Here is a 55,109-nt window from a genome sequence, read left to right as displayed (position 1 = left end):
GGCGCGCCGCGCCAGCTCGGCCTTCTCCGGCGTCGAGGTCGTGCCGATCACTCGGCCGCCCAGATGCGTGATCAGCCGGGTCAACACCAGCCCCATCCCGCCGGCAGCAGCATGCACGAGCACCGTGTCACCCGGCTGGACCGGATAGGCGTCCTTGACCAGATAATGCGCCGTCATGCCCTGCAACAGCACGGCGGCGGCAGCCTCGAAGTCGACCCCCTCGGGCAACGGCACCAGCCGGGAGGCGTCCACGACGGCCCGCTCGGCATACGAGCCGGGAATCTCCACCCAGCCGACCCGGTCCCCCACCGCGACCTGGCTGACACCGGGCCCCACCTCAAGGACCGTGCCCGCCCCCTCCGTACCCGGAGTAAAAGGCAACGGCAGGGCATAGCGGCCCTGCCGGTGATACACGTCCAGGAAATTGACACCCGACGCGGCAACCTCCACCACCACCTGGCCCCGACCCGGCACCAGTCGATCAACGTCGACCAGCCGCAGCACCTCGGGACCGCCCACCTCAGAAACCTGAATCGCTCGCATAACCCCTCCACACACAGTTGACTTCCCTCACCAACTCCGGCCGCGGCGATCCGATTCCCGCACGCGGTGAGGTGTCGCAGCAGCCCCGCACCCACCAAGAGGGCGACAAGGACGCCACCCGACACAAAGGGGCTCGCCCACGTGACCGCACACGGCCGACAGCCGGCCTCATGGGGGCGTCTGTTGCGCCAGCCCCGCGCCGCCCGCCTGCAGGACGCCGTCCAGGAAGCCCTCCAGCAAATGGGCCGCCGCACAGGCCTTGACCACGCAGAGCTGAGCGGCGGCGATGCGGGACAGCAGCGTCCTGCCGGCCGCAATGCCGGAGATGCCGACGGCAGTGACCAGCACGGTCAGCAGCAGCCCCAGGGGGCCACGTGGCGTTCGCGGCCGATGATCCGTTTCCCTACGTCAGTGCCCTGCTCGGTCGGGGGCACGGTGGCAAAAGTCTTGATGGTCTGGGAGTCCAGCACGCAACAACGAAGGGTTCGCTGTAGCGGCCCTCCTGCTCGCGTACGAAACGCCTCCCCGAGCCGCGGACGTGGGACTGTCCAATCAACGGTGTAACTGGGGTTGTTGAGGTTAGTGGCGTGCTGTGCTGAGTCGGCCGTCGAAGGTGATGTCGAAGGCGTTCAGTGCTGTCTTCCAGCGGCTCGTCCAGCGGGCCTGTCCCTTGCCGGTGGGGTCCAGCGACATGATCGCCATGTAGACGCATTTCAGCGCGGCCTGCTCGTTGGGGAAGTGGCCGCGGGCCTTGACGGCCCGGCGGATCCGCGCGTTGACGGACTCGATGGCGTTGGTCGTGCAGACGATCCTGCGGATTTCGGCGTCGAACCGCAGGAACGGAGTGAACTCCTCCCAGGCGTTCTCCCAGAGCCTGACGATCGCCGGATACTTCTTGCCCCAGCTGTCGGCGAAGCCGGCGAACCGCTCCAGCGCGGGTCCTCGGTCGCGGCCGTGTAGATGGGCTTGAGGGCCTTGGCGATCTTGTCCCAGTCCTGGCGGGCGGCATAGCGGAACGAGTTCCGCAGGAGGTGGACCACGCAGGTCTGGACGATTGTGGCCGGCCAGACGGTCTCGACTGCTTCGGGCAGGCCCCGCAGGCCGTCGCAGACGAGCATGAGGACGTCACCCACGCCGCGGTTCTTGATCTCGGTCAGGATGTGGAGCCAGTGCTTGGCGCCCTCGCCGCCGTCACCGGCCCACAGGCCCAGGATGTCCCGGCGGCCCTCTGTGGTGACGGCCAGAGCGACATAGATGGGCCGGTTGGCGACCGCGCCGTCGCGGATCTTCACGTGGATGGCGTCGATGAAGATGACGGGATAGACCGGGTCGAGCGGGCGGTTCTGCCATTCGGCCATGCCCTCGAGGACCTTGTCGGTGATGGTCGAGATGGTCTGGCGGGAGACGTCGGTGCCATAGACCTCGGCCAGGTGGGCCTGGACCTCGCCGGTCGTCAGGCCCTTCGCGGCGAGCGAGATGACCATCTCGTCGACGCCGGTCAGACGCCGCTGCCGCTTTTTGACGATCTTCGGTTCGAACGATCCGTCCCGGTCGCGCGGGACGGCAATCTCCACCGGGCCGACCTCGGTCAGCACCGTTTTGGAGCGGGTCCCGTTGCGGGAGTTGCCGCCGTTCTTGCCTGCCGGATCGTGCCGGTCATAACCGAGGTGATCGGTGACCTCGCCCTCCAGAGCCGACTCCAGAAGCCGCTTCGTCAGCTGCTGCAGCAGACCGCCCTCGCCCGCCAGCTGGAGTCCTTTGGCCTGGGCACGGCCGATCAATTCCTCGATCAGCTGGTCATCCACCGCCTTCACCGACCGCGGGACAGCCACCTCTGAACTCTCGTCTCCAGGCGTGTTGTTACTGGTCATCAGTGCATCCTCCATGATCAGGAGTTACACCGTTACTTTTACAGTCCCGCGGACGTTGAATGCGGTCGCGGAGTATGAGCGAGGAGCAGTTGAACTCAGCGGGATGGGGTGGTGGGCTGGCCGGCGAGGGCGGTGAGCCGGAGCTTGGTCTCGTCCTCGCTGCCGGGTGGGGCAGTCATGATGACGATCTTGAGGTCAAAGTCGCCGTCGGTCAGGATGTCGCAGTCCACGGTGACTGGTCCCACCGCAGGATGGTCGATCGTCTTCTGGCCCTCGCGGTGTGCGGCCACACCTCCGGTCGCCCACTGCTCGGCGAACCTCGTATTGGCGCTCAGTTCACGGATCAGCGCGGCAAGACGCTTGTCCTTGGGGTAGCGGCCGGTGGCGCGGCGCAGGTCGGAGACGACGGCGGCGTCGGTGGCCTCCCGGTCCGCTTCCGTCACCGGCCAGCGGGCGAGGCGAGCGGGCCCGTCATCGACGGGAAATCTGTCGCGGGCGAAGTTGCGCAGCCGCGCCGGCGCGGCGGTGGGGTCGCCCACGAGGCCGGCCCATGCGCGGTTGCACCACACCAGTTGCCAGTCCGCCGCGAAGACGGCGACCGCGATGTCCCCGAGCCGGGCGAGTACCCGTTGCACGCCGGGCGTGAGGTGGTCGGAGACCGTGCTGTCCGCCGGTGGGGCGAGCTGCGCCAGCCGGTACAGGTGGTCGCGTTCAGCTGCCGACAAGTGCAGGGCGCGTGCCAGGGACGCCACCACCGACGCCGAGGGAGTGGTGGCCCGTCCCTGCTCCAGGCGCACGATGTAGTCGACCGACATGCCGGCGAGGTCGGCCAGTTCTTCGCGCCGCAGCCCGGTGGCGCGGCGGCCCGAGGCCGCGGGCAGTCCGACGGCCGACGGGGGCAGTCGGTCGCGCCATGTGCGGATCATCGTGCCCAGGCCGATGTGGGGTGTCGTCGTCATGATGGCCATTCTCCCCGCATTCCCGGTTATCGGTGCGATGCGAGGGTGGTACAGCTCTTCCTACCGTCGAAGTGTCTCTGGTTCGTATGTCTTGGACGCGCCACCATAGGGAACATCACGTTCACCGAATCCGGGATTTTCCGAAATTGCCCGGCCGGACTTTCCATTCGTCGTACAGGGAGAATCAAATGACCACCATCGAGGCTGCGCTGTCCCGTCTGCTGGACGAGGCATCCATCCGGGACACTGTCGCTCGTTTCGCCGACGCTGCCACCCGAGGTGACATCGATCGTTTCCGCGCGACGTGGGCCGCAGACGCGGAGTGGACGATCGGTGAAAGGGTGCATGCCGTGGGCGTGGACGACATCGTTTCCACGTTCCGGAAGCTGCGGGACGAGCGGGACTTCTTTGTCCAGTTCGCGGTGCAGGGCCCGATCGACATCTCCGGCGACGAGGCGACGACCAGCATCATCTGTCACGAGGCGGCGCGCGGCCCAGGCGAGGTGTACTACCGGAACCACAGCGTCACCGTCGATCATCTGAGGCGCTCGGAGGACGGCTGGGTCTTCACCAACCGCTCCTTCCAGTACCTCTGGCTCGATACGTCCGCGTTCACCGGCAACGCCTTCAAGCTGCCCGCCGGTTTCTGATTTCGGTCGGTATCGGTCGTTCCAAGGGTGGAACTCGCGGTGCCCGGCAAGTGTGCCGGGCACCGCGAGGAAAGCAGACTCCAGTCCTTGTTTCCACTGTTCACGAACACGTGTAAGAAAGCGAGCCGTGATGAGCATTGAAGAGGCCGAGCCTGTGCAGTGGCAGCTTGCCGAGGTCGCGAGCCCTGGGATTGCCCAGCGAGTTTCCGTGGTCAAAGCCGAGGACATCCCGTATTTCCCGGGTGCTAATCGCCTGCAGACCCTCAACATCTACCTGCCCAGGACGCCACGAACGCTGGAACTCGTCGGTACCGCAGCCGAGCGTCTTCCGGCCGCGGGTCCCGACGTCGCTGCCCCGCGTTACCACGTCCACATCCACGGGGGCGCCTGGCGTGATCCCCAGCTCGCGTCCTCGTCGATCGAGCCGACCGTCGCCCACGCCTTCTCCGGATCCTCACCACCCATCAGCGCCGTCGCCTCGCTCAATTACAGAATCTCGCAGTTCCCCACACACCCGTTGCTGCCCTACGACGCCGTCCAGGACAACCACTCGGACCCCGCCCGCGAGGCCACCCATCCCAACCACGTGAGCGACGTCCTCCATGGGCTCGCCCTGCTGCGGTCGTTCGGCCTGACTGACCGTTCATACATCCTCTCGGGCCACAGCTGCGGCGCGTGCATCGCGTTCCAGGCGATCCTGCAAGCCCCGCTCCACCACGGACTGGACCTCCCCGACGCGCCCTGCCCGGCTGCGCTCCTCGGCCTCAACGGCCTGTACGACCTTCCAGAACTGACCGACGGGCTCGGCGCCTCGCACGCGCATCTCCAGCAGGAGTACCGCACGCTGCTGACCCACGCCTTTACCGCCGACAAGAAGACGTGGGCCCTCGCGAGCCCGGCGCGCTTCGACCCGGCGGACATCGCCCAGCGGATCCGGGAGGGCAAAGCACCGCGGCTGGTTGTGCTGGACCAGAGCCCTCAAGACCTGCTTGTGCCCATGAACCAGAAGGAGCGGCTCGAAGCGAATCTTCGCCGGGTGGAAGGAATTCACATCGTCGAGGGCCACCGCAACAGCGGAGGACACGCGGCACCATGGGAGCGCGGCGACATGATCTGGGAAAGCCTCCAGGACATCCTCCGGCTCGTGCATTCGGACGCGTCGCGCTAGTGTCCTGCGCCAGAGATCCGTCGGCAGAAGCGGGCGAGGGAGTCGAGGATCTCTTGGGCTGTCTTGGTCCAGATGAAGGGCTTGGGGTTCTGGTTCCAGTCCTTGACCCAGGCTCGGATGTCGGCTTCCAGGGCCTGGATGTCCTTGTGTGCGCCGCGGCGGATCATCTGGTGGGCCAGGTAGCCGAACCACCGCTCGACCTGGTTGATCCAGGAGGATCCGGTCGGGGTGAAGTGCAGTTCGAACCGCGGGTGTTTGGCCAGCCAGGCCTTGATCGCAGGGGTCTTGTGGGTGCCGTAGTTGTCGACGATCAGATGGACGTGCAGGTGGGCGGGCACCTCCTTGTCGATCCGGATCAGGAACTTCTTGAACTCCGCGGCCCGGTGCCGGCGGTGCAGGGCGGTGATGACCTCGCCCGTGGCGACGTCGAACGCGGCGAACAAGGTGCTCAGGCCGTTGCGCACGTAGTCGTGGGTGCGCCGCTCGGGCATGCCCGGCATCATCGGCACCAATGAACCGCACCGACACCCTCACAGCCCTCCCCTACATCGCAGGACAACCTCACCGGCGACAGATGGACCCACTCGGCCGGCGCCTGAACCGCATCCCCACCTTCCACCAGCAGCCGCACACAGCGATCCGCCACGACCGACAATTCGCGTGTCTGTCGGGCAGCTGCTCCCAGCGCCACGATCTTGGCGTCCCGTACCAGCGGGGCCAGCGGCCGCAGATCCTCCAATGGCTCGTCAGGCTTCCTGTGCACGAGCACATGGGCGTTCCTCTTGATCCATTCGGTCACCGTCTCCATCGGCCTGCCCTCCAGCCCATTACCTTCGTTGTAGAGCCCGGTTCGGGTTCGTGGCCTCCGGGGCCGGTATGACTGGTTGCCCCTGTCCTTGATGATCCGGGGGGTGCTGTCGCCGGTCCTGGCGGCACCGGATGGTCGCTGATGGAAGCGTGTCCGCCGACAGGCAGGGCTGCGTAATGTGGCTGCCGATCTCCGGTGCCCGGGCGGGCCACCGGTTGCGACTCCGGGGAGGGAAACCCGGTGACCAGCAACGACTTCACGTCGATCGATGTGTTCTGTGCCCTGGACGTGGGCAAGTCCAGCCACCACGGCACGGCCTTGCAGGCCGACGGCCGCATTACCTTCGACAAGCCGCTGCCAGGCGGCGAGCCCCAGTTGCGGGAGCTGTTCGCCCGCCTGCAGCGCAGGGGGAAGGTGCTGGTGGTGGTCGACCAGCCGGCCTCCATCGGCACCCTGGCGGTGACCGTCGCCCGCGCCTGTGGATGCGAGGTCGCCTATCTGCCCGGCCTCTCGATGCGCCGGCTGGCCGACCTGCACCCCGGCACCGGCAAGACCGACGCCCGCGATGCCCATGTCATCGCCGATGCCGCCCGCACCCTGCCCCACCTGCTGCATTCCATCGACGTCGACGAGAGCGTGCGGGCCGAACTGACCATGGTCCTGGGCCACGACGACGACCTCGCCCAGGACGCCACCCGCACCTCCAACCGGCTGCGCGGCCTGCTCACCTCGATCCATCCGGCCCTCGAACGCGTCCTGGGGCCGCGCCTGCGCCACCCGGCCGTGCTGGCCCTGCTCCAGACGTTCGGCTCCCCGGCCGCACTGGCCCAGGCCGGCACCCAGGAGCTCATCGAGGTCATGACCGACGCTGCCCCGCGCATGCGCACCCCGCGGGAGCTGGCCGATCAGATCCATGCCGCGCTGGCCGAGCAGACCGTCCAGGTCCCGGGCACGGCATCGGCCGGCGAGATCATCTCCGGCCTGGCCGAAGCCCTCGCGGTCCTGCTCAAGCGCCGCGACATCCTGGAAAGCCGCGTCGCCGCCCTGCTGGAGGCCCACCCTCTCGCAAAGGTCCTGACCTCCATGCCCGGGGTCGCGGTCAGGACCGGCGCCCGCATCCTGGCCGAAATCGGCGACGCCGGCGCCTTCCCCACCGCCGCCCACCTGGCCTCCTACGCGGGACTGACCCCCACCACCCGTCGATCCGGGACCTCCATCCGGGGCGAAGGACCGCCCCGCGGCGGCAACAAGATGCTCAAACGGGCCCTGTTCCTGGCCTCGTTCGCCTCGCTGAGCACTCCCGAATCCCGCGCCTACTACGACAGGAAACGAGCAGAGAACAAGCGCCATAACGCCGCCCTCATCTGCCTCACACGCCGCCGCGTCGACGTCCTGCACGCCATGCTCAAACACCGCACCCACTACCAACCCAGGCACGAACAGACAGCCTGACCAAACCCACAGACCTTGACCGAACAGATAGAAGCACCCCCCCAGCTCCGCCGCGTGCGGACCACTCCGGCAGATCGTCCGACCTCAAGCTCGATTGAGGTCAAGAGCCTGTGACGTCGAGCAGGCGTCCATCACGGCAGCCGGCCGTGCAGTTCCTCATCACCCGTAGGTGGAACTGGGGCGCAGCCAAGCCCATAGCGCGAGCACTGTGCCGTGACGGTTCGTGGAAGACGCCGACGCGCTTGTCGAACCTCGTGGCCATCTTCTGGGGGAACGTGCGGGATGTTGGCGCCGGAAGCGGCCCTTCTCGCTATCGTGGACGCGCGTGCTGGAGGGAGGCCCCACTGATGACGACGCTGGTCGTGGGGTTTCGGCTGGGCAATGACACGACCGGCCGGCAAATGACTGCGCTGGTGACCGAGACAGGTGTTCTGCATCGCGCACAAGGTATCTACGGCAAGCCCTCCCGGCTGTCCCGGCCGGAACCTTCCCACGCCCTGACCACACCGATTGCGGCCCTCCGGGGTGAACACCCCCTGGCCCGCCCCATCGCCAGTCTCAGAGAACACCATGCGCGATACAAGGCCAAGGGCTACGCCCGCACCCTGGTCCCGCCCTCCTCTGTGAGTCTCGACATCGAGGAACACCCTCCGCTTCCTCCAGTGCCCCACCCCGAGCTCCTGGAAGCTTTCGTCGGGGCGGCCCCGCACACATCCCAGCCCCTCGACGCCGCCATCAACGCATTCCGCACGACACTGGGGCTGCCCACCCGGCCCACGAACGTCTCCTGGGCCCCCCGTCAGCAGCCCCTGCCCCCACGCGTCGATGCCATGCTCCGCACCCTCTCCCACGGATCGGCCATCAACTCCCCCCAACGTCTGCCGGTCGGCTGGACCGTCACGGGCGAGGGAGTGAGGCTGCACGTCGGCAGGATCGGCGAGACCATCGACCGGCAAGCAGTGATCGAACTCCAAGCCGCACTCAGCGCCTGGCTACGCTTCACAGAAAAACCGCAAGACACCACACACTGAGCGGAATCCCCTTGGCCCGTGTGAAGGAGCAGATGCCATGCGCGTGTCGTCGAGCGCATGTGCTTCAAGCGTTCCGTCGCAGCCGCCTGCTGGGCACGTATCTCGACTGCGTGCTCCCGCTCCGCGGCCGCCTGTCTGTCGAGTTCGGCCACTCGCAACTCGAACAGCTGTTGACGCTGCAGCAGATCCTCCTCACGACGCTGCTGTGCAAGGTCCCGCTCCTCCTGCCGCAGCAGCGCCGCACTCCGCTCCGCCGCCTGCCGTCGATGCAGCAGCAATGGCCCAAGTACGGCGCCCCCTGCACCAACGACGGCTCCACCCACTGCCCCGATCAGCGCGTACAGCGCTACTGCGCTACTGCGCTACTGCGTCCGCCATAGCGCACATTCTGCACGGAGGCGGTGTCCACTGCGGCACGTTGCAAAGAAGGCGGCCGAGCCTCCCATGGCCTTGCTCGTAGAGCCCGAACTGGGCTTGTGTCCTTCGGGGCCGGCACGACTCGTTGCCCCTGTTGTTGATGATCCGGGGCGGGTGCTGTCGCCGGTTCTGGCAGCGCCGGACGGCCGTGATGGAAGCATGCCCACCGGCGGGCAGGGCTGCGTGGTGTACCTGTCGATCTCCGGTGCCCGGTGGGCCATCGGTGGCAACGGGGAGGGAGAGCCCGGTGACGGGCGAGCAGCTTACTTCGGTCGATGTCTTCTGCGACCTGGAGCTGGGCAAGTCGGAGCTCACGGTACGGCTTTGATGGCCGATGGCCGAACGGCCTTCGACAAGCCCCTGCCCAACGGCATGCCCCAGTGGCGCGACCTGTTCGCTGGCCTGCAGCGCTCGAGGAAGGTCCTGGTCGTGGTCGACCAACTAGCCTGGATCCAGACCCTGGGGGGTGACCGTCGTCCGCGCGAGCGGCTGCGACGTCGCCTACCTGCCGGGCCTGCCCATGCACCGGTTGGCCAATCTGCACCCAGGCACCAGCACCACCGAAGCCCGTAACGGCTACGTGATCACCGATGCGGCCCGCGCCCGGCCTCACCTGCTGCGCCGTCTCGAGCCAGAGGAGGGCGTACGGGCCGAACTGACCCCGATGCTGGGCCACGACGGCGATCTCGCCCAGGACACCACCCGCACCCCTAACCGGCTGCGCGGCCTGCTCCCCTCGGCTTCGTTCGCAAGGCAGGCCGCTGGGCTGAGGCCGAAGTCACCGACCACCGCACCGGGGTACTGCCCAGACGACACCTCCTGGCCGACGCTCGCGCCCCGGAAGAACTGGGGCTCTCGGTCAGCCGGCGGCGGCCGGATGCGGACGTTGTCACGGCTGCGCAACAGCACCGCACGCCCCACGGTTCACCCCAAATTCCCGGCTAGCGTTCCCGTCGCCAGCACTCGAGACCCGGCGGCCGTCGAACGACCGCGGGACATCGGAAGGGAACCTCATGAGGCTCAAGCAACTCCGCCGGACCGCTACGGCGGGTGGGCTCACCGTCGCAGCGGTGGGCGCATCGATCTTCTTCACACCCTCCATGGCGTCCGCGGACAGCACCTGGGAGTGCTACGGCAAGCAGGTCAAGCGCTGTGCGACCGTATGGTGGGACGACGAGGCCGACACCTACCGGGCACGGGCGAAGATCACCGACACCGCCGGCGGCGGCAACTACACCGTCAAGGTCAACGACGTGAAGCTCCTGCGCTTCAACGGCACCAGGACGCTGACGGTGAAGTCCGCCAAGGACGACGACGGCTGGCACGGGACCCAAGACCTGGCGGGCACCGCGTCGGTCAACCCGTGCAGGTGGCCGACGAACAGTTTCCAGGTACAGGCCAAGTTCACCTGGAAGAAGCAGGGCGGGACCGCGAGCACCAAGACCTGGCGCCCCGACATGGGTTGGGGCCACGCCTGCAACTGACCATGTCCGCTCCGGTTTACTGGCCGAAGCGAACCACCATGCTCCCGCTCCGGCCAGGGGCACCTGCCCGCCGCCCCTGGCCGGGCCCCGGACGCACGCATGTGTGCCGCATCGGCAACCTCGATGGCAGTCGCAACGACGTCAGCGACGAAGAACCATTCCCCCTGCCCCCGGCCGATCGTGAACAGGACCCGCCGGCCCGGCTCTGTCCGCGCTGCGGAGGCGACCTCCTTGCGCACGGGCACAGACCCCTCACGACGGTGGATGGATGGAGCTCTGCCCCGCCAGCCACACACACCGTCCCGCCGCCCGCGCCCTCATCCGCTTTGACCGCGACACCGACCGTGACCCGACGGCGCTCCCCCAGTTGTTCGACGCGAAGTCCCGCAACCCCCGAGCGACTACATCAACGAGGGGCTGCGGCAGCGGCTGGTGATCCTGCTGGTGCGGGATCACCCGTGCTCCCGCCGGTAGGCGAACGCGATGCTGGACCAGGCGGTCGCCTACCTCGTGATTGCCGTCATCCTCGCGCCTCTAGGAGCGATGCTGAATCGACCGTGTGCAACACGCTACTCTCTGCGCATGGTCGAGGCTTTCGTCTCCGGTGATGGCCACCGTGCGTGCGGCATCTGTCCGTCCCGCCGCTTCCCGGTCGGTGAATTCGACGTGGCCGAACGCCCTACGCGTGACTGTCCGTTCGACCCTCAGGACGGCCACCGGTACACCCTGCAGGGTGTGCCCGTCTGCGTGCATCCGCAGAAGGTGGGCCTACCGCCCGCGCCGTACCAGACGGACGGTGCCGCCCTACTCGCAGACCTTACGCTGCCCGATGCCGTCGCCGAACTTAACGCGTACCTGCGTGAACTGGTGCACGGCGCAGCGCCTGGTGCGCTGGAGCTGCTGATCGACCTGGCAGACCGCGAGATCCGGCGGGCCTTCCCGCAAGTCGACGCGACCTTGGCCCTGCGCCGTGCCTTCAACTAGCGCTCCTAGTCTTCTGAGTCAGGAATGCTGTTCAGATAACTGGCGGGACGTTCGAGGATCTCGTCCGCAGTCTTCGTCCAGATGTAGGGCTTCGGGTCGGTGTTCCATGTGGCGATCCAGTTGCGGATGTCCTTCTTCAGGGCCTGGACGGACCTATGGACTCCTCGCCGTATCTGTTTGTTGGTCAGTTCGGCGAACCATCGCTCGACGAGGTTCAGCCAGGACGAGCCGGTCGGTGTGAAGTGCAGGTGGAAGCGCGGATGGGCCAGCAGCCACTTCTTGATGGCGGGGGTCTTGTGGGTGGCGTAGTTGTCACAGACGAGGTGGACCTCCAGGCCGGCAGGCACCTCTTTGTCGAGCTTGGTCAAGAACTTCTTGAACTCCTCGGCCCGATGCCGACGGTGCAAGGAGCCGATCACTTTGCCGGAGGCGACCTCAAGAGCCGCGAACAGGGTGGTGGTGCCGGCCCGGACGCAGTCATGCGTCGCCCGCTCGGGAACCCCGGGCATCATCGGCAATACGGGCTGGGACCGGTCCAGGGCCCGGATTTGCGACTTCTCGTCGCCGCAGAACACCAAGGCCCGCTCGGGCGGGTCCAGGTAGAGGCCGACGACATCGTGGACCTTGTCGACGAAGTAGGGGTCGGTCGACAACTTGAAGGTCTCCGATCGATGCGGCTGCAGGCCAAAGGCCCGCCAGATCCGTGCCACGGACGACTGCGAGAGGCCCATCTCTTTGGCCATGGACCGCGTCGACCAATGCGTCGCGTTCTTCGTTGGGCGCTTCTCCCCCAGCTCCAGGATCAGGCGCGGCTGTCGGCCCTGGGGCCGGCTCGCACGCCGCTCCTCATACGTTAGGGCAGCCGTAGGCCGTAGTGCTCCAGCACGGATGCGGTGAGGACGAGGATCGGGTCGGCGTCACGGCCGTTGCGGTGCAGGCGGGCTTGCCCGAGCTTCACCTCGGTCAGCGTCCAGTCGACCACTCGCCATCTTGGGGCGAATCCGGCCCGGACAGTGGCCGCGTCATTCACCAGCGCCAGCAGAAGACAGAAGTGTACAGTTCTGTCATGAGTGAGACGCTGCCCATCACCGAGGCCCGTGCCAAGTTCGGCACCCTGGTCCGCCGGGCCTCCCATGGCCGGGAACGCATCACGATCACCGACCACGGCACCCCCGCGGCCGTACTGATCAACCCCCAGGAGCTCGCCGACCTCGAAGACGCCTTGGCGCTCGCGCAGTACCGCGCGCGCCAGGCTGCGGGAGAGGTCACCGGAGTTCCCCATGCTGAGGTCCGCGCTCGATTGGGGCTGGAGCACACGGCTTGAGCCACACCGTCATCTGGGACGAGCCCGCCCTGAACGCAGCCGCCCGGTTCCTCAGGGACGACCCCGAGGGGCTGCGCCAGGTCGTGGACGCCATCGACCTGCTGGCCGACGATCCACGCCCCGAAGGCAGCACAGCGTACGGCTCGCCCGATCTGCGCCGGATGCATGTGGGCCGCTACCGGATCATGTACGAGATCACCGAGGACAGGGTCAGCAAGGAGAAGACCGTGACCATCGTGGTCATCCACCTCGGGCGAGCGGGGTAAGCGAGGCAACGACCCCTCCGGCGCTCCTGCGCCGGACGATGCCCACCGGGACGTCCTGACCCAGCTCATCCTGCCCACCTGGACCCGCAACGCAATACCGCACGAGAAGCCGGTGGTGGCGGCCGTTGCCAGGCATTCCAGCACAGGCAAAACCCGGCCGCCCACCGTGCTGCAGCCGGTACTGGACCAACACGGCGGCGCGGTCATCGTCGGCCGGGACTTCTACAAGAGTGCGCACCAGCCCTACGGCAAACTGCCGACCGGGGGGCGCCCGGGCGGCCGACACCAAGGTCCGTGCAGATGAGCAAGGTTGAGGACCACCTCCTCACACACCGCTACGACAGATGAGTGGAGACAGTCCTGGCCGACGCGGACGAGTGCCGCCTGGCGGCGAGGGCGTACCGGGTGGCCGCCGACTGCCGCATCGAGGTCGTCGCGCTCACGGTGCCCGAAGCCCTCGGCCGACTCCGCGCGGCGCCGCCCCGGACCAGACCACCAAGCCCACCCGCACCACTCCGAAGCCATGATCAACCTCATAACCCGCGGCCTCACCACTGAACGGCCCCGCGCCGGCGCGGCAACGGGCTCGATCAGCCGGGTGTAAGTGCCGCTGGTGGTCAGGTCCTGGTCGGCGGAGCGAAAGACAACCGCTTTGAGCGTGACGTTCAGGGCCCTCTCGAAGCGGCTGCCTGTAAGAAGAGCATTGCTCTGCCATTTTCCAGCCGTGATCATGTGCCGAATGCGATTCTTTCCCGCCACTGCGGACTCCACCGCCCTGGGCCGTGCCGCCGCGTACGCGGCCGACGGCCCCATCACCGCGCTCACCGCTGAGAAGATCCGCGACGAGCTCGGTGCCAACAGTTCCGCCCGGAATGGGTCTGGCTTGCTGAGGATGAGAACGGGCACGTCCTTTTTGCCCGTGCGCTGTGGTGGGGCCGTGCCGACAGCGAGCGCCCCATAGCGCTCGATTACCTTCAGGTCCGCTCCACCGTCACCGATCCGGTCGCCGTTGCCACCGGGCTCCTTGAGGCCGGGCACGCCGCTTTCGGCGCGTGCCTGTTGTACAAGTTCATCCTCCCCGCTGACTGGAGCACCCGGCCGCAATTGGGCGAGGCGATGGCCTGGCGTCGTGAAGCGGGCCTGCGTACTGGGCAGAGCCGGGATATCAGCGCCTGAGATACGTGTGGACTACGGCGGCGGGACTGCCCGAGGCCGGCGGTCGGCTGACGTTCCGCGAGGGCAGCGGCAAGACGTTCTTGGAGGCCTTTGCTCAAGTGTCGGCCGACAGCCTCGACCAGGCCACTCGCTGCGCACAAGGAGCGCCAGGCAGCTGGCCGAAGAGGACATGAGGTTCCCTCGACGGCCCTGGCGAGCGCCCCTGGTGGAGGCGTGGTTCGGCCTGATGGCCGGATGGCGAGGACGGGACGGCCGAAGGGGCCGATCCGGCCATGCCGAGCGCGGCGCGCAGGTCGTTGCTGCACCGGGCGTGGGTGGCGCAGGCCTGCGCATCGCCGGAGGCCTCCAGGGCGGTCTCCCCCAGTTCGAACAGCGTGAACAACCGGTCATCCAGGTCGTAGTCGCACTTCCGGCAATGCGGATGGTGGGCCTCGACGCACCTCGGCGTCAGGGGCTTTTCGTTCGCACTCTTCCCGCCTCCAGCTGGCGTCCGACGGCCTCATGAGCCAGCGTGAGGGCGTCATCAGAACCCAACCATGGACTTGTCGAACACCCCGCCCAGCGCACCGTAAGTACTGCAGCGAACCGAGTGCCTCGCCCTGCGGCGCAACCAAAACCCCACGACGAACGACAACGCGAGAAACGCGCCGAGGATCAGCGCCGCGACCGGGTCATAGACGAAGAACGCGAGGCAGGCAACGCCAGCCCAGACAAGGATCGGCAGGAGCGAACCGCGTACTACCGTCCAGAACTTGATCCGTTCCGGCCCCGTCGGCAGCACCCTGCCATGCCACACCTCGATGTGGTTCCTGGTCCCACAGTGCTCCGGTCGCATGAAGTCATCACACCACCGACCGCTCGAAATCTGTGCGGTAATCCGTCAGAAACTGCCTGGCGCTGCTGAAATGGGGTGCCGTGGTTGCGGGGCGTTGTGAGAATCGAGGGCATGGGTATGTGGGTCGATACGTTCATCGCGCCTCCGTCACCGTCGCTGCTCTCGCGGGTGGAGTTCGCGCGTCTGGTCGTGGACCTTGGCCGGGAGCGGCTGGTGCGTACGCCGTGGATGCTGCTGGCCGGCACCTTGTGCGTGAATGCCGGTCTGGGCTGGGGCAGCGTCGTGGGGCGCGCCCGGTTCGAACCGCCCGCGATCGGCACCGAACTCCGCTCCGAGGACGGCGTTCCCGACCCCGGCAGTGAACCGCCCCCATGGGGTGCTTCGGTCGAGCGGGCACTCCTCCTGGCCCGCGGCGAAAGCCTCGACGGCCTGGCGCCCGCCCTGCGCCAGGCCCCCTACGGACGGCAGGACCTCGCCGTCGTCTTCCACTGCCTGGACTTCACTCACCCCGCGATCCTGGACCACTACTGGTACGAGGACGAGCGGACCATGCTGGCCTGCTACGCGCTGGCCACGCCGCAAGACCGGCCACTGGAGGCAAACACGTGCGGCCGCCCCGCAGGTCCCGTGCACCCCGTGCAGACCTGCGTGGTCAACACGTGGAAACACGGCGACGGCTCTGCCTGCCCGGCCATCGAAATGGTGACGGCCCGGCACCTGGGCCCCGCTCTGGTCACCGGCGTAACCTGGGGGTAGGTCTCGCCTGGTGCCTGATCTTCCTTCTGCACCGGCGCCGAAAGGTTCGGGTAGCCCGAAGATGAGATCCCAGCCGGCTCTTTGACCGGCGCTATTTGCTCGGAGGCCCCCACAGGGATTCGCGTTCCTCGGGAGTACGTACGCGAGATCCGGTGGCACCCCGTGCTCGGATTCCGTGAGCACCATCCGACCAACGCGCCTTCTTCGCCTCCTGGTAGCAGGGCTTGAGCAGGCTGTTGTTGGCGCGCCCCGTCCACGAGTCGTGGCTACGCGGCGGCCCGGTGAGGTGCCCCTGGCGGATCAGCTTCTCCAAAAGCTCCATGTGCGGGTGGTCGCCTGTTGCCGTCGCTGCTGTCGTCAGGCATTTCAGCCCAGGTAAGGGCTTTCACGGTGTTGCAGGAAGTGTTGGAGCCTGAGTCGTTGGGTGTGGTGCATCGGCAGCTGCTCGATCTCTTCCGGCGGTACATACCGGATTTCGGTGGATTCATCGGAGATCTCCAGCTGGCCGCCGGTGATGCGGGCGGTGAAGCAGACGTTGAACTGTCGGCGGACCTCGCCGTCGGTGTAGGCGATGATGTGTTTCGGGTCGGTGTAGGTGCCGACCAGGCCGGTGATCTCGACGTCGAGGCCAGTCTCTTCCTTGACTTCGCGGACAGCCGTGCCTGGCAGGGAGTCGGTGAGGTCCATGCCGCCTCCGGGCAGGGCCCACAAGTCGTTGTCGCGGCGGCGCTGGAGGAGGATGCGCCCGTGGTCGTCGGTGACGACGGCTGAGGCGGCGACGACCATGCTGTTCGGCTCGGGGCCGTTCGGGTCGTTGTAGTACTCGGTTCGCGCCACGGTCAGCCTTCCTCTCGTACAGGGGTTGCCGTCGCCCACACCGCGTCGAAGCTCTCGGCGTAGGTGTCGAACATGCCGCTCTCCTGGTGCCGGCGAAGATGCCACACGGGGGCGGCGTAGGCGTTGACGCCCCAGACGTGGGCGTTGACGAGTTGCTGGTCGTCGGCCCGGTAGAGGGAGTTGTAGAGCGTGGTGCCGTGGGTGCGGACTTCGATGCCGGGGGCGTCGGCGAGCGGCTTGTAGTGCATGAGTGCGAGGCAGCAGCGGGACCGGACGCAAAGCCGGTCCTTTACGCGATGCAGTGCGCCGTGGACGAAGAGACCTCGCCGACAAGCGAGGACTTCGCCGAACCGCAGCACTGGGTCCTGCGGCACTGCGGCCAGAACCCGGACCACCACACCTACCGGGAGATCATCACCCGCCCCTGGCGGACTCGGCGCCGGACGTGACCCGCTTCGCTCGCCCAGGCGCTGAACCGCGCTGGCCCACCCGTCTCCCGTCCCTGCCGGGCGCATGCGACTCGTCTCCACAACCAAGCTACCGCCCCACTCGGGCCACCCCCTCAGCCCCCTAACAGCCAGCCGAGCGACTCTCTGGCGCCCGCGTTGCCCTCGACTGCTGCCGTCAGACGCCCCAGCGGTCCCACCGGAGCACTATCGAAGGGACCGCTGGGCATTCATTGCTGGCTCGCTCCATAAGGAGCCGTAAGTCCCCAAGAAGCAGCGAGGTCAACGTCGTCGACGAATCCGCCCACATCGAATCACTTCCATTCCACAACCCATCCCCCTTCCGTGAAGAAAGCGATCAGTGACGGATAATCCTCAACCCACTCGTCTCCACCAGAAGTTTTGAAGTGTTCATCAGCGGCCGTAAGAACGAGATAACCCGGAGGATCATCCGGAAGTTCCTTGATGAAGACGAACCTGCCTGCCTCATCACCGTGCGTGATCTTCCCGAGCACGCCAATCTTGATCACCACGGACTCGCCCCTCTTTCACGCGCCGACGTCTCCAACGGGCTGGACAGTTTCTGCAGGGACTGTCCAATCAACGGTGTAACTGGGGTTGTTGAGGTTAGTGGCGTGCTGTGCTGAGTCGGCCGTCGAAGGTGATGTCGAAGGCGTTCAGTGCTGTCTTCCAGCGGCTCGTCCAGCGGGCCTGTCCCTTGCCGGTGGGGTCCAGCGACATGATCGCCATGTAGACGCATTTCAGCGCGGCCTGCTCGTTGGGGAAGTGGCCGCGGGCCTTGACGGCCCGGCGGATCCGCGCGTTGACGGACTCGATGGCGTTGGTCGTGCAGACGATCCTGCGGATTTCGGCGTCGAACCGCAGGAACGGAGTGAACTCCTCCCAGGCGTTCTCCCAGAGCCTGACGATCGCCGGATACTTCTTGCCCCAGCTGTCGGCGAAGCCGGCGAACCGCTCCAGCGCGGCGTCCTCGGTCGCGGCCGTGTAGATGGGCTTGAGGGCCTTGGCGATCTTGTCCCAGTCCTGGCGGGCGGCATAGCGGAACGAGTTCCGCAGGAGGTGGACCACGCAGGTCTGGACGATTGTGGCCGGCCAGACGGTCTCGACTGCTTCGGGCAGGCCCCGCAGGCCGTCGCAGACGAGCATGAGGACGTCACCCACGCCGCGGTTCTTGATCTCGGTCAGGATGTGGAGCCAGTGCTTGGCGCCCTCGCCGCCGTCACCGGCCCACAGGCCCAGGATGTCCCGGCGGCCCTCTGTGGTGACGGCCAGAGCGACATAGATGGGCCGGTTGGCGACCGCGCCGTCGCGGATCTTCACGTGGATGGCGTCGATGAAGATGACGGGATAGACCGGGTCGAGCGGGCGGTTCTGCCATTCGGCCATGCCCTCGAGGACCTTGTCGGTGATGGTCGAGATGGTCTGGCGGGAGACGTCGGTGCCATAGACCTCGGCCAGGTGGGCCTGGACCTCGCCGGTCGTCAGGCCCTTCGCGGCGAGCGAGATGACCATCTCGTCGACGCCGGTCAGACGCCGCTGCCGCTTTTTGACGATCTTCGGTTCGAACGATCCGTCCCGGTCGCGCGGGACGGCAATCTCCACCGGGCCGACCTCGGTCAGCACCGTTTTGGAGCGGGTCCCGTTGCGGGAGTTGCCGCCGTTCTTGCCTGCCGGATCGTGCCGGTCATAACCGAGGTGATCGGTGACCTCGCCCTCCAGAGCCGACTCCAGAAGCCGCTTCGTCAGCTGCTGCAGCAGACCGCCCTCGCCCGCCAGCTGGAGTCCTTTGGCCTGGGCACGGCCGATCAATTCCTCGATCAGCTGGTCATCCACCGCCTTCACCGACCGCGGGACAGCCACCTCTGAACTCTCGTCTCCAGGCGTGTTGTTACTGGTCATCAGTGCATCCTCCATGATCAGGAGTTACACCGTTACTTTTACAGTCCCTTTCTGCACCCCGTTCCTGAAGAAGTTCCGCATCATCGACACGGACAAGTACCTGCTGGACCCGCAGCTTCGCCTCTTGTCGGCGTACAAGTGAACGTGCGCCACCTCGTACGGAGGAATGTGCTCCAAGTGTGGTGCGGTGATGGGGCGCGAGCCGTGAGTCTGCTGCTGTCGGTTCGGGGTGGCAGGGAGGCGGCTGGCGGTGGTCTTGGATCCACATCGGTGGCTGGAGTTGAGGCGGTTTCGTCCGCTGTATGAGTCCGGTGCGATGAGCCTGCGAGAGATCGCTAAGGAGACCGGGCTGAACCGTCGGACGGTCAGTAAGTACTTGAGGGCTCGGGCTCCGGTTGCGCCGCCAAAGCGGGAAGGGACTGGTCAGCGGCCTCGGCGGTTGGTGGACGAGGTTGCACCGCTGATCGATGCGATGCTCAGGTCCGAGGTTCTACTCAAGGCGTCGGTGATCCATGAACGTCTGGTCCAGGACTACGCGGTCACCATCAACTACCAGCGGGTGAAGCTGTATCTGCAGGAAGCCCGGCCGCGGATCGCGGAGGAGCTGGGCATCAGTCCCGGTGAGTTGGCGGGTCTGCACCGGCGGTTCGAGGTCGTTCCAGGTGCTCAGGCCCAGGTGGACTGGGGCGATGAGGGCAGGGTCCTGGCTCATGTCGGCATCCCGAAGGTCTTTTCGTTCCATATGACGTTGTCGTACTCGCGTGATCCGTTCTGCTGCTTCACCACCAGCCAGGATCTGGCGACGTTCTTCGACTGCCACCGCCGCGCGTTCGCGCACTTCGGCGGAGTGCCGATGAGCATCGTTTACGACCGCACCAAGACGGTGGTGCGCCGGCATGTCGCTCCAGGTGAGGCAGTCCCGCTGCACCCGGAAGCGGTCGCTTTCGCCGGGCACTACGACTTCGACATCGACGTTCTTGCCGCTTACCGGCCCCAGGGCAAGGGCCGGGTCGAGCGCCAGGTCGGCATCGTCCGGGACCACGTGCTGGCCGGGCGGGCCTTCTCCTGCGTCGAGGAGATGAACGCCGCCTTTGCGGCCTGGGTCCCGCTGCGTCGGTCGAAGGTCCATGGCACCCACGGCGAGATCATCGGGCATCGCGCCGGACGTGATCACACGGCTCTGCGGCCGCTGCCGACAACTCCGTATGTGGTTTCCCAGCGGCATCTGCGGCATGTCGGCAAGGACTGCCTCGTTGCCTTCGACGCGAACCTCTACTCGGTTCCTGCCCGCAAGGTCCGCCCTCGCCAACTGGTCGAGATCCGGGCCACGAAGTCCCAGATCACGCTGCATGCAACGGTCGCCGACCTGAACGGCCAGACGCTGCTTGCGGCCCATCGAAGGGCGGTTGGACGAGGCGCCCGCATCGTGGATGAGACCCACTGGGAGGGTCTGCCCACCGGCGCCGGCCGCCGCGTCACGACCGGGGACGACCTCTCCTCTCCCCGCCGCGGCCAGCCTCTGGGAGTGCCGAGCGGCCCGCTGCAGAATCTGCTGAACCGAGCCGCCGTCGCAAGTGTCGAGGTCGGCCGTCGTCCGCTGTCTGTCTATGACGAGCTGACCGGCACTCGTCCCTTCACGACCAACGCACCGACGAAGGAAGTCCGTTGAGCGAGCTGACCAGCAACCGCATCCGCTCCACCGCCGGCAAGCTCGGCCTGCCGCATCTGGCCGAAGCCCTGAACCAGTACATCCAGCGGGCGGACGAGGCCAAGATGGGCTATCTCGATCTGCTTGATCTGGTGCTGGCTGAGGAACTCGTGGTCCGTGAGGATCGCCGCTTCCGCAACGGGCTTCGGCTCTCGAAACTGCCGCACCATAAGACCCTCGAGGACTATGACTTCTCGTTTCAGCCCGATCTTGACCCGCGCAAGGTCAAAGACCTGGCCGCGCTTTCCTTCGTCGAGGACAAGGCCAACGTCGCCCTGCTCGGGCCGCCTGGAGTCGGCAAGACTCACATCGCTGTTGCCCTGGCCGTCGCGGCCTGCCGGGCGGGCTACTCGATCTACTTCACCAGTCTCGACGACATGGTCCGCCAGCTCAAGGCTGCCGAAGACCAGGGCCGGCTGATGAGCAAGCTCACCAGCTATCTCCGCCCCGCCGTCCTCGTCGTTGACGAGGTGGGCTATCAGCCTCTGGAGCGGGCCGAGGCCAACCTAGTCTTCCAGGTCATCTCCAAGCGCTACGAAAAGGGCTCCATCATCCTGACGTCGAACAAGACCTTCAGCGAATGGGGACAGGTCTTCGGCGACGAGGTCCTGGCCACCGCAATCCTTGATCGGCTCCTGCATCACTGCGAGGTTGTCCCGATCAACGGCAACAGCTATCGACTCAAGAACCGCCTCCAGGCCATCGAGCGGGACACCGAAGTGGCCTGAGCAGTGGTGCACATACCTTCGTACTCAGTGGTGCACTCAGACGAGTACGCGGACACCTCTGCTGCACCGATCTCCTCTTCGGACACCGGGGGCAGCAAACTCCGGTGCGACAGCGGCGCGTGCTCCGCCAGCCACTGCTCGATCCGGGCCCACGCCGCCTGCACCCGCTCTGTCTTCTCGCTCATGCGGGCACCGTATCGACGACCGGCAACCCACCAACCCCGGCTCCGGCCACTACCGCACCGGCAGTGTGCCAGACGCACCATGAGGCACCCACGGCCCGCAATCGGGGGATGTTCGTGCTGGCCAGCTAACCGACGGCTGCCACCGGCTCGTCGACTACTTCTCCCCCGCTCTCGCACCACTGCTCGAGCGGGCCGGGCCAGCCGGGCCATGAAGGTCGATGGCACTCGCATGCCTCCTGCTCACGGCCCTGCAACCAGCCCCGGTCCGCTACGCCAGTTCCCGTGGTGCTGACGCCCAACACCGGTCAGTGCCCGCCGAGCTGAGTTAGCTTGTTCCTTAATCTCTTTCCTCCGTTCAGTGAGACCCGCGGGGCATCCGACCGTCTCGCCGACGTCGTAGCGGGTGGTGGGCTGGCGGTTTCTGGAGCCAGGTGGTCGTCCGGGTCCGAGGCGGGTGGGTTTCGGCCCATGGGCGTCGGCGAGGTGGAGGCGGATGGGCCGGAACCCACGGCGTGACGACGCGTAGTGTGCTTATGGTCTCTGCATGTTCGAGACGATCCGGTGGCGCTGCCACGTACGCGCCAATGACCGTCGCGGGGTCGAGCGCGTGGTCGGGCGGCTTGCGGCTCGCCTGGACAGGCCCATGCAGATCGAGGCCTACGAGCGGTACTGGAAGTACCCCGAGCTTGCCGAACTGCGCCTGATTTCACCCCTTGAGTCGGTCAGCGCTGATGCCGCGCTCCTCGCCGTCCTTCGAAGCGCCTGGCGGATCGCGACACCCTGGGCTCTTGGGGCCCCCGGGTCGGATGGTGAGTTCGACGGAGTCGCCTCGGTGAACAGCGGCTCACGCTTCACCGTCGCAGGAGTCGAGTGGATGGAGTTCTACGTCACCGACCGACGGTGACACAACACGCATCAGCTCTACTGAGTCCATCGCGCCCATCTGAGACAGCGTAAACATGCACCCTGATCTCCCGGATACGCGCCTGGGTCACCGACCGGGACTGACTGACCGCCCCACCAGCTGCCCTCATATGCTCCGGATCTCAACCCAGCCGAGGGGGTCTGGTCGCTGCGGTGCCACTGGCTCGGCAACGTCGCCGTCACCACCCCCGACCACCTCCCCCAGAGCGTCAGACGCGGTCTGCGCACCATCCAGCACCGCAGCGATCTCATCGACGGATGCCTCGCCGACACCGGACTCACCATCCGCGATCACCCTGACGGCATCACGCTTCAAGCTCAGAAGTCCGCATTGAGTTTCCTGCTGTCCAGACCGAGACCACGCTTGGGCTCGTCGGTCTCCCGTGAGCCCGCACCGGCGCTTCGCCTGACGCTCACACAGCACGCAGCCGAGGAGTACCGGGCGCGTCCGGCTCCTCGACCTCGTCGGAGGCCGCGGCCGCCTCCTCGACGACGGTCGCGGCCGCCTTGGCGTGCTGCGCCTTGCGGTCCTCGAAACGGCTCTTGAGCTTGATGCCCGCGAACGTCAGCCCGCTGCCCGCCGCCGCCGACGCCGCGGCGATGCCCGCGACCACCAGGTTCGCGGAGCGTAGGTCCGCGTGACCGACGACCTTGTTGCCGGTCCCGCGCAGCAGTGCCCGGAGCGCGCCGGGCGTGCTGGAGTCTGACAGTGACGTCCAGTTCGGATGCTCGACCACCATCAGCGAGCACCGGAGGCCCTTCTTGACCCAGCTCATGTCCATGGCAGCACTGTATGGGCGCTCCCCTGCGCCGCGAGGCGAAACGTGAGTGTTCGCCCGGCTGGGAGTAGCGCCAGCATCTGGCCACCGGCCCAGGGGATCGAAGGGCTGAATCTTCCCGGCGAGGAGGCCTGGGTGGTCAAACACGTCGTTGCCCCCCTGCCCGTCCTGGCCCACGCACTGGAGATAGCCGGTGGAGTTGAGAATGACCGTACGCGGCTCGCGAGTGGGTTTTGAGATCACGTGAAACGAGGCAGGTTCCACGAATCAGCCATCTACCCAATGCTCATGTTTCGGTACACCGGTGCTGAGGCCCCATTCTTTCGGGCACCCGGGCCCCCTTTCGGTGCGGCCATCAGGCAGCAAGTGGCGCCTCGGAAATGCAGAGTAGAGAGGCGCGCGCTCGCCGGACCAGCGGATAGAGCGATCGAGTGTCCCGAAGCAGACAACGCAGATCAGGGGCGGACCGTGACCCGGCGAGCGGGGAGTGTACCGGCGGCAGGTGCGTTGCGGCTGGTGACGAGGACCTCTCCGGTATCCGAACTCCCAGCGATGTGCCGAATGACCGGCCGCGGCGGGCCATTCGGCACGCACGACAGACCGGCGCAACAGGCTCTCGAACCAGTCAGCGCAACGTCGAGCGAGCTCATCGACCGTGCCAGAGGCCTGGAAGAAGCCGCGCTCGCCTGACTCCTGGAGGTTGAAGAGCTGATCGGAGACTTTCCCGGCCTGCACGTGCGTGCCGTAAAAGTACACGGCCCACTCACCGAGTATCACTCGGTGTTCTTCATCGAGGAGAGAGACCCGGACGAGCAGTGACGAATCATCCTCGGGCCTTGAGACGTCGCTGGGAGCCCATGACACCCGCCATGCGGCGGCACGGCAACGCAGAGCTGCAAGGAAGGCGAGTTCGGCCTCGTCGAAATCCCAAGGCTCCCTGTCATGCTCCGCCGAATCCTCAACCTCAAACCAGATGCTGTTGTCCACACACAGACTCTAACCTTGTCCTACCGCACCAGTAATCCAACTGTACTGCCCCATTACCGCTGTTCAATGGATTGCTCACTAGAGAACTGAGCTCCATCATCAACTTGCTATCGGTGCCCGTGCGGGCCCTGGACCATCTAGGCGAGCATGGCTGCCGCCCTCAAGAAGGACACCCCCGTCACCTGGTCGGTCCCCTTCCTTCCGGGCATGGAGAGCGCGGCGAAGCAACTACTGGCCCAAGACGTCAAGAATGCCGGCGGGGGCCCTTCGTCACGCTCCCTGGCAGACCAAGACCCGAAAGGGAAATGAACGACGCATGGCCGAGCACGAAGTCGATCTGACGGCCTCACCGGAGGTCCTCGCCCAGCGCAACCAACTGGCCGAAGAAACCTGCCGCTCGCTGGCCCAAGCCGGCATTCCGGTACACCGCAGCGGCCCGGGGGGCGGGCCCCAAGAAATGCCCGGCGCTGAGGTCCACGTGGAATCCGCCGCCGACGGCGGTGTGCTGGTGGAATGGAACACGGGCGAAGAACTGACAACCACCGCCGCGTCGCTCCTGGAGGGCGGAGTCGACCCCTCGAACCCGCGCTACGCCCTCCGCCACTACTCGACCGTCCATGTATGCATGCGGGACGCTCTTCTGAAGATCCTCGCCTCGGCGGGATTTACCGTCGAAGAAGCGGACCCGCACAGCTACGGGGATGCGGTTATCGTGCACCGCTTCCACCAGCCCTGACCAGGCCCCAACACCACTTCGCTGCCGGATGAACCGCCGGGTGTGCCCCCTGCCACCAGGCAGGGGGCACACCGCTTCTGTTTACTCGGGTCGAACCCCCGACCCGACGGCTCCTGGCGGCGCGCGTGCTCGCGGGCCACGACCAGACACGCACAAAGCCGCACCCCTAGCGTGACCCTCCGTGAGACCTTGCGGGCTGCCTGACACAGCCCGGCAGAGCGGGCATCCTGGTCACATGCCGGACACGCCGTGCACCGCGTGCGGAGGAACAGGGCTGACCGAGCACGAAGAACACACCGTCGAAACCGACGAGAACGGAAAACAGGTCCCGGTGGTGCGTCGATGGACCGGGCCATGCAACACCTGCCACGGCAGCGGCCAGGGCTGAACGGACGGAGAACCATGCGATCGATCTACGTGTGCATCGGATGCGCAGCGATCTACCTGCCCCCCGAAAGCATGAGCTACCCCAGCCTCGGCCTCACCGCATCCACCGCACACTGCACCCGGCGCGACTGCACCGCCGCGGTCCGCGAAACCGTCGCCCTGTCCGGCCTGCCCGAAGCCAAACTCGGCGAACTCGCCCGTCGCGCACTCGGCCTCGAAGGCCAACCCCGCCGACCACGCCTCAACCACCGGCCGGCCCGCGGACGCCGCGCCGCAGCCGCACCCGGTGGCGGACGCGGCAAACTCCACTAACGGCAGCCAGAACCCGCAGGCAGGCACGCAGAGCCGCTCTCCAGCATGCTCCTCCCCCAGCACCGTCAACCCCAGCCGCAGATCCGGCACATTCCGCTTCGAGCACACCAATCGATGCTCGATACCGCAGCCCTGATGCGTTGCGGGCGAACTCACCCCGTACACGGCCAGTTTGCCGCCAGATGCGGCAACCGATAGCCCGCCGATACCGCATGTGTTCTCGACCGCGGGGATGGTCCCGGTTCCTCGGTGCACGGTGATGGAAGGTACTGGCGCTGCCCGCTCACGCCAGTAACAGAAGGCGACTCACGTCTGCAGATTGGACCAGCCAGGGCCATACTCGCGTGCACAGGGAACCGCTCGCGAGTTGCGCACGAAGAGTCTTGATCACACCGCCGAGAAAGTGCGTAGGACGCTCGGATCGACCTACGAGCCTCGTCGCCGACACCCTGGTGTTTCCGAGCGCTGAATGGGTCGTGTGCAACTCGCGCCTCCTTGCGCATAATTGAGGCTTTCGCCACATCCCGCCGCTTCCCGCTCGATGAGTTCGACGTGTCCGAACGCCCCCCTCACGCGTGTCCCTTCAGCCCCGAGGACGACCACAGATACACACTGCAGGGCGTGCCCATCTGTGTGCACCCTGAGAAAGTCAGCCTTCCGCCCACGCAGTACAAGGCAAACGGCGCGACTCTCTCAACGGACCTCGCCCTGCCCGCTGACGTCGCCGACCTCAATTGCTAGCTACGGGAGTTAGTGCACGGCGCAGCGCCTGGTGCGCCGGAGCTACTGATCGACCTGGCCGACCTGGCCGACCTGGCCGACCTGGCCGACCGGGAGATCTGCGGCCCTTCCCGGCCGTTGACGCGACCTTGGCACTGCGCGGTGCGTTCAACTAGCGCTCCTGGTCGGCCGTGGGGAAGCCCGGAGCGAATCGGCGGCCGCCGTCGAGGATGCCGATCTGACTGTACTTTGTGGTGACGACCCGCTTACGCCTGGCGGATTCCTCTTTGCCGAGCCCATAGCGCTCGTCCACGGGACGGGGAGGTCATCACTGCCGGTCAGCGATCACGAGCAACGTGTCCGCCGCTCGAGGTCCGTCAGACTTCGCCGGCAGCAGGTCGACCGCGATGTTGGTGAATCCGGCTTCGTCGAGGGCCTTCATCCATACCTGCTCCTGAAGGACCCAGCGGCGCAGCCAGGCAGTCTTTCCCTCGGGAGTCTTTGCGGGGATCTCGGCTGCCAGCAGGTCCGGTTGGGCCGGGGCGCCGTTCAGGTAGTGGGCCAGGGTGGAGAAGACCAGCCGTCCGCCCGGCTTCAGCGCAGCGGCTGTCGTCGGCAGTAGCTCGCGCGGATCGGTGAAGTCGACGGCCCCGAACACGCTGTAGAGGACGTCGTAGCCGCTCTTCGTCGCCTGAAGGTGGGGCACGACGTCGGACGGCACGATACGCAGGCATGGGGTGAGGTTCGCGAACAGGTCGGTGGCCATCTCGTACTGCGCGGGGGAGGCATCGATGGCGACGATCTCGGCGGGCTCGTGGTGGAGGGCCAGATGTGCGGCGTGCCGGGCGGCTCCGGCGCCGAGGTCGCCGACCACGTGTCCCGTGAGATCACCCAGCACTTCGCAGCCGGGGCCGCCGTCCTGGCTCCAGATCCAGTGGAAGGCATCGGGGACGGCGCGGTCGCTGCCGGCGCGGGTGCGGCCGTAGTGGTGCCAGAGGTCTGCTGAGGTCGTCATCCGCATTATCTTGACCGGTGCGGTCTGACGTTGGGCTGGTTTGGGTCATCCTCCCCCGGCCGAGTGCCGTGCCCCGGCCGGGGCCGGTCGGGGCACGGCTCTGTCGCTGGTCAGTGCGAGTCGTTTCCGGGGTGGCAGGGGCCGCACGGGGCGGCGTCTACCCACAGCGGCAGGTCGACTTGCCACCCGTCGGCGGCGACGGTGTGGGCCGTCCGCATCACCGAGCCGTCGTTCTTCATTTCGATTTCGGGCACGTGGTGCAGGAAGCGGCCCTCGTTGAAGCGCTCGCACAGTTCGGCGTACGCCACGGTGTCGAGGATGATCGTGTGGACCCCGATGTCGACGAGCGTGCTGGGCGCGAGCCCCAGCCCCTCGCCCCGGTGCCGCATCGCGGTCAGCAGGTACGCGTAGCCCTGTTCGAGGACCCGAGCCGCCATGATTGAGTCGTACGGGTAGTCACGCACGAGCAGTCCGACCTGCTTGTCCCACAGAACGGCCGGTACGACCTCCCGAGCGGAGCGGACCGAGTGGCTCACCGGATCAGTGGTCACAGGAGTTGCGACAGTGGTTGCCATGATGCCTCCGATGGACGAGCCCCGTGGTTCGGGGCGGTGCACCCAGCACAGCGCGGCCCCTCGTCCCACAGTGGTCATCAGCCGTTCTGCGCAAAGGCCTTGCACGTCCTGCAAGCAAGCTCGACGGCGGTAACAACCGTCCGTACCGTGGAGGTTCCCGGTCGTGCGGCGTGGGAGGACCTGTGTCCGTTGACCCGCTCTGGAGCACACCCAAAGCCTGCGCGTTGGCCGAACAGCGGTGTCCGGGCGCGCTCATCCGGCTGGGACGCGAGCACCGTTCCTGGACGCTCGCCGCGCTCGGCGACCGGCTGGGCTGCTCCCCTGCCACGATCTCGCGGCTGGAGCGGCGCAGCAGGGTCGTCGACCTGGCGCTGGTCCACCGCGCCGCTCAAGAAGTCGGCGTTCCGCGACACATCCTGATGAGTTCCCTGGCGCCTCCCACTGCGAAGGCAGCGACGGCCACTAGAGTGACGGCCAGTCCGTACGCCGAGGAGGACCCGATGCGCCGCCGTACGCTGCTCACCGCCACGGCTGCCGCCGGGCCGGTCGCCCTGATGACGGGGCTCGACCAGGCCCTGGCCGACACACCCGCCCCGAGCGGCAAAGGCCCGCTGGATGACCGGATGGCGACCGCCCGCGAGCTGTACGACAAGGGCGCTCACTCTCGTCTGCTCGCCGCGCTGCCCGGCCTCATCGCTGACGGACATGCCGCGGTCTCCTCGCGCCGTGAACTCGATCAGGCTCGGCTCTCGTCCGTCTACAGCCTGGCGGCTGCGGTGCTGACCAAACTCGGCTCCTACGGACAGGCCCGGCTCACCGCGGACCGGGCCCGCACCTGGGCCGAGGTCTCCGGTTCTCCGCTCGTGTCCGCAGCCGCCGCCCGGGAGCTGGCGATCGTCCTGCGCCACCAGGACCGTGGCGAGGAAGCCCAGCGCCTCATGACGACGGCCGCCTCTGCGATCGAGGCGACCGGTCTGCGTACCGATGCATCGGTGTCGGCGTACGCACAGATGCTCTGCACCCTGGCCTACACCGCTGCCAGAGGTGGCCACCGCGCCGATGCCCTGGCGATGACCGAGGAAGCCCGTCGCGCCGCTCGCCGGCTGCCGACGGCCGCCCCGGCAGGCAGGCTGTTCCCGATCAGCCCGGCCGCCGTCGACCTGTACGCCGTCGGTGTGCACTGGGCGCTCGGAGATGCCGGAGCCGCCCTGGAGGCGGGAAAGGACCTCCGCCCCGCCCAGTTCCCCACCGCCGAGCGGAAGGCCCGCATGGGCACCGACATGGCGCGCGCCTGGTGGGCCTGGGGACGCCCGGAGCAGACCGCCCGTTCCCTCTTCGACGCTTACCGAGCCAGCCCCGGCGAGGTACGAGACCGCCCAGCGATCCGCGGCATCGTCGACGAGCTGGTACAACGCCACCCCCGCACGAGCGGCGTCAGGGAACTCCAGGCCGCAACGAGTCCGCGAGGTCGTCACTGAGCTGTCGGTCCGGGTGTCGTGATGGTGAGTCCGGTTGCTGCCGGGCATCCGTCGATGACCTCGCTGCGGTATCGGGTTGTTCGGACGGTCCGCCGCAGGACGGGGGCTGTCCACTCAACTCAACGGCTGTGGCCCGTAGTCGGTGGTGACGCCGCGTATCCATCCACGATCATGATCTTGTGCCAGAGGTCAACTCCCTTATCGGGACGGTGCAGGGAAGGGCAGCCACTCCCGGGCTGCCGCCCGCTACCGCAGGTCGGCGGCTCTGTGGGCGTCGAGGTCCCAGACCGGGAGGTGCGGGCCGCCGAACTGCCGGCAGGCGGTGATCGGCAGGTCCGGTGGCCGCGCCAGGAGAGACTTTTGCGTCCGTCGCGTCGGCCATCCTCTCTCCCGGGCCCCGGACATCCGCTGACGCCCGGCAGTTGCGCGGAGAGGCAGGACGCTGCCGGCAGGGGGCGACCGACGTGGCGGCTACGTACGGCTCCCGTGGGTGGCCGGGGTTTCTTCGGCGTGGGGCGCACCGTGTGGACGGTGGCTCTTTTTCAGCAAGGTGGCGATGAGGCCGGCGCCGAGGGTGAGGAGGGCGGCGGCGACGGTGAGCGCGAGGGAGAAGCCCTCTGTTGCGGCGTGCAGCGGGTCGCCCTGTGCGGCGAGGGCGTCGCTGCGGCGCGTGGCCAGAGCGACAAGCACCGCCACCCCCAGGGCGCCGCCCACTTGTTGCACGGAGCTCAGGACGGCTGAGCCGAGCCCGGCGTTGTCTTCTGTGGTGCCCGTGAGTGCGGCAACGGTCAGGGCGGGCAGAGTCAGTCCGCATCCCAGGCTCGAGACGAGCATGCCGGGCAGTACTCCGGAGGCGTAATGGTCGTTGGGTGCCACGCCTGACAGCAGCAGGAATCCGGCCGCGCTGATCAGGAACGAGATGACGAGGGCCGGGCGCAGACCGAGCCTGAGCACGGCCCGGGAGGAGAGCCACATGCCCGTCAGGATGCCCGCGCAGTAGGGCAGGTAGGCGAGGCCGGCCGTCAGGGGCCGGTAGCCGAGCACCATCTGCAGTTGCACCATCAGCAGGAAGGCCATCGCGTACATGGCGGCGGAGAACAGCAGGGTGGCCCCGTTGGCGATGGCGCGAAGCCGGTATGCCAGGAACGACCAGGGCACCAGAGGCTCGGCAGTGCGTGCCTCGGCCACGGCGAAGCCAAGGGCCAGGAAAGCGGCGAGAAGCAGCGGTCCGACAGCGGTGATGTCCCCCCAGTCCGACTCCCCCGCCCGCAGCAGTCCATAGATCAGAGACACCAGAGCACCCGTGCCAAGTACCGCGCCGGGTACGTCGAGACGCACCGCGCGCCCGGCCCGGCTCTCGGGGACCAGGCGCGGGAGCAGCACAAGGGCCGCGAAAGCCACCGGCAGATTGATCAGGAAGATCCAGCGCCAGGACGCCAGGCCGGTCAGGGCGCCGGAGATCACCAAGCCCATCGTGCCGCCCAGAGCGGCGATGCCGCCCCAGCTGCCGAACGCCTTGGCGCGCTCTTGGGTGCCGGGGAACAGCAGTGAGATCAACGCCAGGGCGGCCGGGCTGGCCATGGCCGCGCCCGCGCCCTGGACGAACCGTCCGGCCACGAGCTGCCAGGGCTCTTGCGCGAGCGCGCAGACCAGGCTCGCCGCGCCGAACAGCGCCACACCGGTCAGAAAGACGCGTCTGCGGCCCATCAGGTCGGCCATGCGGCCGAACAGCAGCAACAGCCCGCCGAAGGAGAGGAAGTAGGCGTTGACGACCCAGGCCAGGCCCGCGGTGCTGAAGCCGAGGTCCTCCCGCATGCCGGGAAGCGCCACGCTCACCACGTTGTCGTCCAGGACGAGCATGAACTGTACGCAGCACAGCACTACCAAGGCCGGCCCCCGGCGCCCACCCCCGGGGGCCGTGCCAGCCGTCGGTTTAGCGCTCATGTCGGGCACCCTGTCCTCGAAAGCGGCCTGGGGGCACGGTGGTAGCGCCCGCGGCGCGGATGATGGATCGGCATAAAACGACGCTATGCACCGGCCGATGTGGCCGCTATCCGTTACGGGGCCATGTCGTATCGCATTGGGGACATAGGCTTGGGAGCATGACCGATGCCGTCGTGGGGGCCGTCCCGGCCGGGGTGGGCGCAATCGTCGTCGGCAACCTCCCGTTGGCCTCCGGGCAGTGGTTCGTACCGCACAGCCACCCGCAGCACCAGCTGGCCTGGGCGCGGCGTGGGGTGCTCGGCGTCGCTGTCGGCGATGCCTACTGGGTCCTGCCTCGGACACGAGCGCTGTGGCTGCCCGCGGGGGTCATCCACCGCACCGGCGCGACCCGCGACGCGGTGCTGTGCAGTCTCTACTTCGAACCAGACAGGTGCACTCAGGACTGGACCCAACCCACGCCGGTCGGTGTCAACGGGCTGCTGGCCCACCTGATCACCTACCTCAGCCGCGAGCAACTCCCTGCTGACGCCCGGCTACGGGCCGAAGCGGTCGTACTGGATCTGCTGCGCCCGTTGCCGACTACGCCCATCGACGTACCCGACCCCGCCGACGACCGCGTACGCGCCGTGGCCGACGCCCTGCTCACTCACCCCGAAGACCCTCGGAGTCTTGAAGCGCACGCACGGGCCGTCGGGGTGAGCCGACGCACCCTGACCCGGCTGTTCGTCCAGGACACCGGCATGAACTTCGACCGCTGGCGCACCCATGTGCGGCTGCGTGCCGCACTTTCCCTCCTTGCTGAGGGCCAGCCCGTTTCCCGGGTCGCACGGAGCGTCGGCTACACGACGCCGAGCGCGTTCCTCGCGGCGTTCCGGCGAACCGTCGGCACGTCCCCGGGACGCTACCTCCATGGCGACGCCTCGATGGAGGCATCTGCTGAGATCGACGGCGATGAATGACCACTGCCGGGTTGGGCCCCCTGTGGGCAGGGGCGGTGTCCGCTGCTGTGGCGCGGTCGCCCCGAAGGCTGTGCAGCTGCGGGTCGGGGGGCGAACACGGACGGGGCGATCGCTGTGGGCCTCTTCACGGGGAGTATCCGTGCAAGAGAGGGCTGCTGTGCCGGTCCTTCGATCGTCACCACCACTCCTCTTCGCCCATGCTGCTCTCGGCCGAGGATCGGTCCGCAGCTCGCCCGTGAACGGCGTTCAGTACACGTGTGGGTCGGCTGCCGACCAGTCTGGGACTCAGCTGGGCTTGTCCGTGACATCGCCGGAGAAAGGTGCCGCCTGAGGCTGGACCGCAGGCCGGCGGGCCCGGACGAAATCCCCTGGCGAGGGCGTTGACCTTGCCCCTAGAGTCCTGCCTGATGAAGAGAAGAGTGCAGCTCACCGAGCAGGTCGCGCGGTTTCGTGACTATATGCCTGCCGGAGACCGAGAAACGTTCCTGCGCCTGGTCGGCCGGATCGCAGCCGAGCCAGAAGGCGCCGGCAGCCATCTCGCCTATACGACCGACACCGTGACCCGATCGGTCCGGGAGGACCACGTCATGGTCCAGTACGTCGTGACGAGCTTCTACGTGGTCGTCATCGAACTCGACATCTACGACGCGTCGCGCGGCTTCAATGAGGTGTAGCCGGCCACGAGACGGTGCCACCGTCCCAGAGCGCGCCTGACAGACCTGCACGAGGGAGGGGGCCCACGCGCACGGGCCCCCTTTGTTCGCGTCCATGGCAACGTGGTCGACTGCCACGGACGAACGTGCTCGGCTGGTGACGTGCGGCGGCCAGGGCCGCGTCCGGCGGCACGCGCCGCACGAGAGGGCGCACCGATCGGTGATCGGAACCAGTCGGCGACGCGCGTTCGCTGCGGCCACACCCCACGCACGCGGGGGGGGGACCCCGCGGTCCGCGTAGAGAAGGAGACACCGAACCACGGTGCCAGCTGCCGCATGGTCAGGTGGGTGCGATGGTGCACCGCACCCACCAGCGCCCGCTCAGCCGGCGCCAGACTCCACGGCCGACCCTGCCAGGTGCCCTTCCCGCCCCGTTGCCGTTCCCGCCCCGCTCGGGCACCCCCTTCACCAGACCCGCGAACTGCGTCGCCCACAGCCCCGTGAATGTCTCCACCCACATGCCAACGGCCCCCACCACCTCAGCCCTGCACCGGAGGAGTCCAACCCAGGGCTTGGCCCAACGCTCTTGAGGACGCCCCCGCATCTCAGCCCCGGCGGCCGGAGCCCGGCCGTACGGTCACCTCCACTTCCGTTCCGTCGGACGCCCACACGCGCACCTGTCGTGCCTGCCCTGGTGGCACACTTCGGGCGCTGAGGTGCGCCGTGCGGGCCGACACCTCGATCCGCCAGCCGGTGGTGCTCGGCGGCAGGGACAACACGGTGGTACCGGGGCGGCGCGTCGACCGGTAGGCGAGGCGGTATGTCGCGCGGGCCGGGTCGTAGGTGTCGGCGCGCACGGTGCCCGCGACCGCCGGGGCGTACGGCGTGGCGGTGCGCTCCTTGTTGGTACGCAAGCGGCCGTCGCGGTCCAGGGCGCAGTAGCCGCCGCCGTAGCACCAGACGTAGGCCGCCCAGCCCGAGGAGTAGCGGGTGAAGGAGGCGAGCGCGTCGTCGTGGAAGCGGCGCATGTTCGGCAGACCGTTGTTCAGCGGGCCCCACTCGCCCACCACGACGGGGACCGCGTGTTCGCGCGGGTAGGCGGTGACGGCGTTCTCGTACGCGGTGATCCAGCCGTCCGCCGGGTCGTAGTCGGCGCCCGCTTCCATCGCGGTGTTGTAGAAGTGCGGAGCGTAGACGACGCGTTCGTCGGGGACGCGGCCCAGGCCGGTGGGCACGCCTTCGCCGACGATCGGGGTCGGCTCGATGAACAGGTGGTTCGAGCGGTCCTGGGTGCGGATGGCGGCGGCGAGGCGCCGGTACATCGGGGTGAGCTGCGTCGCCTCGATGCGGCGTGCGGCACTGGCCAGGTCCTCGTCCGCGCGCAGCTCCCCCATCGGCTCGTTGATCAGGTCGTAGCCGAAGACCGCCGGGTGCCCACCGAAGCGGTCCGCCAGCAGGCGCCACATGCGGGCCTGGGCGCGCCGCAGGTCCGCGTCCTCGTAGAGATGGCTGAAGGCGCGCTGGACGGCGGGTTCGAAGTACTCGGCGAACCAGTCGTCGGGGTGCGGGGTGAACGGCAGACCGTCGGTGCGTGTCGCCCACGCCGGGATCCCGCGGTGGCCGAACGCGGGACCGAACACGTCTTGATGGGCGTCGATGACCACGTGGACACCGTGTTCGTGCGCCCAGTCGAGGATGCGCTGGATCTTGCGCAGGTAGGGCTCGCTGTAGTGCCCGCGCCGCGGTTCCAGGTCGTCCCAGAAGACCAGCAGGCGGGCGAAGTTGAACCCGTGGGCCCGCAAGTCGGCGAAGTGCCGCTCGGTGATCGCGCTGAGGGCCTCCGGACCGCGGTGGATCTTGTCCTCGATGTTCCAGCCGCGCAGGGTGAGCGTGCGTCCGCGGGCGTCGGTGAGGCGGGGTATACCGTTGCCAGGGGCGGTTGCGGTCCCGCTGGCGGACCTGGCCTCCGTGACGGCGCCGGAATCGGTGCCGGTGCGCCCTCTGTCCACTCCCCCCGACGCGGCCGGAGCCAGGCCCGCGCCGAGCAGAGCGGCGGTGATCAGGGCCACCAGGCCAAGGTGCTGTCGCATAAAGCGCTTGCCCATGACGGACCTCCGGCACTCGGGGACGCGCGGCCACGTACGGATGCCAGTTCGGCACGCACCGTACCTATCAGCAACTGCCTGCATAGACCAGCGAACCGACGACGCAGAGCTCCCAAACTCCCTGCGAGCCTTGCATCGTGTCGGTCTAAGTGGGTGTTCTGCGAGTCGTCGTGGTTGGTTGTCCGGTTTGAGGGGTTGCCATTGACCGCTTCTGCGATGTGCTGGAGACGTGGCCGAGCGGCAGCCGTACCCGAGTGATCTGTCGGATGAGGCATGGGAGTTGATCCGGCCGGTCATCACGGCCTGGAAGGGACAGCACCGCTCGGTCAGCGGCCATGAGGGCCGGTACGAGATGCGGGAGATCGTCAACGCGATCCTGTACCAGGCTCGGGTCGGCTGCCAGTGGCGCTATCTGCCGCACGACTTCCCGCCCTACACGGCGGTGTACTACTACTTCGGACTCTGGCGCGACGACGGCACCGACCAGACCATTCACGATCTGCTGCGCTGGCAGGTCCGCGAGTCCAAGGGGCGGCGCGAGGATCCGTCCGCGGTCGTGATGGACAGCCAGACCGTGCACGCCTCGGTCAACGCGCCGAAGAAGACGACCGGGCTGGATCCGGGCAAGAAGAGCCGGGGCCGCAAGCGCGGCATTGCCACCGATGTGCTCGGTCTGATCATCGCCGTGATCGTGGTCGCCGCGAGCGTGCACGACAACGCCATCGGGATCACGCTGCTGGACAAGGTGGCCGCCGACAACCCCGGCGTGGTGAAGAGCTGGGTCGATGCCGGGTTCAAGAATGCCGTCATCGACCACGGCCGGTCGCTGGGCATCGACGTCGAGGTGGTCCGGCGGGACCCGCAGACGAAGGGATTCGCCCCGGCACCGAAGCGGTGGATCGCCGAGCAGACCTTCGGCACGCTGATGCTGCACCGCCGTCTGGCCCGCGACTACGAGACCCTGCCCGCCAGTTCGGCGTCCTGGATCCGCTGGTCGATGACCGACGTCATGACCCACCGGCTCACCGCCACGACGACTCCCACCTGGCGCGACCCGCCACCCGCTCGCGGCTTTGGACCGGCAGGAACAACTGGGAGACGGCATGCAGGAGTTCCTGGAACAGATCGAGATCCGTGAGGCCGCCGGCCGTGACCTCGCGGACCGGCTCCGTACCCAGATCGCCGAACTCACCGCCCAACTCGCGGCCGCCGAACAGATGCTGGAGAGACTGAAAATCACCCGGGAGACCATCCTGGAGATCGCCCCGGACCTTCCCGGCGGCCTCGCCCCGCTGCCTCGGCCTACCGCCAGATCCTCGCCCTCTTCGAAAACACCACGGACGGACTGCACCCCAAGGACGTCTGCCTCGCCCTGGACACCGGCACCGAGCCCCGTCACATTGAAGGGACCCGCGCCAAACTGAAACGCCTGGTCAACCGCGGCATCCTCACCGAACCCGAGCCCGGCCTCTTCCGGCTGCCACAGTCAGACCCACGCCCAGACTGAGACCCGGCGAAGGCTCACAGAACACCCACTAAAAACTGACGGTCATGGTTAACAGCTGGGTCTCTGATCATGAGGAGATCCACATGTCGAAGACACCCCAGCTCAATGGTGAGGCCAAGCGGCCTCTGGCCGTCATACACCACGTCGAGGACGTCACCGGCAACGTCGCGATGCCCTGCCGATACTCCGGGATCAGCCGGCAGGCATGCGACGGCTGATGCCGCCACTACCAGGCCGAGGGCGTCGAGGGCCGGCGCACCCACTCAAAAGCCCCAGAGACATCGCCGAACGCCACAGCCTCCCAGCGATACGAACGCCACGACCAGCTCGTCGGGACTGCGCAAGGGCGTCGTGGCCCTATAGGAACGGGTGAGGGCGATGCCATGAGCCTCAGCCCGACGGCCGAAACTGACGTCGCCAGGGCCCAGTCTCGACCTGCGCGTCGGAGAGCAGAGCTAACTAGATCCGCCAGGAGCGGATCCGGTCGGCCGCGGTGAAGACATCCGTCTTGGCGGTCGTCAACTGCTGCGTGAGGTCGACGAGTTCTCCGAAGGGGGCATCGAGGCCCTGCCCGGAGGCGTGCATGTAGGCGACAACGGTGGCGCAGGCGAAGCGGACGTTGTAGGCCGGGAGCGGCCGGAGCAGGGCGAGGGTCTGCAGGAGCGCCGCGGCACGCCAGGAGGGGTCGGAGTCGTAGCCCAGGCGGGGTGGGTCGACGCGGTGGCGGGCCACGGCGGCGACAAGTGCGGAGAAGTCAGAGATCATCGGCTGGTCGGGCAGAGCGACTTCGTGCTGTGCCAGCAGCCAGGGCACGTCGATGTGCAGGACGGGTGCCACGGGTCAGGCGGCCCGTCCGCTCGCGCGGGATGCTGGCCCGTCATCGATGCCGGCGGCCTCGATGGCGGCGGCCAGGTCGGGGTTATGGAAGGTGGCCTGGAAGATCTCGGAGGCTTCCCGCAGGGCCCGGTGGCGGGTGATCTGGTCTGCGGTTGCCTCACGGATGAGGGCCTTCATGCTGATGCCGCGTTCCTGAGCGAGGGCGCGCAGCTCCTCGAGCTCTTGGTCGCTGAATTCCACATTGAGAGCGGGCATGCGCCAAATGGTAGCGCGCAGGTACCGAGCCGTACATACATGCAGGTCAAAGATCCCTGAGAGCGGTACCGGATGTACTCGCCCGCGCTGCGCTGGCGGGGTTGCCGAACGGCTGCCGCAGCCGGAAACCCGGGGCGCAGGCCAGATGCTGCGCTGGCGCGCATGACCTCCTGGTCATCGCCGAGGTCGACGTGGTGTTCGACATCGCCGTCGGCGAGATCCTCCGGGCACCCTGGGCACCGCTCCCTCGGCCTGGCCATGGCCTCCTTCAGCTTCTTCAACCACGTCCCCACGGGCAGCCACGGCGCCACCGTGACCAGCACGTACGCCGAAACCCTCTGGTACGTCATCGCCGCCCTGATCCTGATGTGGATGCTGATGTTCCTCCTGCCCAAACCGGCCAAGTCCACGTGACCGACCGCCAACCGGTCCGCCTCACCGCGGGACGGTCCGGGCCCGTCCGCTGTGACCGCGCCCCCCACCACTACCTGCGCGTCTCGTCTATCGACCCTTGGACGGTTAGCTACTGAGAGCGCCGCACGCCAAGTGCTCGATACCGGCTGAGCAGCGGGGTCATCCCGGCTTCTGATCAACCGAGCTTTCCTTCTACTCTCAGAACTGGCGAAACCGGAAACCCGCGCGGCCACCACGGGCTCTCGGCCGTGCGCCGTGACCGATTTTCGAGACCGGCTGGAGCCGCAACATCGGCGCAGCTCCAGCCGCCGCCCTCCAGACCGGCGCAAGGCATCTCTCTCGCGGCCTTGCAGTGCCGACGGAGGGCGCCCTCACGCGAGGATTCGAGGGGGGCCTCGCCGAGTGCAGGGCTCAGGCAGTGGTCGCCGATCTGGAAGAGGCGGGCTACCTCCACCGCCAGCGGGTGGGGCGGCAATCAGTACACCCTGCACCTGGACGGGGCGTCTCCTTGACCTGAGCTGAGGACCCTGTTGGCCAATTCGAGTGTCGTCGTACGCGCTCCGGCGGCGTTGATTTGACCATCCGGCGTAGTTCCAGGAGCGGTCAGCGTCGGGGGGCATCAGTGTCACTGCGGGCGAGCGGCTGGTCGGCTTCCCCACCCCGGGAAACGCCGACGCCGAGGAGCAGCTGAGGCAGCACGGGCCGGTCCACACGCTCACAGCCACCAGCTGGTTACACCTGCCGAAGAAGGTCTAAATCTGAGGCAGGTTGGTCAGAGAACACGAAGTGAGCGGCGAGACCGTGGGAGCTCTCGCCGTCGATGCCCCGGAGGTCGTCCCAGCTCTGGGCCACGCACTGGCGGAAGCCTTCGAGCGTGCGCAGCGTGGTGAGGCCGTCGGTCTCGCGCATACGGGCGGTCTCGAACAAAATCTTCAGCCGCTGAGCCACCTCGTGCAGCGCACCGTGCGGGGAATCTCCAGTCGGCATTGGAACAGCAGCGCGGTGCGACCCGCCTCGCCCAGGCATCGAGGAGATGCCTCAGCAGGGCGGTCGTTCTCGGCCCCCGCCGGGGTGTGGGCTGCTGGGAGCAGCGCTCCTCCGCGAAGCGCGTGCCGTCGAATCGGAGCCATCCGCCGTTGCTCGCACAATGCACGGCGCCCCCCTGCGCGCGGTCCAGGGCCTTCTCGCGCTCCTCGAAATAGGCGAGCCCGGCGTGGGTTTCGGCCTGGACGGCCGCCACCCGATGCCGGATGGCGGATGGCGGATGGCGGATGGCGGGGTGAGCCTCCCCACGTTGGCCGATGCGCTGGGCCGCCGCCAAAGTGGTGAGGGCCTCGCGGCGGCATCGGTGTATCGGTGCTGAGGAACAGCTCCCCTGGCAGCTGCAAAAGATCCGCGGGAGCCGAACACATCCCGGCCGTCGACATCCGGCTCATGAACTCGTAACACGATCTTGTGATCTCAGATTCTGAATCGTTGTCACACGGCTGCCTGCTCACTCGTGATACTTGGACGGTGGACAGCTACGAGGGCACCGCGACGCTTGAGTGGTGGGCCAATCGATCGACCTGTCTCGGCAGGCTTCGTGTGCAGGTCGCGGTCCGTGCCGCCGGAGACACCTGGACGTCCGAGGCGACCTTCGCATCTCCCCTGGCCACGGAGGACAGGGAGAGCTTCGACTTCCTGATGCAGCTCGATCCGCACTTCACCCTGCGTTTTGACGACGTGAGCACGGTGCTGGTCAAAGTCGTCGAAGCAGGAGTTGAGGGACGGCTCATCCTCACCGCAGCCGAGGAAGGCACTTCGGAGCCAACCGGAACCAGGCACGCACCGCACCAGTAACCCCAGGGCCTTGGGAGGTGCTGCGCTGTCCGCGATCACTTGGGGCGCGATCAGCAGTGGGTCTTCTTGGCTGGGCGCACGGTTCGATCAACGTGTCGAGTTCGCCCAGGGTGAGGTGCGGGAGGATGGCAGGGGCGGCCCTGCTCAGGTTGGGGCAGGGTGGTGCCGTTCTCCCACCGGATCACGGTGCGCCGGTCGAAGCCGAGTTCACCGGCGACAAGGTGCTGGTGGAAGAAGTGGGCCCCGAGGGCGGGGTGTTGTTCATCGCGACGAGAACGGCGGAGTCGGCCGCTGGCACCGGATCAGGACGGCTCCGACGTGGTGATCACACCAGCTTCACGAAGATCGCCTTTCCCTGGGTCGGCGGACGTCGCGCTCCTCAGACGGCGCTCCTCAAGGTCAAGGTGGCGATGGCCAGCAGGAGGAAGGGATGCTGCAGACCGAAGGAGTGGTCGCGTGCTCTCCAGTGGGTCACGATGGCAGCACCGAAGAAGAGAACGAGGCCGGCCGCCGCCGCTACGGCGATCACGGGTATCCAAAAACCCATCAGCAGTCCCAGTGCGGCCGCCGCCTTCGGGACTCCCAGCCAGGGCATCCACGACCGAGGCACGCCGACCGTGTCCATGGCGGCGCCGACGCGCTCCCAACGCACGAAGTCGGCGCCGGCCGAGAACAGGCAGTACGCGATGGTCATGACGGCGACGATGACATAGGCAACGGTCACGGGGCGCAGCTCCAGGGGTCCTGGCCAACAGGGCACTTCCGCCTCTATGACGGATGAGCCGGTTCAGCTGTGACATCGCCCTGTCGCAGCGCATCCGTCAGACGACGGGCTTTCGACATGAGGAGTCGCCATGTCGCCTCAGAACGCTGATGGATCGGATTCTCAAACGACATGGCATTCGCGGAAATCACCCTCTGGCTCTGGTCGGCTCAGCGGCCGCTCACTGGACCGGTGTCGTCTGGGCCAGGGCGATGAGCCAGTCGTCGCCCTGGCGGGTCAAGACATAGGTCATGACACCGACCGAGGGCAGCTCGGACGAGCTCTCCGCCTCGTACCGTTCGTCGTAGACGGTCTTGGTGAGGCTGACGATGGCGACGTCGGGGGTGGTGAACCGGATGTCGTCGACCTCCAGCGAGGTCCGGATGTCCTTGAGCGGGGAAGAGAGAGCTTGGGCCATGGCCGAAGCGAAGGCATCACGCCCGAAGAGGCGCCGTCCAGCCAAGTTGACGATCACCAAGTTTGCGGTGTGCAGCGTAGGCAGCACGTCCGGGTCGATCTGCGCCTCCTGGGACCGCGACCAACTCGCGGATCCGCTGCTCGTCGGCGTGGTTGGCAGGAAGAGTGGAGTTCGTGGTGTTCATGGGGGCAACCTAGGACCTCAACCTAAGTTAGGGTCAACTCCTCGCGCTGATCTGACAGTTGTCAGGTGACCTCACGGGCGTTGACCTGCTGGGATGCCAGGTCGTTTGAGAAGACGGAGGCCCGGGGTTCTCAGGCGACCTGGCTTTCGCGGAAGTCGCGATTTCGATGGAGGCAGAACCTCCGGTAGTGTCCTGCGCCAGTAGTTGGTCGTTAGTAGATGTGTGACTTCTGCTGCTGGTGCGTCAGTTCCTCGTCGGGGGCCCAAGCTGGAACCCCTGCTGCTATCGGCTGAAGAACAGGCGGAGTTGGAGCGGTGGGCTCGTCGGGCAACATCGGCCCAGGCCCTGGCCTTGCGGGCGCGGATCGTGCTGGCATGTGCGGGGCCTGAGGTGCCGCCGGTGGTCGTGGTCGCCCGGGATCTGCGGGTGGCCGCGGACACGGTCCGTAAGTGGCGGCGGCGGTTTCTCGCCGAGCGGCTGGAGGGTCTGGCCGACGAGCCTCGTCCGGGCCGGCCACCCATCATCAGCGTGGACCAGGTCGAAGACGTGGTGGTCACCACGCTGGAACAGGTGCCGAAGAACGCCACCGGCTGGTCGCGCACCTCGATGGCCCAGCACAGCGGCCTGTCGAAGTCGACGGTGGGCCGGATCTGGCGGCAGTTCCAGCTCAAGCCGCACCTGGCGGACACCTTCAAGCTCTCCACGGACCCGTGGTTCGTGGAGAAGGTCTACGACGTGGCGGGTCTGTACTTCAACCCGCCCGAGGGTGCGGTGGTGCTGTCGGTGGATGAGAAGTCGCAGATCCAGGCCCCGGACCGGTCCCAGCCGGTGCTGCCGATGATGCCGGGCATGCCCGAGCGGCGCACCCACGACTACCTGCGCAACGGCCTGAGCACCTTGTTCGCCGCATTCGACGTCGCCACGGGCGAGGTCATCACCGCCCTGCACCGCCGGCACCGGGCCGCGGAGTTCAAGAAGTTCCTGATCCGGATCGACAAGGAGGTGCCCGCCCACCTGCACGTCCATCTGATCGTCGACAACTACGGCACCCACAAGACCCCCGCGATCAAGGCCTGGCTGGCCAGACACCCGCGGTTCGAACTGCACTTCACCCCGACCGGATCCTCCTGGATCAACCAGGTCGAGCGGTGGTTCGGCTACCTGGCCCACCAGATGATCCGCCGCGGCGCACACAAGAACATCCAGGCCCTGGAAGCCGACATCCGAGCCTGGGTCAAGGACTGGAACCAGAACCCCAAGCCCTTCATCTGGACCAAGACAGCCCAAGAGATCCTCGACTCCCTCGCCCGCTTCTGCCGACGGATCTCTGGCGCAGGACAGTAGAGGGGGTCCTGGGTTCCGAGGGTGGTGTAGATCCGGACGCACCGCGTCCTCCGGGCCGACCCGGTCCGCCGACCGGACATCGACGACCAGGCCCGAGCCGTCTTCCAGCCGTGCGAAGTAGTCCGGCGTATGCGCGATCCGGCGCTTCTCCCCCCGGCCATGTCACCCGGAACGGCTGCGAGGCCAGCCCCACCACCCTCCGGTCATGATCGAGGAGCATGGCCCGGTCCCGCTCCAGCCACGACTCGAACCCCACCAGCGACTCCGTCGTGGCCGCCCAGTACCAGCCCGTGAAGTGCCGCTGCCCGCGATACGACGTGAACCGCCGCATGCCCTCTGCCGCCCCCGACGTCAGCGGGTGTGGAACGTGGCCCATGGCCCCTGCCGCTCGAGCTCGCCCCCGCCAGGCACGCACCCGTGCGGAACTCCCACACGATTTCGTTGCGTGCCATCCGGTCGTCCGCCCGCTACCTGTCGGACAGCTCATGACGATCAATCATCTGGCCTCGATCCACTGTTCAGGGCCACCGGCGGTAGAGCGCAGGTCAGTTCTGCGCGGGCGGAGTCCGCCGGCCCCGGCGCCACAGCACGAGGGGCGTGCCGATCGCGAAGGCCGCGAGCACCACGATCAAGATCCACATGCGGGGCGGAATGGGTTCCTTGGCCAGGGCGAAGACGATGCCCATGATGGCCCCGGCCGAGATGCCCAGTGAGGGACGCCAGTCATCATCCCGGATGACTGTGTACCCGTAGAAGGCCAAGAGCCACGGCATCGTTATCAGGGCGGCGAAGTACCAGCCGCCGCCGTCAGGAACACCGCAACCTCGACGTGATGGTCCACAGCCGAGGTACACCGACCCGGCGAGCGCCCAACCGAGCACTCCGGCCACGCTCAACCCCACGAGAAAACCCAGCCCCTTTTTCCCCATGCCCGGATGGTATGTGCTGGCCAGAACTTCGGGGACTGCGGAGAACAACTCGAATCATGCAACAGAGATCCCACGTCAGGACGGGCCCAGGCAGTGCACTGGCGCTTGCCGCGCCGGTCGACCAGTTCGCTTGCCGGTGTCGTGATGGGCCAGGACCTTGCTGGTGCCAGGGGCGTGGGCAGGTCAACCGGACGCTCTGCATGCGCGGTTCAGCGTGGCGGTCCGAGGATGACGCCGCCGTAGAGTTCGGATGCTTCGGCCAGGAGGGACTTGGGGATCTCGAAGCCGTCGGGGCGTGGGGTAGTGAGGTCGCGGCCGGCGTGGCGGAACATGCCCTCGATGCCGCCGGGCGTGGCGATCATGAGTAGGTCGGCGCGGTCGGAGGTGATGCGGTAGCCGTGCGGGACGTTGCGGGGCAGGTAGACGATCCCGCCTTCGCTCAGTTCGTGTTCCTCCTCCCCGCACCACACCAGGGCCGTGCCTTTGATCAGCATGAACACCTCGTCCTCTCGGGTGTGCAGGTGGAATGGCGGGGCTTCGCCCTTGGCGACGTCGAAGCGGCCCACGGTCAGTTTGCCCTCGGTGGCTTGCTGGTCGAGCAGGACGGAGAACGTTGCCCCGTCGAGCCATTCGAGCTTCTGCTGCTGTTCGGGCTGTGCCAGATAGGCCATGGTCATCGGGGACCTCCAGGGAAACTCCGGCCGTCAGGCCGGCGCGGGACCGCGGGATCGGACGCCTGCACAGCGGGGCACGGGGCCGGGGCCTCCTCGGAGCACATCTTGGGGCTCTGGCGCGCAGGCCTGAGTTTGACTGGTGCGACCGCGAGTTGTCGCGTGCGACCGCACTCCGTCAGAAGCCGGTATCCACCTTCGGTGACGGAGCGACGCAGGGGGACGCGGGGAGGGACAGGCGGTGCAGCAGGGGCGATACAGCGGGGCAGCGTGGGCCGCCCAGGTCGCATTCGCCTATTCGCTCGATACGTACTGACGGGAGAGGGCGAGGGGCGGGGGTTCGGCCAAGGTCTTCGGGCGCCGACGGGATCCCTCGGGGCGCATGTGTGTGTTCGCGTGATTCCCTCGCGTCGATAACGCCGGTCTTGGGGGCAGGTGGCGCGCGTACTGGGGGTGGGGGTCCGGTGGGGCGCGGGGGCCGCTCTGCGGCGGCCCGCGCTGCCCACCGGGTCGGATGGTGCCGACGAGGCGGCCGGCTCCCGGTGTCCCCTACTCGTCGGAGGGCTGTCGGTTGTGGTTCTTGACCGACTTCTCGATGATGCGCGCGCAGGTGGTGAAGGCCTGGATCTGGTCGGGGGTCAGGTCGCGCGCGGAAACCTGTTCCAGGGTCCGCCACATGGCGGCGATGGGTTCTTGGAGGGCACGCCCGGCGTCGGTGAGGTGCACCACCATGACTCGCCGGTCGTGGGAGGCGGGCTCCCGGGTGAGCAGCCCGGCCTCCTGCATGCGGCGCAGGGACTTGGACACGGTGGAGTGGTCGAGACCGGCACGCTCCAGCAGTTCCGCCTGAGTTTGGCCGTCGTGGTCGAAGAGCTGCATCAGCAGCAGTTCTTGGCCCGGGTGCAGGTTCATGGCGCGCAGCATGCCGGCGGCCAGGGCGCGGTGGGTGCGGGCGAGCTGGAAGATGGCGTAGCTCAACGGCCCCGCTTCCGCCGTGTTCGGCAGCTCCGATGAGGTGGGCTCTGACATGGTTGCTCCCGCATCACACAGCAGGTGGGCTGGCGGACTAGTTGACGGTGAGGACGATCTTGCCACGGTTGTGGCCGGCGTCGCTGGCCTGCTGGGCCTTGGCCGCCGCGGCGAGAGGGTAGGCGGCGCTGATCGTGGTGACCAGGGTGCCGTCGGCGGCCTGCTGGGCCAGCTCGGCGAGGCGAGCGGCCGAGCGGCGCTGGGGGCCCTCGGCGAAGACCACGCCGAGTTCAGCGGCCCGGAAGTCGGCCGTGGTGACGATCCGGTCGGTGCCGCCGCGCAGCGTGATGGAGTCCTCCAGCGCACCCTTGCCCGCGGCGTCGAAGACAGCGTCCACTCCATCGGGGGCCAGCGCACGGACGCGCTCGACCAGGTGGTCGCCGTAGACCAGTGCGGTGGCGCCGAGGGAGGTGACGTACTCCTGGTTCGCCGGGCCGGCGGTGCCGATCACGCGGGCGCCGCGGGCGACGGCCAGCTGGACGGCGATGGTGCCCAGCGCCCCGGACGCGCCGTGGATCAGCAGCGTCTCACCGGAGGTGACACCGAGCAGGTCCAGGACGCGCTCGGCGCCGTCGCTCGCCACGGGCAGGGCGGCCGCGTGCGTCCACTCCAGGTGGGCGGGCTTGGGCGCCAGGACGGCCGCGGAAGCCAGGGCGAACTGGGCGTAGGAGCCGGTGTCGGACCAGCCAAGGACCTCGTCCCCGGCCTTGAAGTGGTCCACTCCCTCGCCGACGGCGTCGACCACTCCGGCGATCTCCCCGCCGGGCACGGCGGGGAGGGTGGTGGGGAAGATGGCCTCCATGCCACCGGATCGGATCTTGCCGTCCACCGGGTTGACGCCGACAGCCCTCACGCGCACACGGACCTGGCCGGGTCCGGGCCGGGGAGTGTCGATCTCCGCCTCGTGCAGGACCTCGGTGCCGCCGAACGTGTCGAAAATGATGGCCTTCATGACTGCTCTCCTTGCAGTGGGATGCCCCACGGACCAATTTCCGTGGCCAGCCACATAAAAGTAGCACCGATTATGTGGCTGGCCAAGTAATCGGGTGAGGGGCTCGTCCAAGCGAGCCCCCTCACCGGCGCACGACCACTTCCGCCAGCAGCCGGCCCCACCCGGGGGCAACTCCCCCACAGCAGGCCAGAGGCGCGGGCAGCCGGCCGCCGCCCGGCCCCGGCGGGCGTTCGGCTTCTGCGGCGCCGAGCTGCTTACCCCAGGCGGTCAGGGCAGCCGAGCGCTGCTCGGGTGCGTGGATGTCGCGCTGTCCGGGTCCCGGGTTGCACTTGCCTACCCGGCTTGTGGGGCCGTTGCAGCTCAGCGCGCTCCAGGACGGGCCCTCCCAGGCTCAGGGAGTCGCCGGAACCAAAGAGCGTGAGGGTAGGCGGATTCGCACGGCCCCTTCCCGGTCACCGACACGGTGTCTTCCGGAAGGAGCGGCTCGGCCCGAGGACCTGGCCTGCAAGGGCGACAGCTCCCGCGGATTGTTCTGCTCGCGACGACCAACCGAGGCCGGAGCCCCGCCGGTCGGCATCGTCCGTCGGCGCACGGGGCAGGCGTGGCCCGCAGACACTTCCGGCAGCGCGACGCTACTGTCGGCGCCATGACTGAAGATGCACTGCGCTCCGTCACCATCGAACGTGCCGGCCCGGGCCGGTTCACCGCCACCAACGCCCGCGGGGACGTGCTGAGTTTCGCCACCGGCGACAGTGCGGGATTCACGCCCGTCGAACTCTTCCTCGCCGCGATCGGCGGATGCAGCGCAGCCGACGTCGAGCTGGCCACTGCCCGCCACAGCGAGCCGACCGAATTCACCGTCACGGCGAGCGGCAACAAGGTGCACGACGAACACGGAAACCGGATGTCGGACCTCACGGTGACCTTCACCGCCACGTTCCCCGACGACCCCTCGGGCGACCGCTCCCGGGCGATCCTGCCCCGGGCGGTGAAAACCTCTCACGACCGGCTGTGCACGGTCAGCCGCACCGTCGAGGCCGGCACACCCGTCAGCACCGTCCTGACCAACACGCCAGACAACAGCTGACACCACCCGAAGCCGACCTCCAGGCAGCGACCGTCGGCGGGCTCACCTCGAGGAGAAGCACTGCTTCGACGCCGAGGAGCAACTCGCCCCGAAGGGCGACGACAAGGAGTTGGCGCGCGACCGTCCTCCTTCGCCAGCGACGGCGGCACGGAGATCGTCGGGTGGGCCGAAGGCAAGCAGAGCGGCACCTTCCGTCTCGCCCTGCCATCCCTGCAAGGGCCGCCGGAGAAGGTCGAGCGCGTTGCCCACTCCCCTTCCCGCCGCTCCCCCGGTGCCCCTCACCGTCCTCCGTCAAGTCGGAGGACGCTCCCGCGCAGGGACACCCCGTCCTTGCGGACCCTCGCAACCGCGAGGAGTACGTCGACACCGCGCCGGACGACGGCCAACTCGCGCCCACATGGCCCCTCAGCCGCCCTTCGCGGACAGCTGAGGGGCCTTTCCGTTTAGCTCTGAGCAGCTCGCGTACACGTCACGGCCTCTGTGCTACCGGGCCCGAACTCGGGCGCAGGCGCCGTCGAACGCGCCCCGGTCGGCCGACACTTGTCAAAATCTATAGACCGGTCTATTTTTCCTCCGTGGTTGAAACCAAGGGAGCCAAGACCAGCGCGCGATTGGTGGAGTCGATGCTCGAACTGATCCAGCGGAACGGCTATAGCGGTACGGGACTCAACACGGTGGTGGAACACGCGGGCGCCCCCAAGGGGTCGCTGTACTTCCACTTCCCCCAGGGGAAGGAGGCGCTCGGCGAGCGGGCCGTCGAACTTGCCTCTGCGCGATTCGGCGCTCTGGTCGCCGACTCGGCGTCGGAGTCCGCGACACCGGGTGCGGTGGTGCGCCGCGTGATCGACGCACTGGCGAGGTTGCTCGACGACGGCGACTTCCAGCTGGGATGCCCGGTGTCGGTGGTCACGCTGGAGATGGGTGGGCAAAGCGAACGCCTGCGAGATGCCTGTGCAAACGCCTTCGAGTCGTGGATTGCGCCGGTGACCGAACTTCTCGTCGCCCACGGCCGTTCTCGTCCCGCCGCCCGTGCCCTGGCGACGGCGGTGGTCAGCATGGTGGAAGGGGCGGTGATCGTGTCACGTGCCCAGCGGTCCACCGAGCCCCTGCACTGTGCCGCCCAGGCGCTCGTCGTCCTGCTGGAGCAGGATGAGGAGGCTTCGGCATGAGGGCGAATGAGCGCCATGCACTGGTGCTGGGCGCGAGCGGCTTCATCGGCCGTCACGTGGTGCTCGCGCTGGGGCAAGCCGGCGTGCAGGTGAGTACGGCCAGCCGGAGCCGTGCGTCCTATCGGCGACTGGCCCAGTGGCTGGCCGCGCACGGGCAACGGACGGCCCCAGCCGATCTCCGGGTCGATTTCGCCGAGCCGTCACTGATCGAGGGCGAATGCGAGGACGTCACCGAGATCTACAACTGTGCCGGCGCCTACCGGTTCGGGATGTCGCAGGACGAGGCCCGTCGCGCCAACGTCGACAGCGTCCGCGCAGTGGTCACCTTCGCGGCGCGGCTGCCGAACCTGCGCCGCCTGGTTCAGGTCTCCGGGTATCGCGTGGGCGGACACGACCCTGCCTCGTGGAGCGAAGAGCAACGTAGGGAGACCTACCAGAAGTTAGGCGCCTATGAGGCGTCCAGGGTCGAAGCGGACGTCACCTTCCGTGCCATGGCGGCGCAGTTGGGGGTCGCCTGGTCCATCGTCAATCCGCCCAGTGTGATCGGTGACAGCGTCACCGGCGAGTCCGACCAGCACCTGGGGCTCGCCTCGAACGTCAAGGACATCTGGCAGGGCTCGCTCGCGGCACTGCCGGGGAACGCGCGGACATTCGTCCCCGTGGTCGCGGCCGACTACCTCGCCCGGTTCATGACCCTGCTTCCCGTGGACGAGTCGACCCAAGGTGCGGCGTACTGGCCGCTGGACGACGACACGCCCGCGCTGCCCGACCTGCTCACGCTCATCGCGGAGCACTACCGGGTCAAGGCACCCCGGACGCGGGTCCCGGTGCCCCTGCTCAAGCGGCTTCCCCGATGGCTCACCAGGGCCGATCCGGAGACCCTGACCTTTCTGTCGACCGACCGCTACCCCACCGATTCGGCCCGCGCTATCGCCGCCCGCAACGGGCTGGCCATGCCGGACACCGCCACGACGATCCGCCGCTGGGCCGACCACCTGGCCGCCCATCGCTTCGGCGACGCGCCCGCAGGCGAGCGGCGGTTCACCACGCCGGGCGGGATCCGGACGTTCGAACTCGGCGAGGCGGGCGCACCCACGGTGGTGCTGCCCGGTTTGCCGGTCAACGCCGACACCTGGGCACCGGTCGTCACAGCGGTCGGCCAGGCCCGCGCCGTCGACTTGCCTGGGCTGGGAATGAGCGCGGGGCGCCGCGGCGACTGGCCGTCCTGGCTGGCCTCACTGGTGACCGAGACCGGCGCCCGCCATCTGGTGGGCCACTCCATCGGCGCCGCGGCCGCCGTCGAGGCCGCAACCGCCCATCCCTGCGCGGTGGATCAGCTCACGCTCGTATCACCGTTCTTCCTGCAGGCACCCTCGGCTCGAGCCGCCCAGTGGGTACCTCTGAGCCGCTGGTACCTGGGGCGCATACGCCCGGAGGCGCTGGCCGAGCGGCTCACGGGCGACAGAGAGCACGCCGGCGCGCTCCGATCAAGTACGGCGGATCTACGCCGCGGCAGCGGGGCGGCCACCGTCGCCCTGCTCCTGGCCGCCACGGCGAAGTCCGCGTGGCGGGAAGAACTCAAGACCAAGCTGCGGCACTACCCGGGGAGCGTGCACGTCATCGTGGGCTCCGAAGATCCGCTCACCCGCGAGGGGCGGGCACTGCTGGGCACACTTCCGCACGCCACCGTGACCGTTCTCGCCGGCGCCGGCCACCATCCCCAGCTGACGCACCCGGACGACGTCGCCCACGCCATCGGACAGCTCATCACATCGCCGAATGCGCACGGCGATCCGGACACCCGGGTCGCGAACGTCTGAGGTCGCCCGTACGCCTGGGCATGTGTCCTGCAAGGTCGTGACGTCGGGACGCAGGGCGACGGCGGCGACGCGGGTGGCACGGGTGGCACGGGCATGGAGCAGTGGCACGGTCTCCTTGCCCACCTCGCGCGCGGCCCCGGTGACCAGGGCGCTCTTCCCGGCACAAGAGCACAGGAGCACAGGAGCTGAGCGCGCTCTCCGTGTGTGCGCACGGGAGGGGTCGTGGACGCCCGGCGGCGGTTGGCGGGGTGTTCAGTGTGCGGTGAGGCCGCCGTCGACGACGAGTTCCGAGCCGGTGACGAAGGAGGAGTCGTCGCCTGCCAGGAAGAGGATCGCGGGGGCGACCTCATCGGCGCGGCCGGCTCGGCGCATGGGGGTGCGCTGGATGTCCGCTTGCTGGTCGCCCTGCTCGTCCAGAAGGTCCTGGATCATCGGTGTGGCGACCACTCCGGGATGTATCGAGTTGACCCGGACGCCCTCCCGCGCGTACTCGACCGCGGCCGTCTTGCTCAGCAGGCGTACCGCGCCCTTCGACGCCTGGTAGGCCGCGGCCGCGCCGCTGCCCACCAGGCCGAGCACGGACGAGGTGTTGATCACCGACGCGTTGCCGCTCGCTCGCAGCAGCGGCAACGCCGCCCTCATGCCGAGCCAGGTGCCTTTCTGGTTCACGTCGATCACGCGGTCCCACACCTCCTCGCGCGTGTCCTCGATACCCGGCCAGTCCAGGATCCCGGCGAGGTTCACCAGCACGTCCAGCCTTCCGAAGCGATCGCGTACGAGGGCCGTCGCCGCCTCCCATTCCCGGGCGGAGGAGACATCGAGGAGGGCGGTCGCCACCTCCGCGCCTGCCGCCTCGATGCGCCGCGCCAGCTTCTGGAGGGGTTCCCGGGCCACATCGGTGATCACCAGCCGGGCGCCCTCCTGGGCGAAGAGTTCGGCGGTCGCCGCACCGATCCCCCCCGCTCGCGCCCGTGATCAGGGCCACCTTGCCCTCAAGACGTCGTCCGGTCATGACCAGGGTCCTTCCCTTGCGTTGGATACATCCGTCAGCGACTGCTGCCTGCCTCGGCCATCGGGCCGCTCCCACGAGGAGTCGGTCTCCCCCACCGGAGCAGCGGCAGCCCGACCCCCGTGGTCCCGCTACGCTCGCCGCCCCGCTACGACGGGCTCGACTCCCGGTACAAGACGAGGTGTTCGTGGTAGAGCACTCCGTCGCGGACGTCGCCTGTGGCGGTGAACCCGGTGTCGTCGACGTAGTCCAGGTGACTTCCGGTGAGCGTGTAACGGCCGGTGTACGCATGGGCCCGCTGGCCGCGAGCCTCGTCGTAACGCCCGTCCGGCAGCAGCTCCTGCCGGATGTGCCCGTCCTCGGTCACCCACATACCGACCACGTCCACGTGGCCGTCCTCGATCGCGGCCATGACGGCCCCCTCTCCTCGAACGGTACGGTTCTTCCCGCTCCACCGAGTCTGCGCAGGTCAGCGATCACCCGCCAGGACGCCTGCTGCCTGGGTGCACCACACCCAGGCAGTACGGCGGCGCGCCGCCTAGCCTGAGGCCATGGACGACAACCGCATGGGGGATTTCCTGCGCGCGTGCCGCGCCGCCCTGCGCCCGCACGACGTCGGGATGCCGAGCCACGGAACCCGCAGAGTCGCCGGGCTGCGCCGCGAGGAGGTCGCCGTCCTGGCCGGAGTGAACGCCGACTACTACAGCCGCCTGGAACAGGGCCGCGAACGCAACCCCTCGCCCCAGGTGATCGACGCTCTCGGTCATGCGCTGCATCTCGACGAGGACGCCAGGGCGCACCTGTACCGGCTGGCCGGGGCCGCCCCCGCCGACCGGCTGTCGCCCCGTCGCACCGAGCGCGTCAGCCCCGCCCTGCGACAGTTGATGGACGGCTACCCCCACACCCCGGCGTTGGTCATGAACAGGACCCTCGACCTCCTCGCGGTCAACGCGCTGGCCCAAGCCCTCTACGCGGCGTTCACCCCGGCGGACAACCTCGCCCGTATGACCTTCCTCGACCCGGCCGGCCCCGCCTTCCACACGGACTGGAACCGGGCGGCACAAGCCACCGTCGCCAACCTCCGCGAGGCGACCGGCTTCGAACCGGACAACCCGCGGCTGCGCGAACTCGTCGGCACCCTCACCGAGCACAGCGCGGACTTCGCAGGCCTGTGGCAGTCCCCCACCGTGCGCGGCAAGACGCGGGACGCCAAACACGTCCTCCACCCCGATGTCGGCCCGCTCACGCTCACCTACCAGGCGTTCGACGTACGCGAGGCACCCGGCCAGCAGCTCGTCATCTACCACGCCGAACCGGGCAGCTCCAGCGCCCACTCCCTCCACCTGCTCGGCTCCCTGCACGCCACCCGGCGCCACGACCGCTCCCCGCACCCAGCTGATCAGCCAACACACCGCGGAGACCCGCACCGATAGCGCTCCACCGGCTCCGCGCGGCTCTTGGTGATCACGGTGCGGGAGGTGTTGACGAGAACCGGCATCGTTCAGTGCGGGTCTTTGGACCTCCCCGGCGGACTGGCCTGCCCCTCTCGGTGTCGCAAGGGCATGACCAGACGGGCAAGGTGCAGGTCGAGAGAGTCTGTACCGCCAGGCAGTGGGCCTTTGGGGTCCCACCAGCGGAAGGCTGAGACCTCCTCGTTGTCCCGGAGAGGTTGAGGGCGTGCGACGTTGCCGATGAACAGCGCTCCGTACTCCAGCCGTTGGTCAGGCCGCAGCATGAACTGCGCGTAGCCGGCGAACCGTGAGGGGGCGTCAGCCTGCTGCCCGGTCTCTTCCAGCAGCTCGCGTGCTGCGGCTTGACGTGGGCTTTCACCCGGTTCGATGGTTCCTCCGGGCAGCTCCCATGTCCGTCGTCGCCTGTCGAAGACCAGCAGCACTGAGTCGTGGTGCCACAGTGCCACCAGCGCCAGGGGCAGTGGGGCGTCACCGGGCGGGGCGTCCTCTGCACCGCCGTCGAACGCGATCAGAGTGTTGCCGTTGCCGTCGACGGCAAGCGGTTCCTTCTGCGATTCGGGCATCGGAGCATGCTGCCGCAGCAGGCTGGTTGCATCAACGGGAATCGAGCTTGTTGCGTTGACGGGCCGCAGCAAGGCCGCCTGCGGGCGTCTTGCGCCGTGGTCCGGGCCGGGGTGAGGACGAGGCGGTGCCCTTACTGGTGCACTGGTGCGCTTCGTCGACGACAGGCGCGAACCGGCGGGTCTGGCCGGCCACCACCAAGCGGCCCGGTGCCGGAAACGCCTTGGCCCGCGACCCGGCCGATGCCCCTCGACGCGGATCGGCCCCGGCAGGCTCCTGGCGGACATGGGTCGAGATGTTCGTACGCGATCGTCGCGCACGAGCTGCCCCTCCCTGGGCGGCTTCGTCCGGCGGACGGCGCCCCTACCGGCGGTCGTCCGCCTCCGTGCCCCGTCGGACCTCACCCGGTAGAGGTGACCTCCACCCGGCGAGCGGACGTCGGGGATCAGTGCTTCAGAACAAACTTGAAGGAGATGATCAGCAGCCCGAGCACCAGGTTGACCGAAGCGGTGGCTGCCATGAGCCGCAACGAAGCACCGGCGCGGCGGGCCGCGGCCACGGACCACCCCACCTGGCCGGCCACGGCGACGCAAAGAGCCAGCCACAGCGCACCGCGCACATCCAGTCCCAGGAGCGGACTGACGGCCACCACTGCGGCCGGCGGGACGGCGGCTTTGACGATCGGCCACTCGTCACGGCACACATGCAGCACGATCTGCCGGTCCAGAGCCTGCTGCGCCAGGCGCGTCCCGAACAGCTGGGCGTGCACGTGCGCGACCCAGAACACCACACCGGTCAACAACAGCAGCAACACCAGCTCGGTGCGGGGGAACGAGCCGAGGGTGCCCGCGCCGATCACCACGGAGGCCGCGAGCATCGACCCGTAGACGCCGCCCGTGTAGTCCGCGTGCGCACGGCGCTCGGCTCGGTGCTCGGCTCGGTGCTCGGCCCGGCGCCCGGCTCGGTGCTCCGCGCGGCGCGCGGCCGGGCCGGTCGCGGCCCTGGGCCTGGTTCTGGACACCGGTGACTCCCTCCGCATTCAGCGCGTCGATCCCCTCACCCCGGCCGCAGCCCCGGCGTCCGCCTGCCGGCGACGGCCGTTCCGGGCGGTCGGCAGGTGCGGAGTGCTCCCAGGGTGTCCCCGAACCTGCCACCGATGATCATGAAGGCGGCCATGACGGGCGCGTACTGCGCCGCCGGAGCAGGCGGCGAGCAGGCCGGCGCACGCCTCGCCGCTCCTCCCATCGCATCCCGGACACGGGCCCCGTGCCTCACCCGCCACGGGGGAAGAGCCGGGCCGCGGGCGCCTGCGCCGCTGCGGAGGGCGGGCGCCGACCCGGGCCGTGGGATAAGCGGCGATCAAGATGATTCGTGGTATAGACGACATGTGGCACACCGGGAGAAACCGAGAGCTGAGGGCTCCCGCACGGACCCCTCCCCTGAACGCTCGCTGCTGGCCTCGGTGATCACCGATCCTGGGCACCTTCCCGAACTCCTGGCCGACTTCGCCGTCCGCCGCATCGGCCCGGCCGTGCCCGAAGCAATCGCCTCGCTTCGGCGCAGCCACCCCCATGCCACCGAGGCAGAGCTCCGGGCCCACGTGGTCGCGCGCGGCCGGCGGAGCGTCGTAGCGGAGGGATCCTTCGTGGGCGGCCCGTTCCTCGTGCTCATCCCCCTCGCGTTCTGCGCGGCGCTGCTGCGCCAGGCACGCACGGTCCTGGAGC

The 55,109-nt window shown here is 68.0% G+C and carries 57 protein-coding genes and 8 pseudogenes (2 of these 65 only partly in view); 32 read left to right on the top strand and 33 right to left on the bottom strand.

The genetic code is table 11. The features are described from left to right. From QBL25_RS43220 to QBL25_RS43205, 4 genes and pseudogenes are all read right to left on the bottom strand, one after another. Nucleotides 1-543 carry the 5' portion of a quinone oxidoreductase family protein gene (locus tag QBL25_RS43220; RefSeq protein ID WP_409062464.1) on the bottom strand. The gene continues 429 nt to the left of window position 1, outside the view, so only the first 543 of its 972 coding nucleotides appear in the window; the start codon lies at nucleotides 541-543; its stop codon lies beyond the left edge, outside the window. A gap of 168 nt (nucleotides 544-711) precedes the next feature. Beyond that, a complete protein-coding gene (locus tag QBL25_RS43215; protein WP_409062463.1) occupies nucleotides 712-891 on the bottom strand; it encodes a hypothetical protein in 180 nt (59 codons plus the stop codon). Between the two features lie 231 nt (nucleotides 892-1,122). Further along, nucleotides 1,123-2,414, bottom strand: a pseudogene (locus QBL25_RS43210) (IS256 family transposase). 95 nt (nucleotides 2,415-2,509) lie between these two features. Beyond that, on the bottom strand, nucleotides 2,510-3,382 hold the full coding sequence (locus QBL25_RS43205; protein WP_409062462.1) for a helix-turn-helix transcriptional regulator: 873 nt from the start codon (nucleotides 3,380-3,382) through the stop codon (nucleotides 2,510-2,512). A gap of 179 nt (nucleotides 3,383-3,561) precedes the next feature. On the opposite strand from QBL25_RS43205, the gene QBL25_RS43200 reads away from it, so the two are divergent. Beyond that, nucleotides 3,562-4,023 (top strand): nuclear transport factor 2 family protein, encoded by a 462-nt coding sequence (locus QBL25_RS43200; RefSeq protein WP_409062461.1) that lies wholly within the window; start codon nucleotides 3,562-3,564, stop codon nucleotides 4,021-4,023. A 130-nt stretch (nucleotides 4,024-4,153) separates the two neighbouring features. Then, complete coding sequence (locus QBL25_RS43195; RefSeq protein WP_409062460.1) at nucleotides 4,154-5,191, top strand: hypothetical protein; 1,038 nt, start codon at nucleotides 4,154-4,156, stop codon at nucleotides 5,189-5,191. Here the strand turns inward: QBL25_RS43195 and QBL25_RS43190 are convergent. Together QBL25_RS43190 and QBL25_RS43185 are read right to left on the bottom strand one after the other, a co-directional pair. Further along, nucleotides 5,188-5,715 (bottom strand): annotated as a pseudogene (locus QBL25_RS43190) (IS630 family transposase); the annotation flags it as partial. The gene QBL25_RS43195 and the pseudogene QBL25_RS43190 overlap by 4 nt on opposite strands. Further along, nucleotides 5,691-5,999, bottom strand: a complete 309-nt coding sequence (locus QBL25_RS43185) for a hypothetical protein (RefSeq protein ID WP_409062459.1) — start codon at nucleotides 5,997-5,999, stop codon at nucleotides 5,691-5,693. The gene QBL25_RS43185 and the pseudogene QBL25_RS43190, both read right to left, overlap by 25 nt. 240 nt (nucleotides 6,000-6,239) lie before the next feature. On the opposite strand from QBL25_RS43185, the gene QBL25_RS43180 reads away from it, so the two are divergent. The 6 genes and pseudogenes from QBL25_RS43180 to QBL25_RS43155 all read left to right on the top strand — a co-directional run bounded on the left by QBL25_RS43180 (nucleotide 6,240) and on the right by QBL25_RS43155 (nucleotide 11,367). Then, on the top strand, nucleotides 6,240-7,451 hold the full coding sequence (locus QBL25_RS43180) for an IS110 family transposase (protein WP_409062458.1): 1,212 nt from the start codon (nucleotides 6,240-6,242) through the stop codon (nucleotides 7,449-7,451). Nucleotides 7,452-7,798: 347 nt separating this feature from the next. After that, nucleotides 7,799-8,482, top strand: coding sequence for a hypothetical protein (locus tag QBL25_RS43175; protein ID WP_409062457.1), 684 nt, complete (start codon nucleotides 7,799-7,801; stop codon nucleotides 8,480-8,482). A 20-nt stretch (nucleotides 8,483-8,502) separates the two neighbouring features. After that, nucleotides 8,503-8,862, top strand: a complete 360-nt coding sequence (locus QBL25_RS43170; RefSeq protein WP_409062456.1) for a hypothetical protein — start codon at nucleotides 8,503-8,505, stop codon at nucleotides 8,860-8,862. A 503-nt stretch (nucleotides 8,863-9,365) separates the two neighbouring features. Next, a pseudogene (locus tag QBL25_RS43165) lies at nucleotides 9,366-9,626 on the top strand (transposase); the annotation flags it as partial. Between the two features lie 343 nt (nucleotides 9,627-9,969). Continuing rightward, complete coding sequence (locus QBL25_RS43160) at nucleotides 9,970-10,383, top strand: hypothetical protein (RefSeq protein WP_409062455.1); 414 nt, start codon at nucleotides 9,970-9,972, stop codon at nucleotides 10,381-10,383. Nucleotides 10,384-10,866: 483 nt separating this feature from the next. Then, nucleotides 10,867-11,367: a hypothetical protein gene (locus tag QBL25_RS43155; protein WP_409062454.1), complete on the top strand. Its 501-nt coding sequence runs from the start codon at nucleotides 10,867-10,869 to the stop codon at nucleotides 11,365-11,367. 5 nt (nucleotides 11,368-11,372) lie between these two features. Here the strand turns inward: QBL25_RS43155 and QBL25_RS43150 are convergent. Next, nucleotides 11,373-12,215: pseudogene (locus tag QBL25_RS43150) on the bottom strand (IS630 family transposase); the annotation flags it as partial. A gap of 5 nt (nucleotides 12,216-12,220) precedes the next feature. After that, nucleotides 12,221-12,397: a hypothetical protein gene (locus QBL25_RS43145; protein ID WP_409062453.1), complete on the bottom strand. Its 177-nt coding sequence runs from the start codon at nucleotides 12,395-12,397 to the stop codon at nucleotides 12,221-12,223. 36 nt (nucleotides 12,398-12,433) lie between these two features. Here QBL25_RS43145 and QBL25_RS43140 point away from each other — a divergent pair, with 36 nt between their 5' ends. Together QBL25_RS43140 and QBL25_RS43135 are read left to right on the top strand one after the other, a co-directional pair. Then, entirely contained in the window at nucleotides 12,434-12,691 is a 258-nt protein-coding gene (locus QBL25_RS43140) for a type II toxin-antitoxin system Phd/YefM family antitoxin (RefSeq protein ID WP_409062452.1), read from the top strand. Then, nucleotides 12,688-12,957, top strand: coding sequence for a type II toxin-antitoxin system RelE family toxin (locus QBL25_RS43135; RefSeq protein WP_409062451.1), 270 nt, complete (start codon nucleotides 12,688-12,690; stop codon nucleotides 12,955-12,957). Before QBL25_RS43140 ends, QBL25_RS43135 begins: the two co-directional genes overlap by 4 nt. 1,699 nt (nucleotides 12,958-14,656) lie before the next feature. On the opposite strand, the gene QBL25_RS43130 is transcribed toward QBL25_RS43135, so the two are convergent. Further along, on the bottom strand, nucleotides 14,657-14,968 hold the full coding sequence (locus tag QBL25_RS43130; RefSeq protein WP_409062450.1) for a hypothetical protein: 312 nt from the start codon (nucleotides 14,966-14,968) through the stop codon (nucleotides 14,657-14,659). A 111-nt stretch (nucleotides 14,969-15,079) separates the two neighbouring features. Between QBL25_RS43130 and QBL25_RS43125 the strand changes: the two genes are divergently transcribed. Next, the gene (locus tag QBL25_RS43125; protein WP_409062449.1) at nucleotides 15,080-15,724 is read left to right on the top strand and encodes a hypothetical protein; all 645 of its coding nucleotides are present in this window, start codon (nucleotides 15,080-15,082) and stop codon (nucleotides 15,722-15,724) included. Nucleotides 15,725-16,090: 366 nt separating this feature from the next. Here the strand turns inward: QBL25_RS43125 and QBL25_RS43120 are convergent, their stop codons facing one another. Beyond that, entirely contained in the window at nucleotides 16,091-16,561 is a 471-nt protein-coding gene (locus QBL25_RS43120) for an NUDIX hydrolase (RefSeq protein ID WP_409062448.1), read from the bottom strand. A gap of 2 nt (nucleotides 16,562-16,563) precedes the next feature. Beyond that, nucleotides 16,564-16,836 (bottom strand): annotated as a pseudogene (locus tag QBL25_RS43115) (XRE family transcriptional regulator); the annotation flags it as partial. A 33-nt stretch (nucleotides 16,837-16,869) separates the two neighbouring features. Here QBL25_RS43115 and QBL25_RS43110 point away from each other — a divergent pair. Further along, nucleotides 16,870-17,010 (top strand): hypothetical protein, encoded by a 141-nt coding sequence (locus QBL25_RS43110; RefSeq protein ID WP_409062978.1) that lies wholly within the window; start codon nucleotides 16,870-16,872, stop codon nucleotides 17,008-17,010. Nucleotides 17,011-17,321: 311 nt separating this feature from the next. On the opposite strand, the gene QBL25_RS43105 is transcribed toward QBL25_RS43110, so the two are convergent. Together QBL25_RS43105 and QBL25_RS43100 are read right to left on the bottom strand one after the other, a co-directional pair. Continuing rightward, nucleotides 17,322-17,540, bottom strand: a complete 219-nt coding sequence (locus QBL25_RS43105; RefSeq protein ID WP_409062447.1) for a hypothetical protein — start codon at nucleotides 17,538-17,540, stop codon at nucleotides 17,322-17,324. 94 nt (nucleotides 17,541-17,634) lie between these two features. Further along, a complete protein-coding gene (locus QBL25_RS43100) occupies nucleotides 17,635-18,927 on the bottom strand; it encodes an IS256 family transposase (RefSeq protein WP_409062446.1) in 1,293 nt (430 codons plus the stop codon). 250 nt (nucleotides 18,928-19,177) lie between these two features. On the opposite strand from QBL25_RS43100, the gene istA reads away from it, so the two are divergent. From istA to QBL25_RS43080, 4 genes and pseudogenes are all read left to right on the top strand, one after another. Beyond that, nucleotides 19,178-20,596, top strand: coding sequence for an IS21 family transposase (istA, locus tag QBL25_RS43095; RefSeq protein WP_409054883.1), 1,419 nt, complete (start codon nucleotides 19,178-19,180; stop codon nucleotides 20,594-20,596). Continuing rightward, entirely contained in the window at nucleotides 20,593-21,363 is a 771-nt protein-coding gene (istB, locus tag QBL25_RS43090; RefSeq protein WP_409054884.1) for an IS21-like element helper ATPase IstB, read from the top strand. The genes istA and istB overlap by 4 nt, the downstream gene beginning before the upstream one ends. 729 nt (nucleotides 21,364-22,092) lie before the next feature. After that, entirely contained in the window at nucleotides 22,093-22,452 is a 360-nt protein-coding gene (locus QBL25_RS43085) for a hypothetical protein (protein WP_409062445.1), read from the top strand. Between the two features lie 114 nt (nucleotides 22,453-22,566). Continuing rightward, nucleotides 22,567-22,761, top strand: a pseudogene (locus QBL25_RS43080) (IS630 family transposase); the annotation flags it as partial. A 124-nt stretch (nucleotides 22,762-22,885) separates the two neighbouring features. Here the strand turns inward: QBL25_RS43080 and QBL25_RS43075 are convergent. Next, nucleotides 22,886-23,254, bottom strand: a complete 369-nt coding sequence (locus QBL25_RS43075; protein WP_409062444.1) for a hypothetical protein — start codon at nucleotides 23,252-23,254, stop codon at nucleotides 22,886-22,888. 264 nt (nucleotides 23,255-23,518) lie between these two features. Then, nucleotides 23,519-24,238, bottom strand: a complete 720-nt coding sequence (locus QBL25_RS43070) for a hypothetical protein (protein ID WP_409062443.1) — start codon at nucleotides 24,236-24,238, stop codon at nucleotides 23,519-23,521. Nucleotides 24,239-24,554: 316 nt separating this feature from the next. Here QBL25_RS43070 and QBL25_RS43065 point away from each other — a divergent pair, with 316 nt between their 5' ends. Further along, the gene (locus tag QBL25_RS43065; RefSeq protein WP_409062442.1) at nucleotides 24,555-24,974 is read left to right on the top strand and encodes a hypothetical protein; all 420 of its coding nucleotides are present in this window, start codon (nucleotides 24,555-24,557) and stop codon (nucleotides 24,972-24,974) included. 402 nt (nucleotides 24,975-25,376) lie between these two features. Continuing rightward, nucleotides 25,377-25,673 (top strand): hypothetical protein, encoded by a 297-nt coding sequence (locus QBL25_RS43060; protein ID WP_409062441.1) that lies wholly within the window; start codon nucleotides 25,377-25,379, stop codon nucleotides 25,671-25,673. Nucleotides 25,674-26,721: 1,048 nt separating this feature from the next. On the opposite strand, the gene QBL25_RS43055 is transcribed toward QBL25_RS43060, so the two are convergent. Next, nucleotides 26,722-27,408, bottom strand: coding sequence for a methyltransferase domain-containing protein (locus QBL25_RS43055; protein ID WP_409062440.1), 687 nt, complete (start codon nucleotides 27,406-27,408; stop codon nucleotides 26,722-26,724). 110 nt (nucleotides 27,409-27,518) lie between these two features. Next, entirely contained in the window at nucleotides 27,519-27,983 is a 465-nt protein-coding gene (locus tag QBL25_RS43050; protein ID WP_409062439.1) for a glycine-rich domain-containing protein, read from the bottom strand. A 182-nt stretch (nucleotides 27,984-28,165) separates the two neighbouring features. On the opposite strand from QBL25_RS43050, the gene QBL25_RS43045 reads away from it, so the two are divergent. Continuing rightward, complete coding sequence (locus QBL25_RS43045; protein ID WP_409062438.1) at nucleotides 28,166-29,461, top strand: helix-turn-helix domain-containing protein; 1,296 nt, start codon at nucleotides 28,166-28,168, stop codon at nucleotides 29,459-29,461. Between the two features lie 471 nt (nucleotides 29,462-29,932). On the opposite strand, the gene QBL25_RS43040 is transcribed toward QBL25_RS43045, so the two are convergent. Then, on the bottom strand, nucleotides 29,933-31,405 hold the full coding sequence (locus tag QBL25_RS43040) for an MFS transporter (protein ID WP_409062437.1): 1,473 nt from the start codon (nucleotides 31,403-31,405) through the stop codon (nucleotides 29,933-29,935). A 158-nt stretch (nucleotides 31,406-31,563) separates the two neighbouring features. Between QBL25_RS43040 and QBL25_RS43035 the strand changes: the two genes are divergently transcribed. Together QBL25_RS43035 and QBL25_RS43030 are read left to right on the top strand one after the other, a co-directional pair. Then, nucleotides 31,564-32,364 carry a helix-turn-helix domain-containing protein gene (locus QBL25_RS43035; RefSeq protein WP_409062436.1) on the top strand — a complete coding sequence of 267 codons (801 nt, stop codon included), beginning with the start codon at nucleotides 31,564-31,566 and terminating at the stop codon, nucleotides 32,362-32,364. A gap of 419 nt (nucleotides 32,365-32,783) precedes the next feature. Continuing rightward, nucleotides 32,784-33,038 carry a hypothetical protein gene (locus tag QBL25_RS43030; protein ID WP_409062435.1) on the top strand — a complete coding sequence of 85 codons (255 nt, stop codon included), beginning with the start codon at nucleotides 32,784-32,786 and terminating at the stop codon, nucleotides 33,036-33,038. A 278-nt stretch (nucleotides 33,039-33,316) separates the two neighbouring features. Here QBL25_RS43030 and QBL25_RS43025 read toward each other — a convergent pair. Further along, nucleotides 33,317-33,430 (bottom strand): annotated as a pseudogene (locus QBL25_RS43025) (transposase family protein); the annotation flags it as partial. Nucleotides 33,431-33,622: 192 nt separating this feature from the next. Continuing rightward, nucleotides 33,623-35,122, bottom strand: a complete 1,500-nt coding sequence (locus QBL25_RS43020; protein ID WP_409062434.1) for a cellulase family glycosylhydrolase — start codon at nucleotides 35,120-35,122, stop codon at nucleotides 33,623-33,625. A 229-nt stretch (nucleotides 35,123-35,351) separates the two neighbouring features. Between QBL25_RS43020 and QBL25_RS43015 the strand changes: the two genes are divergently transcribed. From QBL25_RS43015 to QBL25_RS43005, 3 genes are all read left to right on the top strand, one after another. Then, nucleotides 35,352-36,260: an IS5 family transposase gene (locus QBL25_RS43015; RefSeq protein WP_409062433.1), complete on the top strand. Its 909-nt coding sequence runs from the start codon at nucleotides 35,352-35,354 to the stop codon at nucleotides 36,258-36,260. Next, on the top strand, nucleotides 36,226-36,546 hold the full coding sequence (locus tag QBL25_RS43010; RefSeq protein ID WP_409062432.1) for a hypothetical protein: 321 nt from the start codon (nucleotides 36,226-36,228) through the stop codon (nucleotides 36,544-36,546). The genes QBL25_RS43015 and QBL25_RS43010 overlap by 35 nt, the downstream gene beginning before the upstream one ends. A 166-nt stretch (nucleotides 36,547-36,712) precedes the next feature. Continuing rightward, a complete protein-coding gene (locus tag QBL25_RS43005; protein ID WP_409062431.1) occupies nucleotides 36,713-36,847 on the top strand; it encodes a hypothetical protein in 135 nt (44 codons plus the stop codon). A 241-nt stretch (nucleotides 36,848-37,088) separates the two neighbouring features. Here QBL25_RS43005 and QBL25_RS43000 read toward each other — a convergent pair whose 3' ends face one another. Then, nucleotides 37,089-37,466: a toxin Doc gene (locus QBL25_RS43000; protein WP_409062430.1), complete on the bottom strand. Its 378-nt coding sequence runs from the start codon at nucleotides 37,464-37,466 to the stop codon at nucleotides 37,089-37,091. Nucleotides 37,467-37,469: 3 nt separating this feature from the next. Next, entirely contained in the window at nucleotides 37,470-37,721 is a 252-nt protein-coding gene (locus tag QBL25_RS42995; RefSeq protein WP_409062429.1) for a ribbon-helix-helix protein, CopG family, read from the bottom strand. 258 nt (nucleotides 37,722-37,979) lie between these two features. On the opposite strand from QBL25_RS42995, the gene QBL25_RS42990 reads away from it, so the two are divergent. After that, complete coding sequence (locus tag QBL25_RS42990) at nucleotides 37,980-38,135, top strand: hypothetical protein (protein ID WP_409062428.1); 156 nt, start codon at nucleotides 37,980-37,982, stop codon at nucleotides 38,133-38,135. Nucleotides 38,136-38,867: 732 nt separating this feature from the next. Here the strand turns inward: QBL25_RS42990 and QBL25_RS42985 are convergent. Then, on the bottom strand, nucleotides 38,868-39,083 hold the full coding sequence (locus QBL25_RS42985; protein ID WP_409062427.1) for a hypothetical protein: 216 nt from the start codon (nucleotides 39,081-39,083) through the stop codon (nucleotides 38,868-38,870). A 567-nt stretch (nucleotides 39,084-39,650) separates the two neighbouring features. Between QBL25_RS42985 and QBL25_RS42980 the strand changes: the two genes are divergently transcribed. After that, nucleotides 39,651-39,977 (top strand): hypothetical protein, encoded by a 327-nt coding sequence (locus QBL25_RS42980; protein ID WP_409062426.1) that lies wholly within the window; start codon nucleotides 39,651-39,653, stop codon nucleotides 39,975-39,977. A gap of 379 nt (nucleotides 39,978-40,356) precedes the next feature. Here QBL25_RS42980 and QBL25_RS42975 read toward each other — a convergent pair whose 3' ends face one another. Together QBL25_RS42975 and QBL25_RS42970 are read right to left on the bottom strand one after the other, a co-directional pair. Continuing rightward, a complete protein-coding gene (locus QBL25_RS42975; RefSeq protein ID WP_409062425.1) occupies nucleotides 40,357-40,701 on the bottom strand; it encodes a DoxX family protein in 345 nt (114 codons plus the stop codon). A gap of 220 nt (nucleotides 40,702-40,921) precedes the next feature. Then, entirely contained in the window at nucleotides 40,922-41,257 is a 336-nt protein-coding gene (locus QBL25_RS42970; protein ID WP_409062968.1) for an SgcJ/EcaC family oxidoreductase, read from the bottom strand. 307 nt (nucleotides 41,258-41,564) lie between these two features. On the opposite strand from QBL25_RS42970, the gene QBL25_RS42965 reads away from it, so the two are divergent. Beyond that, a complete protein-coding gene (locus QBL25_RS42965; RefSeq protein ID WP_409062424.1) occupies nucleotides 41,565-42,686 on the top strand; it encodes an IS630 family transposase in 1,122 nt (373 codons plus the stop codon). Nucleotides 42,687-43,231: 545 nt separating this feature from the next. Here the strand turns inward: QBL25_RS42965 and QBL25_RS42960 are convergent. The 4 genes from QBL25_RS42960 to QBL25_RS42945 all read right to left on the bottom strand — a co-directional run bounded on the left by QBL25_RS42960 (nucleotide 43,232) and on the right by QBL25_RS42945 (nucleotide 46,267). After that, a complete protein-coding gene (locus QBL25_RS42960; protein WP_409062423.1) occupies nucleotides 43,232-43,615 on the bottom strand; it encodes a hypothetical protein in 384 nt (127 codons plus the stop codon). Between the two features lie 209 nt (nucleotides 43,616-43,824). Then, the gene (locus QBL25_RS42955; RefSeq protein WP_409062422.1) at nucleotides 43,825-44,292 is read right to left on the bottom strand and encodes a cupin domain-containing protein; all 468 of its coding nucleotides are present in this window, start codon (nucleotides 44,290-44,292) and stop codon (nucleotides 43,825-43,827) included. Nucleotides 44,293-44,835: 543 nt separating this feature from the next. Continuing rightward, complete coding sequence (locus QBL25_RS42950) at nucleotides 44,836-45,315, bottom strand: MarR family winged helix-turn-helix transcriptional regulator (protein ID WP_409062421.1); 480 nt, start codon at nucleotides 45,313-45,315, stop codon at nucleotides 44,836-44,838. A 37-nt stretch (nucleotides 45,316-45,352) separates the two neighbouring features. After that, nucleotides 45,353-46,267, bottom strand: coding sequence for an NADP-dependent oxidoreductase (locus tag QBL25_RS42945; RefSeq protein ID WP_409062420.1), 915 nt, complete (start codon nucleotides 46,265-46,267; stop codon nucleotides 45,353-45,355). A 646-nt stretch (nucleotides 46,268-46,913) separates the two neighbouring features. Between QBL25_RS42945 and QBL25_RS42940 the strand changes: the two genes are divergently transcribed. From QBL25_RS42940 to QBL25_RS42930, 3 genes are all read left to right on the top strand, one after another. Beyond that, nucleotides 46,914-47,354 (top strand): OsmC family protein, encoded by a 441-nt coding sequence (locus tag QBL25_RS42940; RefSeq protein WP_409062419.1) that lies wholly within the window; start codon nucleotides 46,914-46,916, stop codon nucleotides 47,352-47,354. Between the two features lie 575 nt (nucleotides 47,355-47,929). After that, entirely contained in the window at nucleotides 47,930-48,523 is a 594-nt protein-coding gene (locus QBL25_RS42935) for a TetR/AcrR family transcriptional regulator (RefSeq protein ID WP_409062418.1), read from the top strand. A 23-nt stretch (nucleotides 48,524-48,546) separates the two neighbouring features. Beyond that, nucleotides 48,547-50,343 carry an alpha/beta fold hydrolase gene (locus tag QBL25_RS42930; RefSeq protein WP_409062417.1) on the top strand — a complete coding sequence of 599 codons (1,797 nt, stop codon included), beginning with the start codon at nucleotides 48,547-48,549 and terminating at the stop codon, nucleotides 50,341-50,343. Between the two features lie 252 nt (nucleotides 50,344-50,595). Here QBL25_RS42930 and QBL25_RS42925 read toward each other — a convergent pair. Continuing rightward, a pseudogene (locus tag QBL25_RS42925) lies at nucleotides 50,596-51,355 on the bottom strand (SDR family NAD(P)-dependent oxidoreductase). A gap of 145 nt (nucleotides 51,356-51,500) precedes the next feature. Beyond that, the gene (locus QBL25_RS42920) at nucleotides 51,501-51,764 is read right to left on the bottom strand and encodes an Atu4866 domain-containing protein (RefSeq protein WP_409062416.1); all 264 of its coding nucleotides are present in this window, start codon (nucleotides 51,762-51,764) and stop codon (nucleotides 51,501-51,503) included. A 139-nt stretch (nucleotides 51,765-51,903) separates the two neighbouring features. On the opposite strand from QBL25_RS42920, the gene QBL25_RS42915 reads away from it, so the two are divergent. Further along, entirely contained in the window at nucleotides 51,904-52,785 is an 882-nt protein-coding gene (locus QBL25_RS42915; RefSeq protein ID WP_409062415.1) for a helix-turn-helix transcriptional regulator, read from the top strand. A gap of 68 nt (nucleotides 52,786-52,853) precedes the next feature. Here the strand turns inward: QBL25_RS42915 and QBL25_RS42910 are convergent, their stop codons facing one another. Both QBL25_RS42910 and QBL25_RS42905 read right to left on the bottom strand, forming a co-directional pair. Beyond that, nucleotides 52,854-53,387 carry an NUDIX hydrolase gene (locus QBL25_RS42910; protein ID WP_409062414.1) on the bottom strand — a complete coding sequence of 178 codons (534 nt, stop codon included), beginning with the start codon at nucleotides 53,385-53,387 and terminating at the stop codon, nucleotides 52,854-52,856. 443 nt (nucleotides 53,388-53,830) lie between these two features. After that, on the bottom strand, nucleotides 53,831-54,406 hold the full coding sequence (locus QBL25_RS42905; RefSeq protein WP_409062413.1) for a hypothetical protein: 576 nt from the start codon (nucleotides 54,404-54,406) through the stop codon (nucleotides 53,831-53,833). Between the two features lie 366 nt (nucleotides 54,407-54,772). Here QBL25_RS42905 and QBL25_RS42900 point away from each other — a divergent pair, with 366 nt between their 5' ends. Next, a protein-coding gene (locus QBL25_RS42900) for a hypothetical protein (RefSeq protein ID WP_409062412.1) crosses the window boundary here: on the top strand, nucleotides 54,773-55,109 show its 5' end (the start). The gene runs 626 nt beyond the window's last position; 337 of the gene's 963 nt are visible here — the first part of the coding sequence; the start codon lies at nucleotides 54,773-54,775; the stop codon falls past the right edge of the window.

It is taken from the genome of Streptomyces sp. SYP-A7185, from assembly GCF_046103685.1.
Taxonomy (GTDB): domain Bacteria; phylum Actinomycetota; class Actinomycetes; order Streptomycetales; family Streptomycetaceae; genus Streptomyces.
The sequence above is the reverse complement of the archived record's forward strand: the minus strand, read 5'-3'. Positions and strand labels throughout refer to the sequence as shown.

Bases quoted from the DNA above. Each gene is read 5' to 3' on its own strand.
- QBL25_RS43200 (WP_409062461.1), top strand. From the start codon at position 3,562: ATGACCACCATCGAGGCTGCGCTGTCCCGTCTGCTGGACGAGGCATCC.
- QBL25_RS43055 (WP_409062440.1), bottom strand. From the start codon at position 27,408: ATGACGACCTCAGCAGACCTCTGGCACCACTACGGCCGCACCCGCGCC.
- QBL25_RS43100 (WP_409062446.1), bottom strand. From the start codon at position 18,927: ATGACCAGTAACAACACGCCTGGAGACGAGAGTTCAGAGGTGGCTGTC.
- QBL25_RS42945 (WP_409062420.1), bottom strand. From the start codon at position 46,267: ATGAAGGCCATCATTTTCGACACGTTCGGCGGCACCGAGGTCCTGCAC.
- QBL25_RS43040 (WP_409062437.1), bottom strand. From the start codon at position 31,405: ATGAGCGCTAAACCGACGGCTGGCACGGCCCCCGGGGGTGGGCGCCGG.
- QBL25_RS43125 (WP_409062449.1), top strand. From the start codon at position 15,080: ATGGGTATGTGGGTCGATACGTTCATCGCGCCTCCGTCACCGTCGCTG.
- QBL25_RS42940 (WP_409062419.1), top strand. From the start codon at position 46,914: ATGACTGAAGATGCACTGCGCTCCGTCACCATCGAACGTGCCGGCCCG.
- QBL25_RS43205 (WP_409062462.1), bottom strand. From the start codon at position 3,382: ATGGCCATCATGACGACGACACCCCACATCGGCCTGGGCACGATGATC.
- QBL25_RS43010 (WP_409062432.1), top strand. From the start codon at position 36,226: ATGCAGGAGTTCCTGGAACAGATCGAGATCCGTGAGGCCGCCGGCCGT.
- QBL25_RS42960 (WP_409062423.1), bottom strand. From the start codon at position 43,615: ATGGGGAAAAAGGGGCTGGGTTTTCTCGTGGGGTTGAGCGTGGCCGGA.
- QBL25_RS43185 (WP_409062459.1), bottom strand. From the start codon at position 5,999: ATGGAGACGGTGACCGAATGGATCAAGAGGAACGCCCATGTGCTCGTG.
- QBL25_RS43050 (WP_409062439.1), bottom strand. From the start codon at position 27,983: ATGGCAACCACTGTCGCAACTCCTGTGACCACTGATCCGGTGAGCCAC.
- QBL25_RS43085 (WP_409062445.1), top strand. From the start codon at position 22,093: ATGTTCGAGACGATCCGGTGGCGCTGCCACGTACGCGCCAATGACCGT.
- QBL25_RS43195 (WP_409062460.1), top strand. From the start codon at position 4,154: ATGAGCATTGAAGAGGCCGAGCCTGTGCAGTGGCAGCTTGCCGAGGTC.
- QBL25_RS42995 (WP_409062429.1), bottom strand. From the start codon at position 37,721: ATGCCCGCTCTCAATGTGGAATTCAGCGACCAAGAGCTCGAGGAGCTG.
- QBL25_RS42950 (WP_409062421.1), bottom strand. From the start codon at position 45,315: ATGTCAGAGCCCACCTCATCGGAGCTGCCGAACACGGCGGAAGCGGGG.
- QBL25_RS43155 (WP_409062454.1), top strand. From the start codon at position 10,867: ATGCTGGACCAGGCGGTCGCCTACCTCGTGATTGCCGTCATCCTCGCG.
- QBL25_RS42990 (WP_409062428.1), top strand. From the start codon at position 37,980: ATGGCCTCCTTCAGCTTCTTCAACCACGTCCCCACGGGCAGCCACGGC.
- QBL25_RS43130 (WP_409062450.1), bottom strand. From the start codon at position 14,968: ATGCGACCGGAGCACTGTGGGACCAGGAACCACATCGAGGTGTGGCAT.
- QBL25_RS43075 (WP_409062444.1), bottom strand. From the start codon at position 23,254: ATGGACATGAGCTGGGTCAAGAAGGGCCTCCGGTGCTCGCTGATGGTG.
- QBL25_RS43035 (WP_409062436.1), top strand. From the start codon at position 31,564: ATGACCGATGCCGTCGTGGGGGCCGTCCCGGCCGGGGTGGGCGCAATC.
- QBL25_RS43060 (WP_409062441.1), top strand. From the start codon at position 25,377: ATGCGATCGATCTACGTGTGCATCGGATGCGCAGCGATCTACCTGCCC.
- QBL25_RS42910 (WP_409062414.1), bottom strand. From the start codon at position 53,387: ATGCCCGAATCGCAGAAGGAACCGCTTGCCGTCGACGGCAACGGCAAC.
- QBL25_RS42915 (WP_409062415.1), top strand. From the start codon at position 51,904: ATGGACGACAACCGCATGGGGGATTTCCTGCGCGCGTGCCGCGCCGCC.
- QBL25_RS43005 (WP_409062431.1), top strand. From the start codon at position 36,713: ATGTCGAAGACACCCCAGCTCAATGGTGAGGCCAAGCGGCCTCTGGCC.
- QBL25_RS43020 (WP_409062434.1), bottom strand. From the start codon at position 35,122: ATGGGCAAGCGCTTTATGCGACAGCACCTTGGCCTGGTGGCCCTGATC.
- QBL25_RS42920 (WP_409062416.1), bottom strand. From the start codon at position 51,764: ATGGCCGCGATCGAGGACGGCCACGTGGACGTGGTCGGTATGTGGGTG.
- QBL25_RS43175 (WP_409062457.1), top strand. From the start codon at position 7,799: ATGACGACGCTGGTCGTGGGGTTTCGGCTGGGCAATGACACGACCGGC.
- QBL25_RS43065 (WP_409062442.1), top strand. From the start codon at position 24,555: ATGGCCGAGCACGAAGTCGATCTGACGGCCTCACCGGAGGTCCTCGCC.
- QBL25_RS42955 (WP_409062422.1), bottom strand. From the start codon at position 44,292: ATGACCATGGCCTATCTGGCACAGCCCGAACAGCAGCAGAAGCTCGAA.
- QBL25_RS43140 (WP_409062452.1), top strand. From the start codon at position 12,434: ATGAGTGAGACGCTGCCCATCACCGAGGCCCGTGCCAAGTTCGGCACC.